Origin of the sequence: Burkholderia sp. E168m22 (genome assembly GCF_001319805.1) — a bacterium.
Classification (GTDB): domain Bacteria; phylum Pseudomonadota; class Gammaproteobacteria; order Burkholderiales; family Burkholderiaceae; genus Burkholderia; species Burkholderia orbicola.
On record NZ_BBSK01000046.1, the window covers coordinates 1 to 47,003 of the forward strand.

Genomic DNA, 47,003 nt, shown 5'->3' on the forward strand with positions numbered 1-47,003 from the left:
CACCGGCGCCCGGTGTGCCGACCTGCGCGGTCGCGCCGCCGCCGGCGGGCGCCGACACGGTGCCGGTCAGCAGGCTGTCGAGGCGGCTCGCCAGCAGCGCAGCCGCAACGGAGTCGATACCGGTCATGATCGGAGCCTGCTCACCTTGGGGCATTCGCATGCGCGTTGCATATGCAAACAGACCCTACACATCGTTGCGAATCCGGGGCGCGGCACGCCGGTGCCGCCCGCGGGAACAGCGCGCGCCGCGTGCGGCAGCGGGCCCGGGCGCCGCGCGCCCGTCTCCCGCAACACGGCCCTACCCGCGCGCGCGGTAGAGGTCGGTCAATACCTGGGTCGAGCGCCGCGCCTCGAACAGCGCGGACAGCCGCGCGACGTCCGGGCTCGCGAGATCGCGGATCGCGGCGTCGTCGGCCAGGATGCGGCGGATCAGGTCGAGCTTGCGGCCGAGATCCGATTCGTCGAGCGCGACGCCCGGATCGGCCTCCTTCAACCCGTCGACGAGCTGCATGAATTCGGCCTGCAACCCCGGCAACGCGCTCCAGTCGGCGCCGCGCGCGGCGCACAGCATCCGGCCCGACACGGCGGCGAGCGCCTCGTAACGCGCGAAGTATTCGGCCTTGAGATTCATCGTGATGCTTCCGCTACCTGTTGCGCGGCCATCCGCGCGACTTCCGGGGCGATGCCCGTCCATGCTTCCTCGAGCGTCGCGAGCAGGCCGTCGACCTCAACCAGCATCGCATCGCTCGCCTGCGCGTTCGCTTCCAGCAGGCGCCGGCCGATATACGCATACAACGCATTGAGGCGCTCGGCGATCTCGCCGCCCGCGTCGCGGTTCAGCGACGCCTGCAGGCCGCTCTCGACGATCCGGATCGCCTTGCCGATCGCTTCGCCGCGCCCGGACACGTTGTCCTGCTGCAAATGCATGCGCGCCAGCGCGATCGCCTGCCGGGCGCCCTGGTACAGCATCGCGATCAGCCGGTGCGGGGAGGCGCCCATCACCCCGGTCTCGACGCCGACACGCGCGTACGCACTGGCTCCAGCGTGTCCTGGGGAAAACATGCGCTTCTCCTTGTTATGTGCCTTGGCTATGCGGGAGCCGCCGCCGTGCGTCGCACGGCGCGGCCTTCACCGGAGTTATCGGAAGGGATTTGGAAAGCTTTAGGTGAGCAGGGGCTGCCGCCGGGCGTCCGATGCCGGCGCGCCGGTCTCGTTCTGCAAGCCCCGGGGCCTTGCCCGGATACCCGTCGTCGGATGCCCGCCCCCGGATGCCCGTCGCCTCAAACCGACATCTGCATGATGTCGTTGTAAGCGCTCACTAACTTGTTGCGGACCTGGAGCCCGAACTGGAAGCCGATATTGGCTTTCTGCATGTCGACCATCACGTCGTTCAGCGAGATGTTCGGCGCGCCGACCTCGAACGCCTTCGCCTCGCCGAGCGCGTGCTGCTGGTCGCCGCTGATCTTGTCGAGCGATGCCTTCATCGCGCTCGCGAACGTGCCGGCCGTCGCCGCACCCGAGCCGGCCAGCGCCGCCGTCGGGCTCGCGACGCCGCCGGACGCCTGCGCGGCCATCGACTGCATCTGTTGCAACACCGAACCGATTCCGCTGACGTTCGCAGTCATGCTGTCCCCAGACATAGAGAAAAGACCCGGACGCACCGGGCGATCCGCCGGCGCCGCACCACGCGCACCATGCCGGATCGCGAAAAAGGATAGCAGCGCGGCGCGCGTCAAAGCCGCGAAAGTACGGGGGAAACCCCGCTCTTTTCGGTCGATCGGAGTACGCCGCCGGTCACGATAATCGCATCGTGTCATTGTCCGCCCGCTCGTCCGAGCGAGCTCAGTCGTCCCGCTCCGGAGAAACTCGACGCATGGATTCGCAGGCCAACTCGCTGATCAACCCAGACGCCCGCGCGGGCCTCAGCCCGGCGCCCGGCGCCGCCGCGGCCGCCGCGTTGCCGGGCGCGGGCGGCGCAGGCGCGGACTTCGGGCTGGGCGGCTTCGCCGAACGCATTCCCGGCATCTCGCGGATGAAGGGCAACCCGAAGCTGCCGTTCGTGATCGCCGTCGCGTTCGCGATCGCCGCGATCACCGCGCTCGTGCTGTGGAGCCGGGCGCCCGACTACCGCGTGCTGTACAGCAACCTGTCGGACCGCGACGGCGGCGCGATCATCGCCGCGCTCCAGCAGGCAAACGTTCCCTACAAGTTCGCCGATGCCGGCGGCGCGATCCTGGTGCCGTCGGGCCAGGTGCACGAAACCCGCCTGAAGCTCGCCGCGATGGGGCTGCCGAAGGGCGGCTCGGTCGGCTTCGAGCTGATGGACAACCAGAAATTCGGCATCAGCCAGTTCGCCGAGCAGATCAACTACCAGCGCGCGCTCGAAGGCGAACTGCAGCGCACCATCGAATCGATCAACGCCGTGCGCGGCGCGCGCGTGCATCTCGCGATCCCGAAGCCGTCGGTGTTCGTGCGCGACAAGGAAGCGCCGAGCGCATCGGTGTTCGTCGACCTCTACCCGGGCCGCGTGCTCGACGAGGGCCAGGTGCAGGCGATCACGCGGATGGTGTCGTCCGGCGTGCCCGACATGCCGGCCAAGAACGTGACGATCGTCGACCAGGACGGCAACCTGCTGACCCAGACCGCGTCCGCGTCCGGCCTCGACGCGAGCCAGCTCAAGTACGTGCAGCAGGTCGAGCACAACACCCAGAAGCGCATCGACGCGATCCTCGCGCCGATCTTCGGCACCGGCAACGCCCGTTCGCAGGTCAGCGCGGATCTCGATTTCTCGAAGATCGAGCAGACGTCGGAAAGCTACGGCCCGAACGGCACGCCGCAGCAAGCCGCGATCCGCAGCCAGCAGACCAGCAGCGCGACCGAACTCGCGCAGGGCGGCGCGTCAGGCGTGCCGGGCGCGCTGTCGAACACGCCGCCGCAGCCGGCCTCCGCGCCGATCGTCGCCGGCAACGGCCAGAACGGGCCGCAGACCACGCCGGTCAGCGACCGCAAGGACCAGACGACCAATTACGAGCTCGACAAGACGATCCGTCATACCGAACAGCCGATGGGCAGCGTGAAGCGGCTGTCGGTCGCGGTCGTCGTCAATTACCAGCCGGTCGCCGATGCGAAGGGCCACGTGACGATGCAGCCGCTGCCGCCCGCGAAGCTCGCGCAGGTCGAACAGCTCGTGAAGGACGCGATGGGCTACGACGAGAAGCGCGGCGACTCGGTAAACGTCGTGAACAGCGCGTTCTCGACCGTGAGCGACCCGTACGCCGACCTGCCGTGGTGGCGCCAGCCCGACATGATCGCGATGGCGAAGGAAGCCGCGAAGTGGCTCGGCATCGCGGCGGCCGCAGCGGCGCTCTACTTCATGTTCGTGCGCCCGGCGATGCGCCGCGCGTTCCCGCCGCCCGAGCCGGCCGCGCCGGCGCTCGCGGCGCCGGAAGACACGGTCGCGCTCGACGGCCTGCCCGCGCCGGAAAAGGCCGCGGAAGAAGCCGATCCGCTGCTGCTCGGCTTCGAGAACGAGAAGAACCGCTACGAACGCAACCTCGACTACGCGCGCACGATCGCCCGCCAGGATCCGAAGATCGTCGCCACCGTCGTGAAGAACTGGGTGTCCGATGAACGCTGAAGGCTTGACCAAGAGCGCGCTGCTGCTGATGTCGATCGGCGAGGAAGAGGCCGCGCAGGTATTCAAGTTCCTCGCGCCGCGCGAGGTCCAGAAGATCGGCGTGGCGATGGCCGCGCTGAAGAACGTCACGCGCGAGCAGGTCGAGGAGGTGCTGCAGGACTTCGTGAAGGAAGCCGAGCAGCACACCGCGCTGTCGCTCGATTCGAACGAGTACATCCGCTCGGTGCTGACGAAGGCGCTCGGCGAGGACAAGGCCGGCGTGCTGATCGACCGCATCCTGCAAGGCAGCGACACGAGCGGCATCGAGGGCCTGAAATGGATGGATTCGGGCGCGGTGGCCGAACTGATCAAGAACGAGCATCCGCAGATCATCGCGACGATCCTCGTGCACCTCGACCGCGACCAGGCTTCCGAAATCGCGTCGTGCTTCACCGAGCGGCTGCGTAACGACGTGTTGCTGCGGATTGCGACGCTCGACGGCATCCAGCCGGCCGCGCTGCGCGAGCTCGACGACGTGCTCACGGGCCTGCTGTCCGGCAGCGACAACCTGAAGCGCAGCCCGATGGGCGGCATCCGCACCGCCGCCGAGATCCTGAACTTCATGACGAGCGTGCACGAGGAAGGCGTGCTCGAAAGCGTGCGCCAGTACGACGCCGATCTCGCGCAGAAGATCATCGACCAGATGTTCGTGTTCGAGAACCTGCTCGACCTCGAGGATCGCGCGATCCAGATGGTGCTCAAGGAAGTCGAGTCGGAAACGCTGATCGTCGCGCTCAAGGGCGCGCCGCCCGCGCTGCGCCAGAAGTTCCTCGCGAACATGTCGCAGCGCGCGGCCGAACTGCTCGCCGAGGATCTCGACGCGCGCGGCCCGGTGCGCGTGTCCGAAGTCGAGACGCAGCAGCGCCGCATCCTGCAGATCGTGCGCAACCTCGCCGAGAGCGGCCAGATCGCGATCGGCGGCAAGGCGGAAGACGCGTATGTCTGATTCGGCGAGCGATCGCGTGGGCACCCTCACCGCGTACCAGCGGTGGGAGATGGCGTCGTTCGACCCGCCGCCGCCCCCGCCGCCGCCCGACGACGCGGCGGCCGCTGCCGCCGCGCTCGCCGAGGAATTGCAGCGCGTGCGCGACGCCGCGCACGCCGAAGGCCATGCGGCCGGCCACGTCGAAGGCCAGGCGCTCGGCTACCAGGCCGGTTTCGAGCAGGGCCGCGAACAGGGTTTCGAGGCCGGCCAGGCCGAAGCACGCGAACAGGCCGCGCAGCTCGCGGCGCTCGCCGCGTCGTTCCGCGAAGCCGTCTCGAGCGTCGAACACGATCTCGCGTCCGACCTCGCGCAGCTCGCGCTCGACATCGCGCAGCAGGTCGTGCGCCAGCACGTGAAGCACGACCCGGCCGCGCTGGTCGCCGCCGTGCGCGACGTGCTCGCGGCCGAGCCCGCGCTGTCCGGCGCGCCGCATCTCGCGGTGAATCCGGCCGACCTGCCCGTCGTCGAGGCCTATCTGCAAGACGACCTCGACACGCTCGGCTGGAACGTGCGCACCGACGCGTCGATCGAGCGCGGCGGCTGCCGCGCGCACGCTGCGACCGGCGAGGTCGACGCGACGCTGCCCACCCGCTGGCAGCGCGTCGCCGCCGCGATCGGCAAGGTGAGCACGTGGTGACGCGCTCGCCCGAGGCGCTCGCGCACGACGGCATGACGCCGCTCGAACGCGAGCTCGCGCTCGCGTCGTTCGGGCCGTCGGCCGCGCACGATGCCGCGGACGACGCCACGCCGCACGCCGCATCCGACGCCGCCGACGCCGCCCCGCGCGCGCCGCACAATCCGCATCTCGCGCACTGGCGCACGCACCTGAACGGGCTCGCCGCGCGCAGCCACCGCGCGCTGCCGCTGCGGCCGTGCGGACGCCTCACGCGCGCGGCCGGCCTCGTGCTCGAAGCGATCGGGCTGCGCCTGTCGGTCGGCGCCGAATGCACGATCGAGTTGCCGCCCGGCAGCACGCTGCCGCACGCGGAAGCCGAAGTCGTCGGCTTCGCCGGCGACCGCCTGTTCCTGATGCCGACCACCGACGTTGCGGGCGTGTTGCCCGGCGCACGCGTGTGGCCGCGCGAGAGCGCGCCCGTCACCGATCCGCTCGCCGGCGCGAAGCGGCTGCCGGTCGGCTGGGAGATGCTCGGGCGCGTCGTCGACGCGTCGGGCCGCCCGCTCGACGGCCTCGGCCCGCTCGCGTCGAAAGTCGATGCGCCGCTGTCGGCGCCGTCGATCAACCCGCTCGATCGCGAGCCGATCCACCACGTGCTCGACGTCGGCGTGCGCGCGATCAACGCGCTGCTCACCGTCGGCCGCGGCCAGCGGATGGGCCTGTTCGCGGGCTCCGGCGTCGGCAAGTCGGTGCTGCTCGGCACGATGGCGCGCTATACGAGCGCGGAAGTGATCGTGATCGGCCTGATCGGCGAACGCGGCCGCGAAGTGAAGGAATTCATCGAACAGATCCTCGGCGAGGACGGGCTCGCGCGCTCGGTCGTCGTCGCGGCGCCGGCCGACGTGTCGCCGCTGTTGCGGATGCAGGGCGCCGCGTACGCGACGTCGCTCGCCGAGTATTTCCGCGACCAGGGCAAGCACGTGCTGCTGCTGATGGATTCGCTGACGCGCTATGCGATGGCGCAGCGCGAGATCGCGCTGGCGATCGGCGAGCCGCCCGCGACGAAAGGCTATCCGCCGTCGGTGTTCGCGAAGCTCCCCGCGCTCGTCGAGCGCACCGGCAACGGGCCCGAAGGCGGCGGCTCGATCACCGCGTTCTACACGGTGCTGACCGAAGGCGACGACCAGCAGGACCCGATCGCCGATTCGGCGCGCGCGATCCTCGACGGCCACATCGTGCTGTCGCGCGCGCTCGCCGAGGCCGGCCACTATCCCGCGATCGACATCGAGGCGTCGATCAGCCGTGCGATGACCGCGCTGATCGACGAAACGCATCTCGACCACGTACGGCAGTTCAAGCAGATGCTGTCGCGCTACCAGCGCAACCGCGACCTGATCGCGGTCGGCGCCTACGCACCGGGCCGCGACGCGCAGCTCGACCGCGCGATCGCGCTCTACCCGCGCATCGAGGCGTTCCTGCAGCAGGGCTTTCGCGAATGCGCGCCGTTCGCATCGAGCCTCACCGCGCTCGATGCGCTGTTCGACGCTTACGGAGGCTGATCCCGATGGCTCACGGCTTTCCCCTTCAGTTGCTGCTCGACCGCGCGCAGGAAGACCTCGATTCGGCCGCGAAGCAGCTCGGCACCGCGCAGCGCGACCGCACCGCGGCGGCCGAACAGCTCGACGCACTGCTGCGCTATCGCGACGAATATCACGCGCGCTTCGCGCAATCCGCGCAGAGCGGCATGCCGGCCGGCAACTGGCGCAATTTCCAGGCGTTCATCGACACGCTCGATGCCGCGATCGCGCAGCAGCGCAGCGTGCTCGCCGCGGCCGAAGTCCGCATCGACGAGGCGCGCCCGAACTGGCAGCAGAAGAAACGTACCGTCGGCTCGTATGAAATCCTGCAGGCGCGCGGCGTCGCGCAGGAAGCGCAGCGCGACGCCCGGCGCGAACAGCGCGACGCCGACGAACATGCCGCGAAAATCCTGCGCATGCGGGCCGACGCGGCCCGTTCGTCGTAACCGACCACCGCCTTCGAACGAGAGAACCGTCATGCCTCCCCTGCCCCTGCTCGGCGCGTTGCTCGATACCGCCGGCGCCGCACTCAAGGCCGCCCGCGGCTCGGGTGCGTCCGCCGCCAACGACGCGTCGGCCGCCACGAGCGCCGTGCCGTTCGCGCAGACGCTCAAGCAAAGCGTCGCCACGCGCGGCGATACGGCCAACGCTGGCACGTCGGACGTGTCGACCAAACCGGCTGCGTCGAAGCCGGCCGCCGGCGCGAAACCGTCCGGCACGGACGATGACAAGGCGACCGACGACACGACCGCGAACGCCGCCACCAACCCCGATGCCGCCGCCCTCGCGGCCGCCGCGGCCGTGCAGGCGCAACTGCAGGCGCGCCTGGACCCCGCGACGCCGGCCGACGCGGCGACCGCTGCCGCGGCTGCCGCCGCCGTCACTACGCAGAAGACGGCCGTGTCCGGTCAGCCGGACGCCACGGCGACGCTCGCCGATCATGCGGCCAAGGATTCGACCGCGCAGCCGATCGACCCGGCATCGAGCCGCGACGCGCTGCAAGCGGCGCTCGCGAAGCTGACGGGCGGCGCGGGCGCGATCACGATGCCGGCGACCGGCACGAGCGCCGCCGCCACGCCGACAGCGCCGGCAGCAACCGCGTCGAACGCCGCCGCGCCGCTAACGCCGAAAGTGCCCACGTTCGACCGCACGCTCGCCGACGCGAAAGGCGCGCTCGCCACCCAGCAGACGCCGACCCAGGTCACGCCGCAGACGCTGCAGGCCGACGCGAACGCGCAGTCCGGCGCCCAGCACGCGCTCGCGGCGGCCAGCAATGCGACGGACCCGGCCGCCAGCGCGACGCTCGCGGCCGGCGCCACGGCCGCCGCCGCGGCGCAGGCGAACCTGCAACTGTCGCCGGCCGCCGGCGCGATTGCCGCCGCCAACGCGCACGTACTCGCGCCGCACGTCGGCACAGCCGACTGGACGGATGCACTGAGCCAGAAAGTGGTGTTCCTGTCGAATGCGCACCAGCAGAGCGCGGAGCTGACGCTCAACCCGCCCGATCTCGGGCCGCTGCAGGTCGTGCTGCGCGTCGCGGACAACCATGCGCACGCGCTGTTCGTGTCGCAGCACGCGCAGGTGCGCGACGCGGTCGAAGCCGCGCTGCCGAAGCTGCGCGAGGCGATGGAAGCGGGCGGGCTCGGGCTCGGCAGCGCGACCGTCAGCGACGGCGGCCTCGCTTCGCAGCAACAGCAGCAAAACCCGCAGCAGACCAACGCCCACGGCCAGCCGTCGCGGCGCGGGAACGGCGGACCGTCAGCCGTCGATGCACCCGTCGACGCCGCGCAATCCGCACCGGTCGCCGCGCGCGCGAGCCGCGCCGGCCTCGTCGATACGTTTGCCTGAGCATGGCCGCCGCCGTGCCGTGTGCGCGCCGCGCCTAGCGGCCGTGCACGGCGGCCGCCGCCTCACCGCGCGGCACGCCACCCTTGCGCGTGGCGACGATGAAGTCCGCCGCGCGTTCGCCGATCATCACCGACGGCGCATTCGTGTTCCCGCCGACCAGCGTCGGCATCACCGACGCATCCACCACGCGCAGCCCGTCGACACCGCGCACGCGCAGTTGCGGATCGACGACCGCGCGCGCATCCGAGCCCATCCGGCAGGTGCCGACCGGGTGATAGATCGTGTCCGCATGCGCGACGATCGTCGCGCGCAGCTCCGCTTCGCTCTGGTCCGGCCGCGTGTAGAGCTCGCGCCCGCCCTGCGATGCGAGCGGCGCCTGCGACAGGATGCGGCGCATCGCCTGCGTGCCGCGCACCAGCAGGTCGAGGTCGCGTGAATCGCTGAAGAAGCGCGGATCGATCAGCGGCGCGTCGCGCGCATCGCCGCTCGCGAGCGCGACCGTGCCGCGGCTGAACGGCCGCAGCGCGCACACGTGCAGCGAATAACCGAAGCCCCAGTGCATCTTGCGGTTGTGGTCGTCGACGAGCGCCGTGCAGAAATGCAGCTGCAAGTCGGGACGCTCGAGCGACGGATCGCTCTTGATGAAGCCGCCGGCCTCCGCGACGTTGCTCGTCATCATCCCCGTGCGGCTCGAGAAATAGCGCGCGAGCGCCGGCGTCATCTTCGCGATGCCGCGCAGGCACACGCCGACCAGCTCCGACGAATTCACGCGCGTGTTGATGATGAAGTCGATGTGGTCGATCAGGTTCGTGCCGACGTCCGGCGCATCCTGCACGACCGCGATCCCGTGGCGGCGCAGTTGCTCGGCCGGGCCGATCCCCGAACACATCAGCAGTTGCGGCGAATTGAACGCGCCGGCCGACAGGACCACTTCCGCGCGCGCGCCGAACGTCTCGACCCGCCCGTTGCGCGACACCACGACGCCGACCGCGCGCTTGCCGTCGAAGCCCACACGCAGCACCGTCGCGTCGGTGATCACGTGCAGGTTCGGCCGGTTGCGACCGTAGATATACGCGCGCGCCACGCTGCAGCGCGACCCGTCGCGATGCGTGACCTGATAGAAACCGACGCCTTCCTGCGTCGCGCCGTTGAAGTCGTCGTTCAGCGGATAGCCGGCGGCGTGCGCGGCCTGGATGAATCGTTCGGAGAACGGATTGCGAAAGCGCAGATCGGAAACGGTCAACGGGCCGTCCGCGCCGTGCCATGCGTCCGCGCCGCGTTCGTTGCCTTCCGCGCGGCGGAAATACGGCAGCACCTCCTGCCAGCCCCAGCCCGTCGCGCCGAGCTGCGCCCACTCGTCGTAATCGCCCGGGTGGCCGCGCGTATAGATCATCGCGTTGATCGCGCTCGATCCGCCCATCCCGCGCCCGCGCGGCTGGTAACCGCGCCGGCCGCCCAAGCCCGGCTGCGGCACCGTCTCGTAGCCGTAGTTGGTGCCGAGCTTGTACGGCACCAGCGCCGCGATGCCGACCGGCATGTTGACGAGCAGGTTGCGCTCCGTATGCGAGCCGGCCTCGATCAGCGCGATCGTCGCATCGGGGCAGGCATCGGCGAGACGGCCGGCCAGGCTCGAGCCGCCCGAACCGCCGCCGACGATGATGTAGTCGTATTGCATGTCACGTCTCCGTCGTGTCATGGAAGGCGCCCGGCACCGCCGCGCGACCGCGTCTCCTCTTGTGTTCGGGCATTGTAGGAACGGCTGTCCCGTGCGCGGCGCGCCGATTCGAGAGCGATTCCTCTAAACGCCCGCGTGAACTAAATTTAAGATGTATCGATGCGCTTCGCGCGATGCACCGGCCACGAGAAGCCGATTCGTCGCGAAACGGAAGGAATGACGATGCAGCGCAAGATCCTGCAGGCCGCGTGTCGACCAAGTGATCCGGAAGTCACGCGCGCGGCCCGCATTTCATTTCAAACGGCGGCCCGCGCGACGATCCACGGCGCGATGCGCGCAGTCGGTCGAAATCGAACGGCACGTGTCATACCCGACCGTTTGGATGGTGTGTCGGCGCCGTGGCACGACGCGCGGCGACCCGCCGTCGCGGCTATGTCGCGCTGCGCTGCCGCGGTGCGCCGGCAGACGTGCGCAAGACGGCATCGCGTGCCTGCTCGTCACCGTATCGGATCGTGCGCGCCTGCCGTGCGGCATGACTTTCGGACCCGGACACCGTCGCGCGGATACGACGCCTGCCGCGCGCGGCAACCGGTTTTCGAGCACCCGTCGCATCCGGCCCCGTGCCGGGCGACATGCATCACCCGATCCGCGTCGCCGCGCTCGCCGAGCGTGCGCGTGCGGCGTGACGGCCGGCCGATCAGCCAGGCCCAACTGGAGGAGACGACATGAAGAACGACCTGCCCGAACTGGCCCCGCAAGCATTGCCGTCGGTCGATGCGCTGACGTCGCTGCTGCACGACCAGCGCGCGGCGTACCTGCGCGCACCGTACCCGGCATGGGACACGCGTGCGCAGCACCTGCGCGCGCTGCGCACGATGCTGATCGATCACGCGGATGCGCTCGCCGACGCGATCAGCGCCGATTTCGGCCATCGCGCGAAGCAGGAAGTGCTGCTGTCGGAAATCTGGATGGCGAAGGAAGAGATCGACGACGCGCTGAAGCACGGCAAGCGCTGGATGAAGCCGATCCGCAAGCCGATGAACAAGTGGCTGCGCCCGGCGCGCGCGAAGGTGATTCCGCAACCGCTCGGCGTGGTCGGCATCGTCGTGCCGTGGAACTACCCGGTGCTGCTCGCGGCCGGCCCGCTGATCTGCGCGCTCGCCGCCGGCAACCGCGCGATCATCAAGATGTCCGAACTGACGCCGCGCACGTCGGCGCTGTTCGAGCAGCTCATCGGCAAGACCTTCACGCGTGACCACGTCGCGGTCGTGAACGGCGATGCGGAAGTCGGCGCCGCGTTCAGCGCGCTGCCGTTCGACCATCTGCTGTTCACCGGCTCGACGCAGGTCGGCCGCCACGTGATGCGCGCGGCCGCCGACAACCTCACGCCCGTCACGCTCGAGCTCGGCGGCAAGTCGCCGGCGATCGTCGGCCCGAATGCGCGCTTCGACGCGGCCGTCGACGCGATCGTCGCCGGCAAGACGCTGAACGCCGGCCAGACCTGCATCGCGCCCGACTACGTGCTGCTGCCGCGCGGGATGGAAGGCGCGTTCATCGAGCGCGCGCGAACCCGCTTCGCGAAGCTGTATCCGGACCTGTCGGCCAACGGCGACTACACGACGATCGTGTCGCCGCGCCACTACGCACGCCTGCAACAACTCGCGAGCGACGCGCAGGCGGCCGGCGCGCAGCTGCATCCGCTGTCCGACGCGCAGTCCGATCCCGCATCGCGCCGCTTCGTGCCGTGCGCGGTGACGCAGGTGCCGGCCGCGTCGCAACTGATGCAGGAGGAAATCTTCGGGCCGCTGCTGCCGCTCGTGCCGTACGAACGGCTCGACGAAGCGATCGCGTACGTCAATGCGCGCCCGCGTCCGCTCGCGCTGTACCTGTTCGACGAGGATGGCGGCACGATCGACCGCGTGATGCGCGAAACGATCTCGGGTGGCGTCTCGATCAACGAAACGCTGATGCACATCGCATGCGGCAGCTTGCCGTTCGGCGGAGTCGGTGCGAGCGGCATGGGCGCGTATCACGGCTACGACGGCTTCGTGACGTTCTCGAAGATGAAGCCGGTGCTCACGCAGGCGCGGCTGAACGCGCGCAACCTGCTCGCGCCGCCGTACGGCAAGCGCTTCGCCGCGCTGATCAAGCTGATGCTGAAGTTCTGAGCGAGGCGGGCCGCACGCATCGCGGCCCTGTCCAACCTGCCGCGCGGCATGGATGCCGCGCGCGCAGTCGTCACACGGGCCAGAGCGGCCCTTCCTGCATCGCGCCGATCTGCTCGCGCAATTCGAGCACGCGCGCTTCCCAGTAACGATGCGTGTTGAACCACGGAAAAGCGGCCGGAAACGCCGGATCGTCCCAGCGCCGCGCGAGCCACGCCGCGTAGTGGATCAGCCGCAACGTGCGCAGCGCTTCGACCAGATGCAGCTCGCGCGGCTCGAATTCGCAGAAATCCTCGTAGCCCGCGAGCAGGTCGGCCAGCGCGCGCGACGCGCCTTCGCGATCGCCCGGCAGCAGCAGCCACAGATCCTGCACGGCCGGCGCCATCCGGCTGTCGTCGAAGTCGACGAAATGCGGGCCGGCATCGGTCCACAGCACGTTGCTCGGATGACAGTCGCCGTGCGTGCGCAGCAGGCGAATCTCGCCCGCGCGCTCGAACGCGGCCTCGACGCCTTCGAGCGCGAGCGCGACCGCGGTCGCGTACGCCGGTCTTACGTCATCCGGAATGAAATCGTGCGCGAGCAGGTAGTCGCGCGGCTCGTAGCCGAACGTCTTGATGTCGAGCACGGGACGCGCGACATACGGCTGCGTCGCGCCGACCGCATGAATGCGGCCGATGAAGCGACCCAGCCATTCGAGCGTGTCGCTGCGGTCGAGATCGGGGGCGCGGCCGCCGCGCCGCTCGAAGATCGAGAAGCGGAAACCGTCGAACGCGTGCAGCGTGCGGCCGTCGAAGGCGCGCGCGGGCACCGCCGGAATCTCGCGCGCGGCGAGTTCGGCGACGAACGCATGCTCTTCGAGAATCGCGTCGTCCGACCAGCGCGCCGGACGATAGAACTTCGCGACGACCGGCGGGCCGTCTTCGATACCGACCTGGTAGACGCGGTTTTCGTAGCTGTTGAGGGCGAGCAGGCGCCCGTCGGTGCGCAGGCCGGCCGGCATCAGCACGCTGTCGAGCGCGTCGAGCACGCACTCGGGCGTGAGGCCGGCGAACGGCGGGCTGGCGGGAGAAGCGGGAGCGGAAGTGGCGTCTGTCATGCCCCGCATTGTGCCGCCTGCCGGACCGAAAGACGAGCGTCGGTGCTTAGTGAAGCGCCGCGCCGGCCGGCAGAACGGATTCGCCGGTGTCGATCAGGTCCTCGAGAAAGAACGGTTCGGTGTTGAGTTCTTTCGACTCACCCGGCACGCCCGCGTACCAGGTCACCATGGCCATGTCGCCCAGGATGCGCTGGACGATGCCGCGCGCGCCTTTCGGCACCGCGATATGGGTAGTGCAGACGATCGACCCGATATGCATGATGGTTCCCCACTCTTGAATCTTGAAACCCGGCCCGCTGGCGAGCCGGCAAATGCGCGATCCGCGCCGCTCTCGGCGGAGCGTTGCGCGTGATCCCATTGTTCACGGTTTATCGAAGCGCGAAAAGAAGAAGAAGCAGGCGAAGTGCCGCGAATTCGTCGAATGTCTCCAATCAACCACTGCGCCGGGCATGTACTTGCCCACCCGGTTACCCCCATCATACCCTGTCGAATGTGACTGCCCGCCGAAACCGCCCGGCGTCGCCGCACGCACATGATTGACGTAACGCGCGTGCTGCTTCGCTTCGCCGCTGCGGAATCATCTGAACACTTCGCGCGACCGACCGGAATCACCTCGCACACGTCGCATGCCCATCGCTTTGCCCCCTTCGTCGAACGCTTGCGTGCGCAGCGACATCGGCCCCCTCCCGACGCACCCTATCGCCCGCGATGCGCGGCCGCGGACAGTGGTTGCGTTCGATGGCTGCCTTGCGGTACCTTAGGCTTTCATTCGCGTTCAACCGCATTCCGACACGATGTATCCGCTCACGTCCGCCCTCGCAAAATCCCGGCCGCAGTTCGACGCGCGGCCGCAGGCGTGCGTGCATCCGTCGGTCCTTCCTCCTCCTGTCGCACCGCCGCTCGTCTGCGCCGCGCCGCCCCCTCCGGCGGCACGCGCCGGCTGACTCGCCGGCTTTTCGTTTTCGTCTTCCATTCGCCCCGCTGGCTGTAGGTACGTGCGTCGTGACGCACGGCACGTTGCCGCGCGCGAATGGAACGTTTCGATCCGTTCGACAGGTGGATTCACATGGTTTCGTTCAAACGCGCGCTCGCCGCGCATGGCGCGACGTCGCTCTTCGTGCTGCTGTGGAGCAGCGGCGCGATCTTCGCTGAACTCGGTCTGCGTCACGCGTCCGCGTTCGCCTTTCTCACCGCCCGTTTCGCGCTCGCATCGCTCGTGCTGCTCGTGCTGGCGTTCATGCGCAGACGGTGGCTGCCGCCGCGCGGCGAGCGGCGCATGGCCGCGCTGACCGGCTTGCTGATGATGGGCGGCTATTCGATCTTCTACCTGCTCGCGCTCGAGCGCGGCATCGCGCCCGGCGTGCTCGCGACGATACTCGGCGTGCAGCCGATCCTCACGCTCGCGATCGTCGAGCGTCGCTGGCAACCCGTGCGTATCGCCGGGCTCGCGCTGTCGCTCACCGGCCTCGCGCTCGTCGTGGGCCGTGGCGTGAGCGGCGGAACCGGCGGCCTGTCGGCGGCCGGCATCGCGTGCGCACTCACGGCGCTCGTCGCGCTGACCGCCGGCTCGCTGCTGCAAAAGCGCGTACGCGCGGCGCCCGCCGACGTGCTGCCGCTGCAGAACGCGATCGGCCTCGCGCTGTGCGTCGCGATCGTGCCGTTCCGGCCGGTGTCGTTCGACATGAGCTGGGCGTTCGTCGTGCCGCTGCTGTGGCTCGGCATCGTGATTTCGGTGATCGCGCAACTGCTGTTCTACCGGTTGATGCAGCGCGGCGATCTCGTCAACGTGACGAGCCTGTTCTATCTCGTGCCCGTCGTCACCACGTTGATGGATGCCGTGTGGCTCGGCAACCGGCCCGAGCCGCTCGCACTCGCCGGCATGGGCGCGATCATCGCGGGGCTCGCGCTGGTGTTCCGCGCGCCGGCCGCCCGCCCGCAACCCGACCGCGCGTGAGTAGACGGGCCGCCGCGCCCGCGGGTGCGGCGGCCCGTATCGGACACATACGACGATTCCGCGCAAATCGAAAGGAACGGGAAAGATGCGTGCAAGGCGTTCGTCTTGTTTGCCCGAAAAACGCGGAATTCTCGGGTCTTTCCGCTGATTTTTAATGGTTCGGATAGCGAAAAACGCCGCCGGTTGCCTATACTCGAATTGACCGGCCTGCGCGTAACGGGCCGGACCAACTAGAAACACCCGGCATGGGGCCGGGGTGAGCGCATGCGTGCCGTTTCAGGCCGATATCCCGCAGGGATGGAGCCGCCAACGCAAGCACTGAAGCGCCCACTTCGGTCGACACTGGAGACACGCATGACGACCTACTTCACGATCGGCGACTTCATCCTGTTGATTCCGATGGCGCTGGCCGGAGCGCTGTTTCTCGGCGCGGTGCCGTGCGCCACTCAATTCCGTCACAACCTGCTGCGCGTACTCGGCGTCATTCTCGGCGTCGGCGTCGCGGTATTGCTCGTTGAAGGCCTGCCTGCGCTGATCTAGCGCTGCCGGCCATGCGCGACGCGCATCGCTGCACCGCAGCGATGCGACGTACCGCGTGCGCGTCGGACCCGGCACGCGATGTTTCGCATGCCGTATCGACTTCCGCTCAGATCGCCTGATCGGTGGACGGCTTTTCCCACAAATTAATGCCGCCTTCGGTCGCGTAACGATCGATCTCCGCGAGTTCCTCCGCCGAGAATTCGAGGTTCTGCAACGCGCCGACGTTCTCGCGCACCTGCTCCGCCCGGCTCGCGCCGATCAGCGCGGACGTCACGCGGCCGTTACGCAGCACCCACGCCAGCGCCATCTGCGCCAGGCTCTGCCCACGCCGTTCGGCGATCGCGTTGAGCTTGCGCACATGCTCGAGGTTGTCCGCGCTCAGGTGATCCTCCTTCAGCGAGCCGCCGCCCGGCTTGTTCACGCGCGCGTCGGCCGGCACGCCGTTCAGGTACTTCGACGTGAGCAGGCCCTGCGCGAGCGGCGTGAACGCGATGCTGCCCGCGCCGACGTCGTCGAGGGTGCCGAGCAGGTCCTCTTCGATCCAGCGGTTCAGCATGTTGTACGACGGCTGGTGAATCAGCAGCGGCACCTTGTATTGCGCGAGCAGCGCGGCCATCTCGCGCGTCTTCGCGGCCGAATACGACGAAATGCCGATGTAGAGCGCCTTGCCCTGCTGCACGGCCGACGCCAGCGCGCCCGCCGTTTCCTCGAGCGGCGTATGCGCGTCGAAACGGTGCGAATAGAAGATGTCGACGTAGTCGAGCCCCATCCGCTGCAGGCTCTGGTCGAGACTCGCGAGCACGTACTTGCGCGACCCGCCGCCGCTGCCGTACGGGCCCGGCCACATGTCCCAGCCGGCCTTCGTCGAGATCAGCAGCTCGTCGCGATACGGGCGGAAATCCTCCTTCAGCAGCCGGCCGAAGTTGATCTCGGCGCTACCGTACGGCGGCCCGTAGTTGTTCGCGAGGTCGAAGTGGTTGATGCCGAGATCGAACGCGGTGCGCAGGATCTCGCGCTGCGTCGAGATCGGCGTCGAATCGCCGAAGTTGTGCCACAGGCCGAGCGACAGGGCGGGCAGTTTGAGCCCGGATTTGCCGCAAGTGCGGTATTGCATGCCGGCATAACGTTCGGAAGCTGCTTCGTAGGCCATGAGTCTGTTCCGTCAGGACATCGGGGAAAGGGACGCGCGCCGGCCGCGCCAATGACGCGACGGCGGCGAAGGAGTCATACGACGACTATGGTAGCGAAAGCGGCCGGATCACGCACGGCGGCGCGACGATGGACGCGACCGCGGCGCTCGCCTACACTGCGGCGTCTCGAATCACCGTTTCAGCGAGGTTGGTATGTCCCGGGTCATCTCGGTTGCACTGCTCGTCGGCGGCGTCGTGCTGCTGTATTTCGGCGGCCAGTCGTTCCATTCGATCAACGACAACGTGTCGCGCTTCTTCACCGGCTCGCCCGCGACGAAGACGATCCTGCTGATCGTCGGCGGCGCCGTCGCATCGTTCGTCGGCCTGATCGGCCTCGCGATGCCGGGCGGCAAGCGCTGATCGCATCGCAGCGCGACGCGCGCACGGCTCGCGATCGCATCGAGAGCGGCTCGGTCGACTATCCGGCCTATCGCAACCGGCTCGTCGTGCCGACATCACGCGCGCGAGCCGCGCCAAACGAAACGGGCGGCCAGGCCGCCCGTCGTTTCATTTGCCCGCGACGCACCGCATCGCGTGATCGCCGCGGCTTCGCCGGCCGCCGGTCGGCCTAGAACTGCACTTCCGGCTTCGACGCCGAGCGCGTGCCGGGCACCGGCCGGTTGCTTGCGCCGTGGTACGTGTACACGAGCGAGAACTTCACCTGGTCGGAACGGTTCTGCCCGGCCGAATGCAGCGTGTTGCTGTGGAAGAACACGACGTCGCCCGTCTGCAGCGACGGGCACGTCGCCGCGTCGATCATCCTGCGGTTCTCCGGCAGATCACTGCGGAAGAATTTCGCGTCATCGAACGCTTCCGGTCCGAATTCGGCCGTATGTGAACCCGGGACGAGCCACAGCGCGCCGTTCTCGTTGGTTTCCGGCCCGAGCGCGAGCCACACCGACACCATGTCCGGCCGCTCGAACGCCCAGTAGCGGAAATCGCGATGCCAGCCGGTCAGGCTGCCGTACGCCGGGTGCTTCGTCATCATGCAGTTGTGATGCGCACGCGACAGCACGGGCTCCTCGCCGAAATACGCACGCATCCACGCGCCGATTTCGGGCGCGATCGCGCGCTCGGCAAACGCCGGATCGCGCGAATACGCATCGAGCAGCCGTCGCACCGTATGCCCGCCCGGCGCATGCTTCGATTCGGGCGCGCCCGGGTAGCGCAGGTCGGCCTCGAACTCGATCGGCTCGGCGGCCTCCCGCAACTGGCGCTCCGCGATCTGCCGGAGCGCCGCGCACTGCGCTTCGCCGACGAGGCCGCGCGCGACGACGAAGCCGCGCTCGCGCAATTCCGCGACTTGCGCGCGGATCGATTCCGACTGCAATGGAGACGACATGGGATGCCAGACGTTTATTGTGTGAATGTGACGATTGTAAATCGGCGCCGGATACCGCGAACAGCACCATTGTCGTGCGCAGGGGCATGCCAATCGCGGATTTGATCCAGCGCAAGGGAACTGTGCGACGCGGCACCTGCCTGAGCGACAGGCGGTATACGGCACACGCCTTGCTGCACGAGGGTTTATCGCGACTTTTGCCGGTCACGAAACCCCTGTAGCCTGACGCGGCCTGTCAATTCTGGCGGGCGCGGCGCGCGACGGGTTTAGGTAAGATCCGTTGTGCCATCCGAGGCCGTTGATACCAGTGCGCTCTTCAGGGCGCCACCCATACAAGCGAAGCATCGTTCACATGCCATTCCGTCTGACTTCCCGTTTCAACCGCGCTGCGAAGCGCGTCGTGCCGTCCGCTCCTGCCCGCTCGCTGCGCCATCACCGCGCCCGCACGCAGGCGCTGGCAGAACGTACGCACACGCACAGCCGGCTGGACGGCATCCGTGCGTGGTTCCACGCGTTTTTCTCGATGATGAGCGCACAGGCGTTCGCCCGCCGCGCCGGCCTGCGTTCGCTGCTGCAGAAACCGTCGTCGCTGCGCGCGCTCGCGCTGCGCCGCAAGCTCGGCCCGCAGCGCCGCGTCAACCGCCCGCGCCGCCTCGCGGCGAGCAACGGCTGGTTCGGGTTCGGGGCGCGCTGAACGCGTCCCCGGCGGGCTTGGCCCGCACCCATCGCCGCCGTTGCCGCGGCGATCGACACCCATAAAAAACCCCGGCTAGGCCGGGGTTTTTCATTTCAGGCGAACGACGCTTACGCGACGCGTGCCGTCGGCTCCACGCCGGCCGCTTCGGCCAGCGCGAGCGCCTTGTCGGTCGCTTCCCACGAGAATTCCGGCTCTTCGCGGCCGAAGTGGCCGTAAGCCGCGGTCTTCTCGTAGATCGGACGCAGCAGGTCGAGCATCTTGATGATGCCCTTCGGACGCAGGTCGAAATGCTCGCGCACGAGCTTCGTGATCACCGCATCCGACACGCGGCCCGTGCCGAACGTGTTGACCATCACCGAAGTCGGCTCGGCCACGCCGATCGCGTACGACACCTGGATCAGCGCGCGCGACGCTAGGCCGGCGGCGACGATGTTCTTCGCGACGTAACGGCCGGCATACGCAGCCGAACGGTCGACCTTCGACGGATCCTTGCCCGAGAACGCGCCGCCGCCGTGCGGTGCGGCACCGCCGTAGGTATCGACGATGATCTTGCGGCCGGTCAGGCCACAATCGCCCTGCGGGCCGCCGATCACGAACCGGCCGGTCGGGTTCACGAGGAACTTGATGTCGCCCTTGATCAGCTCGGCCGGCAGCGTCGGCTTGATGATTTCCTCGATCACCGCTTCGCGCAGCGCGGGCAGCTCGATGTCCGGTGCGTGCTGCGTCGACAGCACGACGGTGTCGATCGAATCGGGCTTGCCGTCGACGTAGCGGACGGTGACCTGCGACTTCGCGTCCGGACGCAGCCATTGCAGGCGACCGTCGCGGCGCAGGCTGGCCTGGCGCTCGACGAGGCGGTGCGACAGGTAGATCGGCAGCGGCATCAGTTCCGGCGTTTCGTCGCACGCATAACCGAACATCAGGCCCTGGTCGCCCGCGCCTTGGTCGAGGTTGTCGTCGTGTGCACGATCGACGCCCTGCGCGATGTCCGGCGACTGCTTGTCGTACGCGACGAGCACCGCGCAACCCTTGTAGTCGATGCCGTAGTCGGTGTTGTCGTATCCGATGCGCTTGATCGTATCGCGCGCGATCTGGATGTAATCGATGTTGGCCGTCGTGGTGATTTCACCGGCCAGCACGACGAGACCCGTGTTGCACAGCGTTTCCGCTGCAACGCGGGAGTATTTGTCCTGCTCGAGGATGGCGTCGAGAATCGCGTCCGAGATTTGGTCCGCGACTTTGTCCGGATGGCCTTCGGAGACGGATTCGGACGTGAAGAGATAATCGTTTGCCACTTTTTCAGGCTCCTGTGTGGTTACGGTTGGTTTCACGTAGCCAGCTTCGTTGGGCCTGAAGCGGCGACGCTTTAGCGGATTACCAGGACCGGGCAGCGTGTGTCGCGCCAGCCGGCTTCGCCCCGCAAGTTGTCAGTTAACTCGGCGAAGCCCGTATTATAGCGGCTTTCCTGAATTGTCACAGAGCGCCGCCCGTGCTGCATCGTCCGCTGTCTTACCACCCTGTTCGCAACGTACCGGCCAGCCGGCCCTACGGAGATTCCGCATGCTAGGCCGCCTCGGCACGCACCTCGCCATCGGCTTGCTGAAGCTGCTCGCCCTGCTGCCGTACGGTCTGACCGCACGGTTCGGCGATGGCCTCGGCTGGCTGCTGTATCAGATCCCCAGCCGGCGAAAGCGCATCGTACATACGAATCTGAAACTCTGCTTCCCGGACTGGAGCGACGAACGGCGCGAGGAAGTGGCGGGCCGGCATTTCCGTCATGCGATCCGCAGCTACGTCGAGCGCAGCGTGCAATGGTTCGGCTCGGAGAAGAAGCTCGCGAAGCTGATCCAGGTCGACAGCGCGGTCGATCTCACCGATCCCGACCTGCCGCCGACGCTGTTCCTCGGCCTGCACTTCGTCGGCATCGAAGCCGGTTCGATCTGGCTGAACCGTTCGCTGCAGCGTCGCTGCGGATCGCTGTACCAGCCGTTCTCGAACGCGGTGCTCGAGGAAGAGGCGAAGAAGGCGCGCGGGCGCTTCGACGCCGAGATGGTCGGCCGCGCGGACAGCGCGCGCGTCGTGCTGCGCTGGCTGCGCGACCGCAAGCCGGTGATGCTCGGCGCGGACATGGACTACGGGCTGCGCAACTCGACGTTCGTCCCGTTCTTCGGCGTGCCGGCCTGCACGCTGACGGCCGTCGGCCGGCTCGCGAAGACGGGCCGCGCGCAGGTCGTGCCGTTCATCGGCGAGGTGCTGCCGAACTACAAGGGCTACCGTCTGAAGGTATTCAAGCCGTGGGATCACTACCCGACCGGCGACGACGATCTCGATGCGCGGCGGATGAACGCATTCCTCGAGGAACAGATTCCGCTGATGCCCGAGCAGTATTACTGGGTGCACAAGCGCTTCAAGACGCGCCCGCCGGGCGAGCCGAGCCTGTACTGACCTGCCGCGAGACATGCGGGCGCGCCGTCATGTGCGCACCTGTGCTCTTGCCACCTTCGGCGCGCCCTTTGCGCGCGCCTGCCACAGATCGTAGGCCGACTGCTGCGCGAGCCACAGATCGGCCCTTCCCCCGTTTTCCTCGCCGAGCCACGCTTCGAGCCGCAACGCCATTTCCGGCGAGATGCCGGCATGGCCGTGCAGGACCCGCGACAGTGCGGCACGGGTCACGCCAAGTTGCGACGCGGCCTCGGTGACGGTCAGACCGAGCGCCGGCAGCACGTCGTCGCGCAGCGTTTCGCCCGGATGGGGTGGATTGAAGATGCGGGTCATGGCTTGAATCACCTTAGTGGTAGTCCTGGTAATCGACCAGAACGACGTCGCGGCCCTCGAATCGGAATGTCAGCCGCCAGTTGCCGTTGACGCCGACGGCGTAATATCCGTCCAGCCCGCCAGCGAGGCCGTGAAAACGCCAGCCAGGCACATTCATGTCCTGCGGCGCGCCAGCGACATCGAGACGCGCCAGCATGCGCCGCAGCCGGGGCGCATGATCGGGCCGAATGCCCGCCTTGCTCCCGGTGACGAAAAACGCTTCCAGTCCCTTGTGTACCCATGACTTGATCATGGACCTCCCACACTCGAGCGCGACGTCGACAGCATGGCCCGAATGTGTATAGCCAGACTATACGAATCACTTGATTTCCTCGTCAATTTGACCCGTACGAAAACGCTCGTCCGGGTCGCCCATGCCTTCGTCGTGTATTCGGGCACGCACCGCCAGTGCCGCCTCCGCTACGCCCGCCACACCCTGCCAATTTGTCCGCTCGTCACGTACCCGACCAGTCGACCAATCGACAGATGCCGCCTGCCCGGCCCGCAGGAGCAACCTGAAGCACCGTCCCCGCGCAGGACGCCCCTGTCGGCTGCATGTATCATTTGCGGTTGAGATCAGCACGACGAACGACGCTGCCCCGGCATGGCCGCCGGCCGCCCGTGTCGTGCCGACCGCCTTGTTCGCCATGGAATTCCGGACCCAGTGAAACTCTCGTTCACCAAGATGCACGGCGCGGGCAACGACTTCGTCGTGCTCGACGGCTACTCGCGCGCGCTGCCGCCGCTCACCGAAGCGCAGGTGCGCGCACTCGCCAACCGCCACTTCGGCATCGGCGCCGACCAGTTGCTGCTGGTCGAGAAACCGACCGTCGACGGCGCGGATTTCAAGTACCGGATCTTCAATTGCGACGGCGGCGAGGTCGAGCACTGCGGCAACGGTGCGCGTTGCTTCGTGAAGTTCGTCAGCGACCGCGGCCTGACCGACAAGCGCAGCGTGCGCGTGCAGGTCATGAAGGGCCTGATCACGCTGACGTTGCAGGACAACGGCGAAGTCGTCGTCGACATGGGCGCGCCCGTGTTCGCGCCGGCGCAGGTGCCGTTCGATGCCGCGGGCCTCGACGGCCGCAAGGAAGGCAACGACACGCTGTGGCCGCTCGACGTGGGTGGCGCGACGCGCTGGATTTCGACGGTGTCGATGGGCAATCCGCACGCGGTGCAGGTCGTCGACGACGTCGAAGCGTATCCGGTGCTGGAAGAAGGCCCGCTGATCGAGCGCCATGCGCGCTTCCCGCAGCGCGTGAACGCCGGCTTCATGCAGATCGTGTCGCGCAACGAGGTGAAGCTGCGCGTGTACGAACGCGGCGCGGGCGAGACGCTCGCGTGCGGCACCGGCGCGTGCGCGGCGGTCGCGGCCGGCATCCGGCGCCGCCTGCTCGATTCGCCCGTGACCGTGCACACGCACGGCGGCACGCTGACGATCGGCTGGGACGGCGCGCGCGACGAAGCCGCCGCGCTGATGATGGCCGGCCCCGCCACGACCGTGTTCGAAGGCGAGATCGACCTGAACGCCTGACCCTGCAACGTCCCTGATAACTGAACGCTCCCGCCACATGAACGATCGCGAAGTCGCCGACTACCTGCTCGCCAACCCCGAATTCTTCGCGCAGCACGCCGAGCTGCTCGCGACGATCCGTCTCGCGAACCCGCACGGCAAGGCCGCGATCTCGCTGCAGGAACGGCAGATGGAGATGCTGCGCGACAAGAACAAGCATCTCGAGCGCCGGCTCGCCGAGCTCGTGCGCTACGGCCACGAGAACGACAGCCTGTCCGCGAAGTTCAGCCGCTGGACCGCGCGCGTGATCGCGGAACGCGATCCGTACGCGCTGCCGCGCACGATCGCCGACGGCATCGCCGACGTGTTCGACGTGCCGCAGACGGCGCTGCGCGTGTGGGACGTCGCCGACACCTACGCGCAAGCCGACTTCGCGCGCCAGGTCGGCGAGGAAGTGCGCCTGTTCACGAACGGCCTGTCGACGCCGTACTGCGGCGCGAACACCGGCTTCGAAGCCGCCCAGTGGCTCGCACCCGCGCTCGCCGCCCCGGCCGCGAACGCAGCGGAGGGCGCCGAAGCCGCGCCGGCCGGCGACGGCTCGGCCGCGTCGGTCGCGCTGCTCGCGCTGCGCGCGCCGCTCGCCGGCAGCGATGCACCCGCGTTCGGCCTGCTGGTCCTCGGTTCGCCCGATCCGCGCCGCTTCCACGACGGGATGGCCACCGACTTCCTCGCGCAGATCGCGACGCTCGCGAGCGCCGCGCTCACGCGCCTGCTGCCGCACTGATCCGCCGCACGCGATGACCGACGATCCGATCGCCGCCTACCTGTCGAACCTGAAGCACGTCAGGCAGCTGTCGGAACATACGCTGCGCGCGTACACGCACGAACTCGACGAACTGAAGAAGCTCGCGGCCGGCCGGCCGCTCGAAGCATTGACCGCCGCCGACATGCGCGGCGCGGTCGTGCGCGGGCACGCGGCCGGGCTGTCCGCGCGCTCGATCTCGCACCGCCTTTCCGCATGGCGTGCGTTCTATCGCTGGTTCGCGCAACGCGTCGAGATGCCCGCGAATCCCGTCGCCGGGGTACGCGCGCCCAAACGCGAGAAATCGCTGCCCAAGGCGCTGTCGGTCGACGATGCGGTCGCACTCATGGACGCGCCGCTCGCCGGCACGACCGAAAGCATCCGCGACCACGCGATCCTCGAGCTGTTCTATTCGTCGGGGCTGCGCCTCGCCGAACTGGTCGGGCTCGACGTCCGGTACACGCAGGCCGACGGCTACCGCTCGGCCGGCTGGCTCGATCTCGCCGAAGCCGAAGTCACCGTGCGCGGCAAGGGCAACAAGGAGCGCAAGGTGCCGGTCGGCAGCAAGGCGATCGACGCGCTGAACGCGTGGCTCGCGGTGCGCGGCGAATTCGTGAAGCACGATCCGCATCCGCTGTTCGTGTCGGTGCGCGGCAACCGGATGTCGCCGGGCGTCGTGCGCGAGCGCGTGAAGCGCGCGGCGCTCGCCGCCGGCATCCCCGCCAACGTCCACCCGCACGTGTTGCGCCACTCGTTCGCGACGCACGTGCTGCAGTCGAGCGGCGACCTGCGCGCGGTGCAGGAACTGCTCGGCCACGCGAGCGTCGCCGCGACGCAGATCTATACGTCGCTCGACTTCCAGCATCTCGCGAAGATTTACGACAGCGCGCATCCGCGCGCGAAGAAGCGCGACTGACGCGCGTCCCGTGTTACCCGCCACGCGCGGCGGCCGGCACCGGCCGGCGTCGCGCGCGGCCCATTTCGATCTCATCATGCAAACCGTCACCCTCAAGCCGTCCAAGGAAAAATCGCTGCTGCGCCGCCATCCGTGGATCTACGCCAATGCGATCGACCGCGTCGACGGCAAGCCCGCGCCCGGCGCGACCGTGCTCGTGCGCGCGCACGACGGCCGCTTCCTCGCCCGCGGCGCGTACAGCCCGCAGTCGCAGATCCGCGTGCGGGTATGGAGCTTCGACGAGCACGAGCCGATCGATCACGCGTTCTTCAAGCGCCGCGTGCAGCGCGCGGTCGCGCACCGCACGACGATGGTGTCGGGCACCGGCGCGGTGCGGCTCGTGTTCGGCGAAGCCGACGGGCTGCCGGGGCTGATCGTCGACTACTACGTTGCAGATACCGCCGAAGCCGGCGCGGCGCCGCGCGGCCAGTTGGTCTGCCAGTTCATGGCCGCGGGCGTCGAAGCGTGGAAGGACGCGATCGTCGCGGCGCTCACCGGCGCGACCGGCTGCCCGAACGTGTACGAGCGCTCGGACGTGTCGATCCGCGACAAGGAAGGGCTCGAACAGACGACCGGCGTGCTGGCCGGCGACGCGCCGCCCGCGACGCTGATCGCGAACGAAAACGGCGTGCGCTATCACGTCGACGTGCCGAACGGCCACAAGACGGGCTTCTACGTCGACCAGCGCGACAACCGCGCGCTCGTCGCGCAGTACGCGGCCGACCGCGACGTGCTGAACTGCTTCTGCTACACGGGCGGCTTCTCGCTCGCGGCGCTCAAGGGCGGCGCGAAACGCGTCGTGTCGATCGATTCGTCGGGCGACGCGCTCGCGCTCGCGCAGCAGAACGTCGTGGCCAACGGCTTCGACGCGGCACGCGCGACCTGGCTCGACGCCGATGCGTTCAAGACGCTGCGCCGCCTCGTCGACGAAGGCGAGCGTTTCGACCTGATCGTGCTCGATCCGCCGAAGTTCGCGCCGACCCGCGACAGCGTCGATCGCGCGGCGCGCGCGTACAAGGACATCAACCTGAGCGGTTTCAGGCTGCTGCGTCCGGGCGGCCTGCTGTTCACGTACTCGTGCTCGGGCGCGATCGACATGGACCTGTTCCAGAAGATCGTCGCGGGCGCCGCGGCCGACGCGAAGGTCGACGCACGCATCCTGAAGCGGCTCGGCGCGGGCGTCGATCATCCGCTGCTCGCCGCGTTCCCGGAAGGCGAATATCTGAAGGGCCTGCTGTTGCAAATCGTCTGATCGCCCCGATCTAGCGCGGACAACCGCGCCCGCCCTCCGTTGGCGGCGCAGCGCCCCCGCCTGTCGTTCGGACGACGGGCGGGGGCTTGACAGGTATGTTTCAATGGATGGTTGTGCGCCCCGGCTCGCAGCGCGAGGGCGCGACGCACATCCTGGTTTTGACCCCGATTCACGAACCACAGGCGACCGACATGGCCACTCCCGTCACCATCCTTACCGGCTTCCTCGGCAGCGGCAAGACGACGCTGCTCAAGCGCATCCTGAACGAACAGCACGGCATGAAGATCGCCGTGATCGAGAACGAGTTCGGCGAAGAGAACATCGACAACGAAATCCTCGTGCAGGATTCGAACGAGCAGATCATCCAGATGAGCAACGGCTGCATCTGCTGCACGATCCGCGGCGACCTCGCCCGCGCGCTCGGCGATCTGGCCGCGAAGAAGCGCGAGGGCAAGCTCGACTTCGACCGCATCGTGATCGAGACGACCGGCCTCGCGAACCCGGGCCCCGTCGCACAAACGTTCTTCATCGACAGCGAAATCGCCGACGACTTCCTGCTGGACGCGGTCATCACGCTGGTCGACGCGAAGCACGCGAACGCGCAGCTCGACGAACACGAGGTGGTGCAGCGCCAGGTCGGTTTCGCCGATCGCCTGTTCATCACGAAGTCGGATCTCGTCGACGACCAGACCGTCGCGGGCCTCAAGCACCGCCTGATGCACATGAACCCGAAGGCCGCGATCAAGGTCGTGAATTTCGGCGAAGCGGACATCAAGGAAATCTTCGACCTGCGCGGCTTCAACCTGAACGCGAAGCTCGAGATCGATCCCGATTTCCTCGCCGAGGACGATCACGCGCACGATCATCACGATCACGACCATGATCACGATCACGCGAATTGCGACCACGATCACGGCCAATGCGCGCACGATCACGACCACGGCCACCACCACCACAATCATCACCACGCGCACCACGACGACAAGATCAAGTCGTTCGTGTATCGCAACGACCGCCCGTTCGACCCGAACAAGCTGGAAGACTTCCTCGGCGGCATCCTGCAGATCTACGGCGAGCGGATGCTGCGCTACAAGGGCGTGCTGTACATGAAGGGCGTCGACCGCAAGGTCGTGTTCCAGGGCGTGCACCAGATGATGGGCAGCGACCTCGCGGCGAAGTGGCTGCCGGTCGAGAAGAAGACCAACAAGATGGTGTTCATCGGCGTCGACCTGCCGCAGGACCTGATCACCGACGGCCTCGACGCCTGCCTCGCCTGACCCGTGCGGGCGCCCGCCGTGCGCCCGCTGCCCGGCCGCCCGCACCGGCGGCCGCGGCGGTCGGGCGGCGCCTTTTCCGGGCAGGGTTTCGCCGTCATCGCTTTTTCGCGATTTGCGCGTTATATTTTCTAGATATTGGCGCAGCCGACGGGGATCGACCCGATACGGCGCCCGCTTGCGATTCAGTTACAATACGTGCCCGCTGGAGTACGGCAACAAACAGGCCCGGTTCTTGCTGAACCAGTTTTCCGGGCATCGCAACCGCGCCGGATCGCCAATCCGCCTCCCGGCCGCGGCCGATGCGATGTGCCGCGCAGCACACCGGTTCGCAGCGCGCGCAAATCCGCGCCAGGCCTATCCTGGTATTTGAGAACCGGTTTTCCAGAGGCTTTCGGCCCCGCGGCGGCAAATCGCAAGTGATTGCAAGCGCGGTTGCGGGTAATCCCAAAGTGCAGGCAATATCTCTCGATTTGCCGCACATTGAAGAAGCAAGCAGATGACGAAGAAACTCTTGACCGAAGCCGAAATCCTGAAGATGAGCGACAAGGATTACATGAATGAGGATCAGCTCGCCTTCTTCAAAAATCGGCTCGAACAGTTGCAGGCGGACATCCTCAAGAATGCAGGCCAGACGACCGAGAACCTGCGCGAGACGGTGATCGTCCCCGATCCCGCCGACCGCGCGACGATCGAGGAAGAGCACGCGCTCGAGCTGCGTACGCGTGATCGCGAACGCAAGCTCCTCAAGAAGGTTCAGCAGTCGCTCGCCCGCATCGACTCCGGCGATTACGGCTGGTGTGAGGAAACCGGCGAGCCGATCGGCATTCCGCGCCTGCTCGCGCGTCCGACCGCCACGCTGTCGCTCGAGGCGCAGGAACGCCGCGAGTTGCGCCAGAAGCTGTTCGGCGACTGATCGAGCGGCATTCCGCTCAAACACGCTGCTTCCCGAAAGCGCGCGGCCTGCCGCGCGCTTTTTGTTTTTCCGGCACCGGTTCCCGGCCGCCGGCCGATTTGCCTTCCCCTCTTGATATCCCGGCGCCCGCCCTAAAATGAAACGGACGCGCGCCGGGCCGCTCCCCGGCGCACTGCGGATTCACGCGGCGGCGCGTCGCGTCGCCCGACTCTTCCCCGTTTTTCTCAAGGAACGCAGATGGAGCAATTTCACGGCACGACCATCGTTTCGGTCCGGCGCGGCGACAAGGTCGCGCTCGGCGGCGACGGCCAGGTAACCCTCGGCAACATCGTCATGAAGGGTGGCGCGCGGAAAGTGCGGCGGATCTACAACAACCAGGTGCTGGTCGGATTCGCGGGCGGCACCGCCGATGCGTTCTCGCTCCTCGACCGCTTCGAGGCGAAGCTCGAGAAGCACCAGGGCAACCTGACCCGCGCGGCCGTCGAGCTCGCGAAGGACTGGCGCACCGACCGGATGCTGCGCCGCCTCGAGGCGATGCTGATCACGGCCGATGCCACCACCACGCTCGTCATCACCGGCAACGGCGACGTGCTCGATCCCGAAGGCGGCATCTGCGCGATCGGCTCGGGCGGCGCGTACGCGCAGGCCGCGGCCCGCGCGCTCGTCGAGAACACCGACCTGTCGCCGCGCGACATCGTCGAGAAGTCGCTCGGGATCGCGGGCGACATGTGCATCTACACGAACCACAACCGCATCATCGAAACGATCGAGTAAGGACAGCCCCATGAGCACCATGACCCCTGCCGAGATCGTCTCGGAACTCGACAAGCACATCATCGGCCAGGCGAAGGCGAAGAAGGCCGTCGCCGTCGCGCTGCGTAACCGCTGGCGCCGCCAGCAGGTCGCCGAGCCGCTGCGCCAGGAAATCACGCCGAAGAACATCCTGATGATCGGGCCGACGGGCGTCGGCAAGACCGAAATCGCGCGCCGCCTCGCGAAGCTCGCCGACGCGCCGTTCATCAAGATCGAAGCGACCAAGTTCACCGAAGTCGGCTACGTCGGCCGCGACGTCGACAGCATCGTGCGCGACCTGATCGAGATCTCGGTCAAGCAGACGCGCGAAGCCGAAATGCGCAAGGTGCGCAGCAAGGCCACCGACCAGGCGGAAGACCGCATCCTCGACATCCTGCTGCCGCAGCCGCGCGCGGTGGGCTTCGGCGGCAATGCCGACCACGCGAACGACGACAACAACGCGACGCGCCAGACCTTCCGCAAGCGCCTGCGCGAAGGCCAGCTCGACGACAAGGAAGTCGAGCTCGACCTCGAGCAGCCGTCGGTCGGCATGGACATCATGGCGCCGCCGGGGATGGAAGAGATGACCGAGCAGATCCGCTCGATGTTCTCGAACCTCGGCAGCGGCAAGAAGCAGCGCCGCAAGGTGAAGATCAAGGAAGCGCTGAAGCTGCTGACCGACGAGGAAGCGGCGAAGATGCTCAACGAAGAGGAAGTGAAGACGAAGGCCGTGCAGAACGTCGAGCAGAACGGCATCGTGTTCCTCGACGAGATCGACAAGATCACGTCGCGCAACAACGAAGGCAGCGGCGGCGAAGTGTCGCGCCAGGGCGTGCAGCGCGACCTGCTGCCGCTCGTCGAAGGCACGACGGTCAACACGAAGTACGGGATGGTGAAGACCGATCACATCCTGTTCATCGCGAGCGGCGCGTTCCACCTCGCGAAGCCGAGCGACCTGATTCCCGAACTGCAAGGCCGCTTCCCGATCCGCGTCGAGCTCGATTCGCTGTCGGTCGAAGATTTCGAGGCGATCCTCGATGCGACCGACGCGAGCCTCGTCAAGCAGTACCAGGCGCTGCTCGCGACCGAAGACGTGCAGCTCGAATTCGCCGCGGACGGCATCCGGCGCCTCGCCGAGATCGCGTTCGCGGTCAACGAGAAAACCGAGAACATCGGCGCGCGCCGGCTGTACACGGTGATCGAGAAGCTGCTCGAGGAAGTGTCGTTCTCGGCCGGCAACCACGCCGGCGAGCGCGTGACGATCGACGCGAAGTACGTCGACCGTGCGCTCGGCGAAGTGGCGCAGGACGAGGACCTGTCGCGCTACGTGCTGTAACGCGCGCAGTGCTTGATGAGAGACGGGCGGCCCCTTCCGGGGCCGCCCGTTTTCGTTGGTGCGCCGCTTACTGCCGGACCGGCTTCTTCGCGAGCTTGCGCTGCAGCGTGCGGCGGTGCATGTTCAGCGCCCGCGCGGTGGCCGAGATGTTGTTGTTGTTCTCCGCCAGCACGCGCTGGATGTGCTCCCATTCGAGCCGGTCCACCGACAGCACGACCGGATTCTCGAGCGCCTCGTCGGCCTGCACTTCGGTCGCGTTGGTCTGCAGCGCGGCCAGGATCGACTCGACGTTCGCCGGCTTCGCGAGGTAGTTGTCGGCGCCCTCCTTCACGGCCTGCACGGCGGTCGCAATGCTCGCGTAGCCGGTCAGCACGAGAATGCGCGCATCGGGCTGCAGGTCGCACAGCGGCGCGATCAGGCTCAGCCCCGAATCCTCGCCGAGATGCAGGTCGACGGTGATGAACTGGAACTTGCCGCCCGCCGCAAGCCGCAGCGCCGTCTCCTTGTCGTGCGCCTGCTGGACCGCGTAACCGCGGCGCTCGAGGCCGCGCGCGAGCGTGCCCGCGAACACCTCGTTGTCGTCGATCACCAGGAAATTGTTCTCGCTCATGTGGTTTCTCCGTCTACGTGTTGGTTGAGGCCGCCGGCATCGCGACGCGCACGACCGGCAGGCGCAGCACGGCCCGCGTGCCGCGCCCGGCCGCGGCGACGGCCGGGCGGCTGTCCGGCGCGCCGGCCGGCCGTTCGGCTGCACGTGCACCCGTGCGCGATCCCGCGCGTTGTCCCGATACGGCCGCCGTGTGGCCATTTGCCGCACCGCCGGCCCGCCCGTTGCCGCCCGCCGCGCGCGGCGTGACGTCGGACAGTTCGATCTCGCCGCCGAGCCGCGCGGCCGCACTGAACGCGAGATACAGGCCGACGCCGTGCCCGCCCTGCGTGCTGTCGACCGGCATCGCGCCGAGCGATTCGCGCAGCGCGGCCGGAATGCCGGGCCCGTCGTCGCATACCTCGAATTCGATTTCGTCGGCCGTGCCGCCATGCGCGACCTTCGCGGCGAGCGTCACGCGCTGCGGGCTCGCGCGCGCGGCGTTGTCGAGCAGGATCGTCAGGATCTGGCCGGCCGCGACCGTATCGTCGAGCGCGACGCCGGCCGGGCGCGCGCCGAGCAGCTCGAACTGCACGTGCGGATGCCGCAGGCGCCAGTGCTCGACGAACGTGTCGAGCCAGTCGTCCACCGGCTGGCGGCTCGCCGACGTGCTCGCGCGGCTGCGCAGGCGCGCGAGCGCCGACGTGCAGAGCGTCATCTGTTCCTCGAGCACCTTCAGGTCGGCGTCGTAGCGCGCGAGCCCCGGATCGGAGCGCGCCGCGTCGCGCAATTCCTCGGCGAGCATCGCGATCGTCGACAGCGGCGTGCCCATTTCATGCGCGACGGTGGCGGCCTGCACGCCGAGCGCGACGGCCCGCTCGTCGCGCAGCAGATGCGCCTGCGCCTCGCCGAGCGCCGCGTCGCGCTGGCGCAGCGCGTTCGACATGCGCGCGACGAACCACGCGATCAGCCCGACGCTGACCATGAAGTTCACCCACATGCCGGTACGGTAGTAATCGAACAGGTTCGCCGGGTTGTCCATGTTGAGCGGCACCGAATCGAAGCCGAGCGCCGCGTAGCAGGCGACCGCGAACGCCGCGAGCCAGATCATCAGGTGCCACGGCAGCACGGCCGCCGCGATCGCGAGCGACGGCAGGTACAGCGACACGAACGGGTTGGTCGTCCCGCCCGACAGGAACAGCAGCGCGGACAGCGCACCGAGGTCGACCCACAGCTGGCCGAGCAGCTCGAAATTGGTCTCGGGCCGCGCGCGCAGCACGCGCACCCAGGTCAGCGCGTTGAAAACGATTTCGAGCGCGATGACCATCAGCATCGCGGGCAACGGCAGATGCACGCCGAAATAGGTCTGCACGACGCCGATCGTCACGAGCTGGCCGATGATCGCGAGATTGCGGAGCCAGAACAGGTGACCGAGGTTGACGCGCCCGGTGGTGGTGATTCGTTGCATCCGGGCAGTTTACCCGTTTAGCGCCCGGCGCCTCTAGCGGGGCCGGATCGATGCACACGAACGGGCGCGGCGAGGCGCCATCAACCGGCCGCGCCGGCCATGCGCTGCGCGATCTCGTCGGCCAGGCACTCGGGGCATCGGCACCGCGCGCCGGCCGCGGGCGGCGTGCCGCCGGGCGGCACCGGCATCGCCGCGCACCAGCAGTCGAACGGCTGCGTATGCGCGCCGCAGTCGAAGCCGCGCCCGCAGTGCGGGCAGCGCGCACGGCGCGGGGCGGAACGGGCGTCGGCGGCGGAATCGGTCATGGCGCAATCGCGGAAGCGGGCGGGACATCGCCCCACGCGACAAGCATAGCGCGACGGCTGGATTTTGCACGCCGGCCGCCCGGCCGAACGCCATCGGAAACGCACGTTGGCCAGCCCTCCGCCGCCGCCCGCGCGACGCCGCCCGAATCGCGCCGCGCCATAGCCGGCGGGCCGCCGCGTGCGATGCCGCGCCGCGCCGCCGGGGCGCCGGCCGGCCCAAAAACCCGATGCTGCGCTGCGCCACTCCTGTACAATTCGCCCTGTTTCAACCGTTCCCAGCCAGAGCCGCCGCCATGTCCGAGCCCATCGACCTCTCGCAGATCGCCCCCACGCTGAAAGCAGAAATCCTCGCGGAGGCGCTGCCGTACATCCGTCGTTACCACGGCAAGACCGTGGTCATCAAATACGGCGGCAACGCGATGACGGAAGAGCGGCTCAAGCAGGGCTTCGCGCGCGACGTGATCCTGCTGAAACTGGTCGGCATCAACCCGGTGATCGTCCACGGCGGCGGTCCGCAGATCGATCACGCGCTGAAGAAGATCGGCAAGGCCGGCACCTTCATCCAGGGCATGCGCGTCACCGACGAAGAGACGATGGAAGTCGTCGAATGGGTGCTGGGCGGCGAAGTGCAGCAGGACATCGTGATGCTGATCAATCACTTCGGCGGCCACGCGGTGGGCCTGACGGGCAAGGACGGCGGCCTGATCCACGCACGCAAGCTGCTGATGCCGGACCGCGACAACCCGGGCCAGTACATCGACATCGGCCAGGTCGGCGAAGTCGAGGCGATCAACCCGGCGGTCGTGAAGGCGCTGCAGGACGACGCGTTCATCCCGGTGATCTCGCCGATCGGCTTCGGCGAGGACGGCCTGTCGTACAACATCAACGCCGACCTCGTCGCGGGCAAGCTGGCCACGGTGCTGAACGCCGAGAAGCTGCTGATGATGACCAACATCCCCGGCGTGATGGACAAGGACGGCAACCTGCTGACCGACCTGTCCGCCCGCGAGATCGACGCGCTGTTCGAGGACGGCACGATCTCCGGCGGCATGCTGCCGAAGATCTCGTCGGCACTCGACGCCGCGAAGAGCGGCGTGAAGTCGGTGCACATCGTCGACGGCCGGATCGAGCATTCGGTGCTGCTGGAAATCCTGACCGAGCAGCCGTTCGGCACGATGATCCGCTCGCATTGAGCGCGCGCCGCCCGCCTGCCAGCCCCGACCTGCCGGCCCCGCTGCGGCGCCGGCGCATCTCGCGCAGCCGGCCGCGCGCCGGCGCGCCCGTCTGGCTGTTCGATCTCGACAACACGCTGCACCACGCGTCGCACGCGATCTTTCCGGAGATCAACCGTGCGATGACGCAATACATCATCGACGCGCTGCAGGTCGGGCGCGCCGAAGCCGACCGCCTGCGCAACGGCTACACCGAGCGCTACGGCGCCGCGCTGCTCGGCCTCACGCGCCATCATCCGATCGACCCGCACGATTTCCTGCGCGTGGTCCACACGTTTTCCGACCTGCCCGCGATGGTGCGCGCCGAGCGTGGCCTCGCGCGCATCGTCGCCGCGCTGCCGGGCCGCAAGCTGATCCTGACCAACGCGCCGGAAAACTATGCGCGCGCGGTGCTGCGCGAGTTGGGCATCGAGCGGCTGTTCGAGCGCGTGATCGCGATCGAGCACATGCGCGACCGCCGCATGTGGCGCGCGAAGCCCGACCACGCGATGCTGCGCCGGACGCTGCGCGCCGCGCATGCGCGGTTCGCCGACGCGATCCTCGTCGAGGATACGCGCAGCCACCTGAAGCGCTACAAGCGTCTGGGCATCCGCACGGTATGGATCACCGGCCACCTGCCCGGCCATCTGCCGGCGACCGGACGCCCGCATTATGTCGACCAGCGCATTCGTTCGTTAAAATCGCTGCGACTGGGCACACGATCGGGGCGACAAAAATGCAGCCGACTTACCCGCAGGACCAAGCCGTAACGGAAAGCCAGGCCACACCCTCCCGCCCGCGCCCGAAGCCGGGCGAGCGCCGCGTCATGATCCTGCAGACGCTCGCGGCGATGCTCGAGGCCCCGAAACCCGAGAAAATCACGACCGCCGCGCTCGCGGCCCGGCTCGACGTGTCGGAAGCCGCGCTGTACCGGCACTTCGCCAGCAAGGCGAAGATGTACGAAGGGTTGATCGAGTTCATCGAGCAGGCGCTGTTCGGGCTCGTCAACCAGATCGTCGCGAAGGAGCCGAACGGCGTGCTGCAGGCCCGCACGATCGCGCTGACGATGCTCAATTTCGCCGCAAAGAACCCGGGCATGACGCGCGTGCTGACCGGCGAGGCGCTGGTCGGCGAGGACGAGCGGCTCACCGAGCGCGTGAACCAGCTGCTCGACCGCATCGAGGCGACCGTCAAGCAATGCCTGCGCGTCGCGCGCACCGAGGCGCAGGCGCCCGATGGCGCGACGCCGTTCGTGCTGCCGGCCGACTACGATCCCGGCGCCCGCGCGAGCCTGCTCGTCAGCTACGTGATCGGCCGGTGGCATCGGTTCGCCAAAGGCGGGTTCCAGAAGCCGCCGGGCGAGCAGGCCGATGCGCATCTGCGGTTGATCCTGCAGTGACCGGCGCGTGACGGTACGCCCGCCATGCGCCCGAATCCGGGCCTCGCAATTTCCGCTATACTTTGCCGACTGTCGCCTCACGGGCGGCAGGTCGGAAGCGCGCCGATTTGCTGACTCGATTGCGGGCGCGCGAACCGGCCAGGGCGTGGCTGTGCGCTTGCCTTGGCGGTTCACTACAAATGCGGCTAAAGAGGTCGTCAGCCGCGCACCTTCGCCTCCGCGCATCGCCGACACCATTTAGCCGCCCAGTCATAAGGCGGAACGAATGGAATCGATCGGCATCGTCGCTCCACAGACCATGCACTTCGCCGAACCGCTGCGCTTGCAAAGCGGCAGCGTGCTCGGCAACTATCAGCTCGTCGTCGAGACGTACGGCGAGCTCAACGCCGCGCGCTCGAACGCGGTGCTCGTCTGCCACGCGCTCAACGCGTCGCACCACGTCGCCGGCGTCTACGCGGACGATCCGCGCAGCACCGGCTGGTGGGACAACATGGTCGGCCCGGGCAAGCCGCTCGACACCAACCGCTTCTTCGTGATCGGCGTGAACAACCTCGGCTCGTGCTTCGGCTCGACCGGCCCGATGAGCATCGATCCGTCGACCGGCAAGCCGTACGGCGCCAAGTTTCCGGTGGTGACCGTCGAGGACTGGGTGCATGCGCAGGCGCGCGTCGCCGACGCATTCGGCATCGAGCGCTTCGCCGCAGTGATGGGCGGCAGCCTCGGCGGCATGCAGGCGCTCGCATGGAGCCTGATGTATCCGGAACGCGTCGCGCACTGCATCGACATCGCGTCGACGCCGAAGCTGTCCGCGCAGAACATCGCGTTCAACGAGGTCGCGCGCTCGGCGATCCTGTCCGATCCCGATTTCCACGGCGGCGACTACTACGCGCACGGCGTGAAGCCGAAGCGCGGCCTGCGCGTCGCGCGGATGATCGGTCACATCACGTACCTGTCCGACGACGACATGGCCGAGAAATTCGGCCGTGCGCTGCGGCGCGCCGACGGCGCGCTCGACGCGTACAACTTCAGCTTCGACGTCGAGTTCGAGGTCGAATCGTACCTGCGCTACCAGGGCGACAAGTTCGCCGACTACTTCGACGCGAACACGTACCTGCTGATCACGCGCGCGCTCGACTACTTCGATCCGGCGAAGGCGTTCGACGGCAACCTGACGGCCGCGCTCGCGCACACGCAGGCGAAGTACCTGATCGCGAGCTTCTCGACCGACTGGCGCTTCGCGCCGGCGCGTTCGCGCGAGATCGTGAAGGCGCTGCTCGACAACAAGCGCACGGTCAGCTACGCGGAAATCGATGCGCCGCACGGTCACGACGCATTCCTGCTCGACGACGCGCGCTATCACAACCTGCTTCGCGCGTATTACGAACGAATCGCCAACGAGGTGGGAGCATGAACCAGCAAGCACTGAACTCCCTGTCCGCGCGCGCGGACTTCCGCACGATCGCGCGCTGGGTCGAGCCGCGCTCGACCGTGCTCGACCTTGGCTGCGGTGACGGCTCGCTGCTCGCGCTGCTGATGGAGGAGCTGGACGTCACCGGCTACGGGATCGAACTGAACGACGCGGGCGTGCTCGCGAGCGCGAAGAACGGCATCAACGTGATCCAGCAGAACCTCGAGGATGGCCTGCGCCTGTTCGAGGACCACAGCTTCGACATCGCGATCCTGTCGCAAACGCTGCAAACGATCCACCAGACGGCCGCGATCCTGCGCGAAACGGCGCGCGTGGGCCGCGAGTGCATCGTGTCGTTCCCGAACTTCGGCTACTGGCCGCACCGGCTGTCGGTGCTGAACGGCCGGATGCCGGTGTCGAAGTCGCTGCCTTACCAGTGGCACAACACGCCGAACGTGCGGGTGCTGACGATCGAGGATTTCGAGGCGCTGGCGCCCGAAGTGGGCGTGACGATTCTCGACCGCGTCGTGCTGCACGAAGGCCAGCCGATTCGATGGGGAGCGAACTGGCGTGGTAGTCTTGCTGTCTATCGCGTCAAGCGCAGCTGAGCCGGGGAGCCGTTGACGGAAGATCCGGCCCGCCCACGCGCGCGGCCGCCCCTCCTGCGCCGTGCGCGCCGCCTGCGCTGCCGCCGCCGTCAGTCAACGCTACCCAGTTCCTGTCCATGTCGAAAACGCCACACGAGGCGCCCGCACTCACCGCTCACGAGGATCACCCCGGCTGGCGCGCCTATCTGAACACGCACATGCTGATCTGCGTGTTCCTGGGCTTCACGTCGGGGCTGCCCCTCTTCACGCTCGTCTACCTCGTGCAGGCATGGCTGCGCTCCGAGGGTGTAAACCTGAAGGAAATCGGCCTGTTCGCGCTGATCCAGTTCCCGTATACGTGGAAGTTCCTGTGGGCGCCGCTGATGGACCGCTACATCCCGCGCCTGCCCGGCTGGCGGCCGGGCCGCCGGCGCGGCTGGCTGCTGCTCACGCAGCTGCTGGTCGCCGGCGCGATCGCCGCGCTCGGCTTCGTGTCGCCGCGCGACTCGATCTGGACGGTCGCCGCGCTCACCACGCTCGTCGCATTCTTCGGCGCGAGCGCCGACATCGTGATCGACGCGTATCGCCGCGAGCTGCTGCGCGACACCGAGCAGGGCCTCGGCAACGCGGTGCACGTGAACGCGTACAAGCTCGCCGCGCTGATTCCCGGTTCGCTCGCGCTGATCCTGTCCGACCACCTGCCGTGGGACGCGGTATTCGCGATCACCGGCGCGTTCATGCTGCCGGGCATCCTGATGACGCTCGTCGTGCGCGAGCCGGAAGTGGTCGGCACGCCGCCGCGCAACCTGCGCGACGCGATCGTGCTGCCGTTCCGCGAATTCATCCAGCGCGACGGCTGGGCCGGCGCGCTGCTCGTCATCGCGTTCATCTTCCTGTTCAAGATCGGCGACACGATGGCCACCACGCTGTCGACGTCGTTCTTCCTCGACATCGGCTTCTCGCGCACCGAGATCGGCATCGTCGCGAAGACCACCGCGCTCGTCGCGAGCGTCGCCGGCGGCATCATCGGCGGCATCTGGCTCGTGAAGATCGGCATCGGCCGCGGGCTGTGGATCTTCGGCGCGCTGCAGATGGTGTCGACGCTCGGCTTCGCGTGGCTCGCGCAGCTCGGCCCCGGCTCGCCGGTGCTCGCGATGCTGTACGACTTCACGGTCGCGGCCAGCCACGCGCTCGCGTCGTTCATGTCGGTGTTCGGTATCGAGATCACGCCGAAGCTGAGCCCGATGACGGTCGCGCTCGCGCTCGTCTACGGCTTCGAAACCTTCACGACCGGCCTCACGATGGCCGCGTTCGTCGCATATATCGCGAGCACGACCGACCCGCGCTACACGGCCACGCAGTTCGCGCTGTTCACGAGCCTCGCGTCGGTGCCGCGTACGCTCGCATCGGCCGCGAGCGGCTTCGTCGTCGCGAAGATCGGCTGGTACGACTATTTCATCGTGTGCACCGCGCTCGCGGTTCCCGGCATGCTGCTGCTGTTCAGGATCGCGCCATGGAACGGTGCCGCGCGCGACGGCGAGGCGAGCCGTGCGCGGTAACCGCCTGCATCGTCTCGCACGCGTGACGGCTGCGTTGAGCGTCGGCGCCGCGGCATTCACCGCGACGAGTGCGCACGCGACCGACATCGGCGCGACGGCTGCGGGCTCCGCACCGGCCGCCGCGCAGGCGACGCCGCCCGCCCCCGCCACGTCTGCCGCGCCCGTCCCGCCGTCCGCCGCCGAAGGCGCGCAGCCGACCGGCGCCGCGGTGCCGGCGAAGGCCTATACGCCGACGCCGCAGCAGGTCCGCTACGGCAACGCGATCGCGTTCCGCACGCTGATCCCGTCGCCGCTGCTCGAACAGCTCACCGCGAACGAATACGCGCAGATCGTGCAGACGGCCGCCGACAGCAACCGCCTGCTGCCCGCGAACCAGCCGCGCGTGAAACGCCTGCGCGCGATCGTCGCGAAGCTCGCGCCGTATTCGGTGAAGTGGAACGACCGCGTGAAAAGCTGGGCGTGGGACGTCAACGCGATCCGCTCGCGCGACATCCGCCTGACTTGCCTGCCGGGCGGCAAGGTGCTGGTGTACGGCGGCATGCTCGACCGCGTACGCCTGAACGACGACGAACTCGGCGTGCTGCTCGCGCACGGCATCGCGCATGCGCTGCGCGAACACGCGCGCAGCAACTTCAGCGTGACCTCGCAGACGTCGCTGCGCGCGGCCGCGCTGCCGCCGCTGTTCGGCGTCGGCGATCCGCTGCCGCAGGCGCTGAATCTCGGCGAGCGTCTGCAGTCGCTCCACTACGATCCGACCGACGAAACCGAAGCCGACGTGATCGGCGGCGACATCGCCGCACGCGCGGGCTTCGATCCGCGCGCGGCGATCACGCTGTGGGACAAGCTCGCGGTCGCGACGCGCGCGAACAAGGCGTCGGGCTTCATCTACACGCACCCGTACAGCGCCGCGCGCCGCCAGGATCTGCTGAACCGGCTGCCGGACCTGATGCCGCTGTACGCGAAGGCGACGGGCAAACGCGTCGAATCGCTGCCCGACTATGCGGGCATCAGCGCGCAGCGGCGCAAGATCGTGCGGCGCTGAGCCGCCGCGCGAGACCCGGGACGCTATGCGTCCGCGTCGGCCATCGCCGGGCGCACCCCGCTGTCACGCATCCAGCGCACATCATCCGCGGGGCTGCGGCCGAACAGCCGCTTGAACTCGCGACTGAACTGCGACGCGCTCGCATAGCCGACCCGCGCGGCTGCCGCGCCGGCGCCCAGTCCGTCGCGCACCATCATCAGCCGCGCCTGGTGCAGCCGCGCGGTCTTCACGTACTGCATCGGCGACGTCGCCGTCACGTGCTTGAACTGCGCGTGAAACACCGCGAGGCTCATCCCGGCTTCGCGGGCAAGCGTCTCGACGTCGAGATCGGCCCTCAGCTCCGCATGGATGCGCCGCAGCGCCTTCGCGATGCGGCCGAAATGATGCTGCTGCACGAGCGCCGCGCGCATCGCGTCGCCCTGCTCGCCGGTCAGCACGCGATACGCGATCTCGCGCATGATCGCCGGCCCCAGCACGCGCGTGTCGTGCGGCGACGCGAGTGCTTCGAGCAACCGCACGACCGCATCGGCCAGCGGCGCGTCGAGCGGCGTCGAATAGACGCCGAGCGGCTCGCTGATCGCCGCGCCGAGCGTCTCGTCGAGCAGGATCGCGAGCTCGGCGATCACGGCGAGATCGACGCGGATCGAGATCGCGAGAAACGGCTCGTCCATGCTCGCGAAGGTTTCGCATTCGAACGGCAGCGGCACCGACAGCACCAGGTATTGCTGCGCGTCGTACACGAACGAGCGGTCGCCGAGATAGCCGAGCTTGCGACCCTGGCACACGACGATGATGCTCGGCTCGTACAGCACGGGCATGCGCGGCGCGGGACGGCTCACGCGGAGCAAGCGCACGCCGTCGAGCGCCGCGAGCGTGTCGCCCTCGTTCGGCGCGAGGCGCGTGTGCAGCTCGATCATGCGGCGCTGCACGCGGTCGCCCGAGTCGGCAAAAAGGGGCTGGAAGCTCATCTGCGTGGTCCTGTCCGGCAAGAGAATCTGGCTCGCAATTTAGCACCTTGAACGCGTTTTGACGGGCGTTCGCGCGCAATTCAAGAGGAATAGGCAAATCTTCCAGACCTTCATGTATTTCGCCGCGGCGGTGCGCTCCTTACGATAGGCACCTGTCTCGCCGCATCGCCACATGATGCGACGGCAGTCTGTTTCGCCGGATCTTTTCCGGACAAGGAGCCTTTGCATGAGCACGACCTATGCCTACGCGGCGACCGATTCGCAATCGCCGCTCGCCCCGTTCGAATTCCAGCGTCGCGCGCTGCGCGACCTCGACGTCCAGATCGACGTCCTCTACTGCGGCGTCTGCCACTCCGATCTTCACCAGGCGCGCAACGAATGGCGCAACACGATCTACCCGGTCGTGCCGGGCCATGAAATCGTCGGCCGCGTAACCGCGACCGGCCCGCAGGTGTCGCGCTTCAAGGTCGGCGAGCTGGTCGGCGTCGGCTGTCTCGTCGATTCGTGCCGCACCTGCGCGAGCTGCGAAGAAGGCCTCGAGCAGTATTGCGAGAACGGCTTCGTCGGCACCTACAACGGCCAGGACCGCGTGACGGGCGACATCACGTACGGCGGCTATTCGACGCAGCTCGTCGTCGACGAGGCGTTCGTGCTGCGCGTGCCGGACACGCTCGACCCGGCCGGCGCCGCGCCGCTGCTGTGCGCGGGGATCACGACCTACTCGCCGCTGCGGCAGTGGAACGTCGGCCCCGGCAAGAAGGTCGGCATCGTCGGTCTCGGCGGCCTCGGCCACATGGGTGTGAAGCTGGCGCGCGCGATGGGCGCACACGTCGTGCTGTTCACGACGTCGCCGTCGAAGATCGAGGACGGCAAGCGGCTCGGCGCGCATGAAGTGGTGATCTCGAAGGACGAAGCGCAGATGAACGCGCACCTGAACAGCTTCGACTTCATCCTGAACACGGTCGCCGCGCAGCACGACCTGAACCCGTTCCTGCACCTGCTCAAGCGCGACGGCACGATGACGCTCGTCGGCGCGCCGGAGCACGACCATCCGTCGCCGCAGGTGTTCAACCTGATCTTCAAGCGCCGCCGCCTCGCGGGCTCGCTGATCGGCGGGATCGCGGAAACGCAGGAAATGCTCGACTTCTGCGCGGAGCACGGGATCACGTCCGATATCGAGACGATTCCGATGCAGCAGATCAACGCCGCCTACGAGCGGATGCTGAAGAGCGACGTGAAGTACCGGTTCGTGGTGGATATGGCGTCGCTCAAGCAGTAAGCCGCGCCAAACGAAACGGGCCGCATGTTCGACATGCGGCCCGTTTTGCGTCATCGCGTCATCCGGCTACGCGCCAGGCGCCACCCAGCGCATCACTTCTGGTAGTCGTAGTCGATCGTCAGCGGCGCGTGATCGCTGAACTTGATGTCCTTGAAGATCGATGTGCTTTTCGCGGTCCCGGCCACGCCCGGGGTCGCGATCTGGTAATCGATCCGCCACCCGACGTTCTTCGCGTACGCCTGGCCGCGGTTGCTCCACCACGTGTACTGCTCGGGGCGCTGATCGAGCGTGCGGAACACGTCGACGTAGCCGACGTCGTCGAACAGCTTCGTGAGCCACTCGCGTTCTTCCGGCAGGCAGCCCGAGTTCTTCTGGTTGCTCTTCCAGTTCTTGATGTCGATTTCCTTGTGGACGATGTTCACGTCGCCGCACAGGATCACCTCGCGCTTCTTCTTCAGCGCCGCGAGGTGCGGCATGAATTCGGCCATGAAGCGGTACTTCGCCTGCTGGCGCTCCTCGCCGCTCGAACCGGACGGCACGTACACCGACACGACCGACAGCTTGCCGTAGCGCGCCTCGACGTAGCGCCCTTCGGGATCGAACTCGCTGCTGCCGAAACCGATGATCACGTCATCGGGCTCGCGGCGGCTGTACACGCCCGCGCCGCTGTAGCCCTTCTTCTCGGCGTGGTGGAAATAGCTCTTGAAGCCGTGCGGCTCGACGAATTCGGCCGGCAGGTCGTCGGCCGACACCTTGATTTCCTGCACGCATACGCAATCGGCGTTCTGTTCGCCGAGCCAGTCGAAGAAGCCCTTCTTCGCGGCGGAGCGGATGCCATTCAGGTTGGCGGTAATCACTCGCATCATGTCGGGTTCCGTTCAGTTCGATGTTTTTACAGGGGGGCAGCTTAACGGATCTTCACGCCTTCGAGCTCGGGCTTCGGCGGCGGGAATTCCAGCTTCATGTCGGTCATCGTGCGCAGCAGCAGCTCGGCGATCATCACGTTGCGGTGCGTCTTCGAATTCGCCGGGATCACGTACCACGGCGCATGCTCGGCCGACGTCGCGGCGAGCGCGTCGCGGTATGCGGACTGGTACGCGTCCCAGTGCTTGCGCGCGTCGAGATCGGAGATGTCGAATTTCCAGTGCTTGGTCTGGTCGTCGATGCGCGCCTGCAGCCGCGCGCGCTGCTCGTCCTTCGAGATGTGCAGGAAGCACTTGATGATGGTCGTGCCGTTCTCGAACAGCATCGTCTCGAAATCGCGGATCTGCCGGTAGCGGCGCTCGCACTCCTTGTCGCCGATCGCGCCGAGCACGCGCGGCACCAGCACGTCCTCGTAGTGGCTGCGGTTGAAGATCGCGAGCTCGCCCGCCGCCGGCACCTGCGCATGCACGCGCCACAGGAAGTCGTGCGCGGCCTCGATCGGCGTCGGCGCCTTGAACGGCACGATGCGCAGGCCGAGCGGGTCGACTTCGCGAAACACCGCGCGCACGGTGCCGTCCTTGCCGCTCGTGTCCATTCCCTGCAGCACGAGCAGCACGCGCTTCTTCTGCTGCGTGTGCAAGCGCTCCTGCTGCACGTCGAGCTCGGTCGACACGACCGACAGCCGTTCGCGGTCGGCCTCCTTCGAGCCGGACGAAAACGGCTTCGCACCAGGGTCGAACGCGTCGAGCTTGAATGCGGCGGCTTCCTTCTCGCGCGTGCTGTAGGGCACGCGGAAATCGTCGAGCGACGGTTGTTTCGCCATTCGTTCCTCCGTTGGACGGTGTGGTGCATACGATAACGCATCCACCAAACGCGACGGGCCGCCCCGAACTGGTTCGGAGCGGCCCGTCGTCAAGCGCGGTTCAGACGCGCGCGCATGCTCAGCCGAGCTTCTTCTTCAGCAGTTCGTTGACCTGCTGCGGATTGGCCTTGCCCTTGGTCGCCTTCATCGCCTGGCCGATCAGCGCGTTGAACGCCTTTTCCTTGCCGGCGCGGAATTCCTCGACCGATTTCGCGTTCGCCGCGAGCACTTCGTCGATGATCGCTTCCAGCGCGCCGGTGTCGGAGATCTGCTTGAGGCCCTTCGCGTCGATGATGCGGTCGGCCGCGCCTTCGTCGGTCGCCTTCTCGTCCCAGATCGTCGCGAAGATTTCCTTCGCGATCTTGTTCGAGATCGTGCCGTCGGCGATGCGCTGCAGCAACAGCGCGAGCTGCGCGGCCGACACCGGAATCGCGTCGATCTCGATGCCGTCGCGGTTCAGTTGCGACGACACGTCGCCCATCAGCCAGTTCGCGACGATCTTCGCATTCGCTGCGCCGGCCTTCGCGACCACCGACTCGAAGTACGCGGCCATCGCCTTGCTCGACGTCAGCACGCCCGCGTCGTACGCGGACACGCCGTACTCGTCGACGAAGCGCTGCTGCATCGCGGCCGGCAGCTCCGGCATGCCGGACTGCACGCGCTCGACCCAGTCCCGGCCGATCACGAGCGGCATCAGGTCGGGATCGGGGAAGTAGCGGTAATCGTGCGCGTCTTCCTTGCTGCGCATCGAACGCGTCTCGCGCTTGTCCGGGTCGTACAGGCGGGTTTCCTGCACGACTTCGCCACCGTCCTCGATCAGCTCGATCTGGCGACGCACTTCGTAGTTGATCGCTTCCTCGAGGAACCGGAACGAGTTCAGGTTCTTGATTTCCGCGCGCGTGCCGAATTTCTCCTGGCCGACCGGTCGCACCGACACGTTCGCGTCGCAGCGGAACGAGCCTTCCTGCATGTTGCCGTCGCAGATGCCGAGCCACACGACGAGCGCGTGCAGCGCCTTCGCATAGGCCACGGCCTCGGCCGCGCTGCGCATTTCCGGCTCGGTGACGATCTCGAGCAGCGGCGTGCCCGCGCGGTTCAGGTCGATGCCGGTCATGCCGGCGAAGTCTTCATGCAGCGACTTGCCCGCGTCTTCCTCGAGGTGCGCGCGGGTCAGGTTGACCGTCTTCTCGTACGCCGGCTTGCCGGCCTTCTCGTTGGCCGGCACCTGGATCGTGATCTGGCCGCCCTGCACGACCGGAATCTCGTACTGGCTGATCTGATAGCCCTTCGGCAGATCGGGGTAGAAATAATTCTTGCGCGCGAAGATGCTGCGCGGCGCGATGGTCGAGCCGATCGCGAGGCCGAAGCGGATCGCCCGCTCGACCGCGCCGCGGTTCAGCACCGGCAGCACGCCCGGCAACGCCAGGTCGACCGGGCACGCCTGCGTGTTCGGCTCCGCGCCGAACTGCGTCGATGCGCCCGAGAAAATCTTCGAGACGGTCGACAGTTGCGCGTGCGTCTCGAGACCGATAACGACTTCCCACTGAGTAGCCATGTGCTTACACCCCTGCCGGAACTTGCTTGTGCCAGTCGGTCGCGCGCTGGAACGCGTCGGCGACCTGCAGCATCCGGGCTTCGTTGAAATAGTTGCCGATGATCTGCAGGCCGACCGGGCGCTTCGCGTTCGCGCCCGCGCCGAAGCCGCACGGCACGCTCATGCCGGGCAGGCCCGCGAGGCTCACCGACAGCGTGTAGATATCCGCGAGATACATCTGCACCGGATCGTCGCCCTTCGCGCCGAGATCCCATGCGACCGTCGGCGACGCCGGGCCCATGATCACGTCGCAGGACTTGAACGCTTCCTGGAAATCGTTCGCGATGATGCGGCGGATCTTCTGCGCCTGCAGGTAGTACGCGTCGTAGTAACCGTGCGACAGCACGTAGGTGCCGACCAGAATCCGGCGCTTCACTTCAGGCCCGAAGCCTTCGGCGCGCGACTTCTTGTACATGTCGAGCAGATCGCCGTACTGCGCGGCGCGGTGGCCGAAGCGCACGCCGTCGAAACGCGACAGGTTCGACGACGCTTCCGCCGGGGCGATCACGTAGTACACGGGGATCGACAGTTCCGTCTTCGGCAGCGACACCGGCACGAGCGTCGCGCCGAGCGCCTCGTATTGCTTGAGGGCCGCGTCGATCGTCGCGCGCACGTCGTCGGCGAGGCCCGCGCCGAAATACTCGTTCGGCAAACCGATGCGCAGGCCCGCGAGCGGCTTGCCCGCGTCGTTGCCGGCGGCCCACGGCTGGCCGAGGTGGCGCGTGAAGTCTTCATCGTCGCGCTCGAGGCTCGTCGAGTCGCGCTCGTCGAAGCCGGCCATCGCGTTCAGCAGCAG

At 67.9% G+C, this 47,003-nt stretch carries 47 protein-coding genes; 28 read left to right on the forward strand and 19 right to left on the reverse strand.

The genetic code is table 11. From position 1 onward, the window contains the following. Window positions 1–298 precede the first annotated feature (298 nt). The 3 genes from AP428_RS12915 to fliE form a co-directional block, all read right to left on the reverse strand. Window positions 299–631, reverse strand: a complete 333-nt coding sequence (locus AP428_RS12915; protein ID WP_011546441.1) for a flagellar protein FliT — start codon at window positions 629–631, stop codon at window positions 299–301. Next, window positions 628–1,062, reverse strand: a complete 435-nt coding sequence (fliS, locus tag AP428_RS12920) for a flagellar export chaperone FliS (RefSeq protein ID WP_006477524.1) — start codon at window positions 1,060–1,062, stop codon at window positions 628–630. Before fliS ends, AP428_RS12915 begins: the two co-directional genes overlap by 4 nt. Before the next feature lie 218 nt (window positions 1,063–1,280). Further along, window positions 1,281–1,625 (reverse strand): flagellar hook-basal body complex protein FliE, encoded by a 345-nt coding sequence (fliE, locus tag AP428_RS12925; protein WP_006486991.1) that lies wholly within the window; start codon window positions 1,623–1,625, stop codon window positions 1,281–1,283. Between the two features lie 248 nt (window positions 1,626–1,873). On the opposite strand from fliE, the gene fliF reads away from it, so the two are divergent. From fliF to AP428_RS12955, 6 genes are read left to right on the forward strand one after another with little or no spacing between them, the layout of a single operon-like run. Further along, complete coding sequence (gene fliF / locus AP428_RS12930; protein WP_054928157.1) at window positions 1,874–3,637, forward strand: flagellar basal-body MS-ring/collar protein FliF; 1,764 nt, start codon at window positions 1,874–1,876, stop codon at window positions 3,635–3,637. Next, entirely contained in the window at window positions 3,627–4,622 is a 996-nt protein-coding gene (fliG, locus tag AP428_RS12935) for a flagellar motor switch protein FliG (protein ID WP_011546444.1), read from the forward strand. The genes fliF and fliG overlap by 11 nt, the downstream gene beginning before the upstream one ends. After that, window positions 4,615–5,298 (forward strand): flagellar assembly protein FliH, encoded by a 684-nt coding sequence (fliH, locus tag AP428_RS12940; RefSeq protein ID WP_027806595.1) that lies wholly within the window; start codon window positions 4,615–4,617, stop codon window positions 5,296–5,298. Before fliG ends, fliH begins: the two co-directional genes overlap by 8 nt. A gap of 32 nt (window positions 5,299–5,330) precedes the next feature. Beyond that, window positions 5,331–6,836 carry a flagellar protein export ATPase FliI gene (gene fliI, locus AP428_RS12945; RefSeq protein WP_374755417.1) on the forward strand — a complete coding sequence of 502 codons (1,506 nt, stop codon included), beginning with the start codon at window positions 5,331–5,333 and terminating at the stop codon, window positions 6,834–6,836. 5 nt (window positions 6,837–6,841) lie between these two features. Then, window positions 6,842–7,300 carry a flagellar export protein FliJ gene (gene fliJ, locus AP428_RS12950; RefSeq protein ID WP_027806593.1) on the forward strand — a complete coding sequence of 153 codons (459 nt, stop codon included), beginning with the start codon at window positions 6,842–6,844 and terminating at the stop codon, window positions 7,298–7,300. A 31-nt stretch (window positions 7,301–7,331) separates the two neighbouring features. Then, window positions 7,332–8,702 (forward strand): flagellar hook-length control protein FliK, encoded by a 1,371-nt coding sequence (locus AP428_RS12955; RefSeq protein WP_054928159.1) that lies wholly within the window; start codon window positions 7,332–7,334, stop codon window positions 8,700–8,702. Between the two features lie 34 nt (window positions 8,703–8,736). On the opposite strand, the gene AP428_RS12960 is transcribed toward AP428_RS12955, so the two are convergent. After that, window positions 8,737–10,377 carry a GMC family oxidoreductase gene (locus AP428_RS12960; protein ID WP_034174346.1) on the reverse strand — a complete coding sequence of 547 codons (1,641 nt, stop codon included), beginning with the start codon at window positions 10,375–10,377 and terminating at the stop codon, window positions 8,737–8,739. Window positions 10,378–11,102: 725 nt separating this feature from the next. On the opposite strand from AP428_RS12960, the gene AP428_RS12965 reads away from it, so the two are divergent. Further along, window positions 11,103–12,545, forward strand: coding sequence for a coniferyl aldehyde dehydrogenase (locus tag AP428_RS12965; RefSeq protein ID WP_006477516.1), 1,443 nt, complete (start codon window positions 11,103–11,105; stop codon window positions 12,543–12,545). A gap of 70 nt (window positions 12,546–12,615) precedes the next feature. Here AP428_RS12965 and AP428_RS12970 read toward each other — a convergent pair whose 3' ends face one another. After that, complete coding sequence (locus AP428_RS12970; RefSeq protein WP_082409349.1) at window positions 12,616–13,638, reverse strand: serine/threonine protein kinase; 1,023 nt, start codon at window positions 13,636–13,638, stop codon at window positions 12,616–12,618. A 46-nt stretch (window positions 13,639–13,684) separates the two neighbouring features. Beyond that, on the reverse strand, window positions 13,685–13,897 hold the full coding sequence (locus AP428_RS12975) for a hypothetical protein (RefSeq protein WP_006477514.1): 213 nt from the start codon (window positions 13,895–13,897) through the stop codon (window positions 13,685–13,687). A gap of 807 nt (window positions 13,898–14,704) precedes the next feature. Between AP428_RS12975 and AP428_RS12980 the strand changes: the two genes are divergently transcribed. Together AP428_RS12980 and AP428_RS12985 are read left to right on the forward strand one after the other, a co-directional pair. Further along, a complete protein-coding gene (locus AP428_RS12980) occupies window positions 14,705–15,592 on the forward strand; it encodes a DMT family transporter (RefSeq protein ID WP_054928164.1) in 888 nt (295 codons plus the stop codon). 354 nt (window positions 15,593–15,946) lie between these two features. Continuing rightward, window positions 15,947–16,132, forward strand: coding sequence for a hypothetical protein (locus tag AP428_RS12985; protein ID WP_006482800.1), 186 nt, complete (start codon window positions 15,947–15,949; stop codon window positions 16,130–16,132). Window positions 16,133–16,238: 106 nt separating this feature from the next. On the opposite strand, the gene mgrA is transcribed toward AP428_RS12985, so the two are convergent. After that, window positions 16,239–17,282 carry an L-glyceraldehyde 3-phosphate reductase gene (gene mgrA, locus AP428_RS12990; RefSeq protein ID WP_011546453.1) on the reverse strand — a complete coding sequence of 348 codons (1,044 nt, stop codon included), beginning with the start codon at window positions 17,280–17,282 and terminating at the stop codon, window positions 16,239–16,241. A 193-nt stretch (window positions 17,283–17,475) separates the two neighbouring features. Here mgrA and AP428_RS12995 point away from each other — a divergent pair, with 193 nt between their 5' ends. Then, window positions 17,476–17,682 (forward strand): DUF3185 family protein, encoded by a 207-nt coding sequence (locus AP428_RS12995; protein WP_006477510.1) that lies wholly within the window; start codon window positions 17,476–17,478, stop codon window positions 17,680–17,682. A gap of 208 nt (window positions 17,683–17,890) precedes the next feature. Here the strand turns inward: AP428_RS12995 and AP428_RS13000 are convergent, their stop codons facing one another. Continuing rightward, window positions 17,891–18,664, reverse strand: coding sequence for a phytanoyl-CoA dioxygenase family protein (locus AP428_RS13000; protein ID WP_012329416.1), 774 nt, complete (start codon window positions 18,662–18,664; stop codon window positions 17,891–17,893). Between the two features lie 352 nt (window positions 18,665–19,016). Between AP428_RS13000 and AP428_RS13005 the strand changes: the two genes are divergently transcribed. Continuing rightward, window positions 19,017–19,358, forward strand: coding sequence for a hypothetical protein (locus tag AP428_RS13005; protein WP_006477508.1), 342 nt, complete (start codon window positions 19,017–19,019; stop codon window positions 19,356–19,358). Between the two features lie 110 nt (window positions 19,359–19,468). Here the strand turns inward: AP428_RS13005 and metK are convergent, their stop codons facing one another. After that, entirely contained in the window at window positions 19,469–20,656 is a 1,188-nt protein-coding gene (gene metK / locus AP428_RS13010; RefSeq protein WP_011546455.1) for a methionine adenosyltransferase, read from the reverse strand. 265 nt (window positions 20,657–20,921) lie between these two features. On the opposite strand from metK, the gene lpxL reads away from it, so the two are divergent. Further along, on the forward strand, window positions 20,922–21,806 hold the full coding sequence (gene lpxL / locus AP428_RS13015) for a lauroyl acyltransferase LpxL (protein WP_006477506.1): 885 nt from the start codon (window positions 20,922–20,924) through the stop codon (window positions 21,804–21,806). A 27-nt stretch (window positions 21,807–21,833) separates the two neighbouring features. On the opposite strand, the gene AP428_RS13020 is transcribed toward lpxL, so the two are convergent. After that, window positions 21,834–22,136 (reverse strand): HigA family addiction module antitoxin, encoded by a 303-nt coding sequence (locus tag AP428_RS13020; RefSeq protein WP_027806586.1) that lies wholly within the window; start codon window positions 22,134–22,136, stop codon window positions 21,834–21,836. A 13-nt stretch (window positions 22,137–22,149) separates the two neighbouring features. Next, window positions 22,150–22,428 carry a type II toxin-antitoxin system RelE/ParE family toxin gene (locus tag AP428_RS13025; protein WP_006477504.1) on the reverse strand — a complete coding sequence of 93 codons (279 nt, stop codon included), beginning with the start codon at window positions 22,426–22,428 and terminating at the stop codon, window positions 22,150–22,152. Window positions 22,429–22,839: 411 nt separating this feature from the next. Between AP428_RS13025 and dapF the strand changes: the two genes are divergently transcribed. The 8 genes from dapF to hslU all read left to right on the forward strand — a co-directional run bounded on the left by dapF (window position 22,840) and on the right by hslU (window position 31,015). Continuing rightward, window positions 22,840–23,709: a diaminopimelate epimerase gene (gene dapF / locus AP428_RS13030; protein WP_054928161.1), complete on the forward strand. Its 870-nt coding sequence runs from the start codon at window positions 22,840–22,842 to the stop codon at window positions 23,707–23,709. 37 nt (window positions 23,710–23,746) lie between these two features. Then, the gene (locus tag AP428_RS13035) at window positions 23,747–24,472 is read left to right on the forward strand and encodes a DUF484 family protein (RefSeq protein ID WP_011546459.1); all 726 of its coding nucleotides are present in this window, start codon (window positions 23,747–23,749) and stop codon (window positions 24,470–24,472) included. Window positions 24,473–24,485: 13 nt separating this feature from the next. After that, window positions 24,486–25,406, forward strand: a complete 921-nt coding sequence (gene xerC, locus AP428_RS13040) for a tyrosine recombinase XerC (RefSeq protein WP_023477636.1) — start codon at window positions 24,486–24,488, stop codon at window positions 25,404–25,406. Between the two features lie 76 nt (window positions 25,407–25,482). Then, entirely contained in the window at window positions 25,483–26,697 is a 1,215-nt protein-coding gene (locus AP428_RS13045; protein WP_011546461.1) for a class I SAM-dependent rRNA methyltransferase, read from the forward strand. A 191-nt stretch (window positions 26,698–26,888) separates the two neighbouring features. Further along, window positions 26,889–27,974, forward strand: a complete 1,086-nt coding sequence (locus AP428_RS13050) for a GTP-binding protein (protein ID WP_027811174.1) — start codon at window positions 26,889–26,891, stop codon at window positions 27,972–27,974. Between the two features lie 496 nt (window positions 27,975–28,470). Further along, a complete protein-coding gene (gene dksA, locus AP428_RS13055; protein ID WP_006477498.1) occupies window positions 28,471–28,887 on the forward strand; it encodes an RNA polymerase-binding protein DksA in 417 nt (138 codons plus the stop codon). A 237-nt stretch (window positions 28,888–29,124) separates the two neighbouring features. Further along, window positions 29,125–29,661, forward strand: a complete 537-nt coding sequence (gene hslV, locus AP428_RS13060; protein ID WP_011546463.1) for an ATP-dependent protease subunit HslV — start codon at window positions 29,125–29,127, stop codon at window positions 29,659–29,661. Between the two features lie 10 nt (window positions 29,662–29,671). Further along, complete coding sequence (gene hslU, locus AP428_RS13065; RefSeq protein ID WP_054928162.1) at window positions 29,672–31,015, forward strand: ATP-dependent protease ATPase subunit HslU; 1,344 nt, start codon at window positions 29,672–29,674, stop codon at window positions 31,013–31,015. Window positions 31,016–31,082: 67 nt separating this feature from the next. Here hslU and AP428_RS13070 read toward each other — a convergent pair whose 3' ends face one another. The 3 genes from AP428_RS13070 to AP428_RS13080 form a co-directional block, all read right to left on the reverse strand. Beyond that, entirely contained in the window at window positions 31,083–31,625 is a 543-nt protein-coding gene (locus AP428_RS13070; RefSeq protein ID WP_011546464.1) for a response regulator transcription factor, read from the reverse strand. A 13-nt stretch (window positions 31,626–31,638) separates the two neighbouring features. Continuing rightward, window positions 31,639–33,069, reverse strand: coding sequence for an ATP-binding protein (locus tag AP428_RS13075; RefSeq protein WP_054928163.1), 1,431 nt, complete (start codon window positions 33,067–33,069; stop codon window positions 31,639–31,641). A gap of 80 nt (window positions 33,070–33,149) precedes the next feature. Next, window positions 33,150–33,374 (reverse strand): cysteine-rich CWC family protein, encoded by a 225-nt coding sequence (locus tag AP428_RS13080; protein WP_011546466.1) that lies wholly within the window; start codon window positions 33,372–33,374, stop codon window positions 33,150–33,152. 293 nt (window positions 33,375–33,667) lie between these two features. Between AP428_RS13080 and argB the strand changes: the two genes are divergently transcribed. From argB to AP428_RS13115, 7 genes are all read left to right on the forward strand, one after another. Beyond that, complete coding sequence (gene argB / locus AP428_RS13085; protein WP_006490510.1) at window positions 33,668–34,567, forward strand: acetylglutamate kinase; 900 nt, start codon at window positions 33,668–33,670, stop codon at window positions 34,565–34,567. Further along, on the forward strand, window positions 34,564–35,355 hold the full coding sequence (locus AP428_RS13090) for a pyrimidine 5'-nucleotidase (protein WP_011546467.1): 792 nt from the start codon (window positions 34,564–34,566) through the stop codon (window positions 35,353–35,355). The genes argB and AP428_RS13090 overlap by 4 nt, the downstream gene beginning before the upstream one ends. Continuing rightward, the gene (gene slmA, locus AP428_RS13095) at window positions 35,322–35,984 is read left to right on the forward strand and encodes a nucleoid occlusion factor SlmA (RefSeq protein WP_011546468.1); all 663 of its coding nucleotides are present in this window, start codon (window positions 35,322–35,324) and stop codon (window positions 35,982–35,984) included. The genes AP428_RS13090 and slmA overlap by 34 nt, the downstream gene beginning before the upstream one ends. A 265-nt stretch (window positions 35,985–36,249) precedes the next feature. Beyond that, the gene (locus tag AP428_RS13100; RefSeq protein WP_006477489.1) at window positions 36,250–37,395 is read left to right on the forward strand and encodes a homoserine O-acetyltransferase; all 1,146 of its coding nucleotides are present in this window, start codon (window positions 36,250–36,252) and stop codon (window positions 37,393–37,395) included. Continuing rightward, window positions 37,392–38,000 carry a methionine biosynthesis protein MetW gene (metW, locus tag AP428_RS13105; protein ID WP_006755281.1) on the forward strand — a complete coding sequence of 203 codons (609 nt, stop codon included), beginning with the start codon at window positions 37,392–37,394 and terminating at the stop codon, window positions 37,998–38,000. Before AP428_RS13100 ends, metW begins: the two co-directional genes overlap by 4 nt. Before the next feature lie 116 nt (window positions 38,001–38,116). Further along, window positions 38,117–39,538, forward strand: coding sequence for an AmpG family muropeptide MFS transporter (locus AP428_RS13110; RefSeq protein WP_011546469.1), 1,422 nt, complete (start codon window positions 38,117–38,119; stop codon window positions 39,536–39,538). After that, window positions 39,528–40,580: a M48 family metallopeptidase gene (locus AP428_RS13115; RefSeq protein ID WP_011546470.1), complete on the forward strand. Its 1,053-nt coding sequence runs from the start codon at window positions 39,528–39,530 to the stop codon at window positions 40,578–40,580. Before AP428_RS13110 ends, AP428_RS13115 begins: the two co-directional genes overlap by 11 nt. Before the next feature lie 23 nt (window positions 40,581–40,603). Here AP428_RS13115 and AP428_RS13120 read toward each other — a convergent pair whose 3' ends face one another. After that, window positions 40,604–41,548 (reverse strand): AraC family transcriptional regulator, encoded by a 945-nt coding sequence (locus AP428_RS13120; RefSeq protein ID WP_011694440.1) that lies wholly within the window; start codon window positions 41,546–41,548, stop codon window positions 40,604–40,606. Between the two features lie 226 nt (window positions 41,549–41,774). Between AP428_RS13120 and AP428_RS13125 the strand changes: the two genes are divergently transcribed. Continuing rightward, entirely contained in the window at window positions 41,775–42,827 is a 1,053-nt protein-coding gene (locus tag AP428_RS13125) for an NAD(P)-dependent alcohol dehydrogenase (protein ID WP_011546472.1), read from the forward strand. Between the two features lie 92 nt (window positions 42,828–42,919). Here AP428_RS13125 and AP428_RS13130 read toward each other — a convergent pair whose 3' ends face one another. From AP428_RS13130 to AP428_RS13145, 4 genes are all read right to left on the reverse strand, one after another. Further along, the gene (locus AP428_RS13130) at window positions 42,920–43,693 is read right to left on the reverse strand and encodes an exodeoxyribonuclease III (protein ID WP_006477482.1); all 774 of its coding nucleotides are present in this window, start codon (window positions 43,691–43,693) and stop codon (window positions 42,920–42,922) included. Window positions 43,694–43,734: 41 nt separating this feature from the next. After that, window positions 43,735–44,574 (reverse strand): PPK2 family polyphosphate kinase, encoded by an 840-nt coding sequence (locus AP428_RS13135; protein ID WP_011546473.1) that lies wholly within the window; start codon window positions 44,572–44,574, stop codon window positions 43,735–43,737. Between the two features lie 118 nt (window positions 44,575–44,692). Further along, on the reverse strand, window positions 44,693–46,168 hold the full coding sequence (gatB, locus tag AP428_RS13140) for an Asp-tRNA(Asn)/Glu-tRNA(Gln) amidotransferase subunit GatB (protein WP_006477480.1): 1,476 nt from the start codon (window positions 46,166–46,168) through the stop codon (window positions 44,693–44,695). A gap of 4 nt (window positions 46,169–46,172) precedes the next feature. Beyond that, on the reverse strand, window positions 46,173–47,003 hold an 831-nt coding region (locus AP428_RS13145), incomplete at its 5' end, for an amidase (RefSeq protein ID WP_269434012.1).

Bases quoted from the DNA above. Each gene is read 5' to 3' on its own strand.
- AP428_RS12915 (WP_011546441.1), bottom strand. From the start codon at position 631: ATGAATCTCAAGGCCGAATACTTCGCGCGTTACGAGGCGCTCGCCGCC.
- fliS (WP_006477524.1), bottom strand. From the start codon at position 1,062: ATGTTTTCCCCAGGACACGCTGGAGCCAGTGCGTACGCGCGTGTCGGC.
- fliE (WP_006486991.1), bottom strand. From the start codon at position 1,625: ATGACTGCGAACGTCAGCGGAATCGGTTCGGTGTTGCAACAGATGCAG.
- fliF (WP_054928157.1), top strand. From the start codon at position 1,874: ATGGATTCGCAGGCCAACTCGCTGATCAACCCAGACGCCCGCGCGGGC.
- fliG (WP_011546444.1), top strand. From the start codon at position 3,627: ATGAACGCTGAAGGCTTGACCAAGAGCGCGCTGCTGCTGATGTCGATC.
- fliH (WP_027806595.1), top strand. From the start codon at position 4,615: ATGTCTGATTCGGCGAGCGATCGCGTGGGCACCCTCACCGCGTACCAG.
- fliI (WP_374755417.1), top strand. From the start codon at position 5,331: ATGACGCCGCTCGAACGCGAGCTCGCGCTCGCGTCGTTCGGGCCGTCG.
- fliJ (WP_027806593.1), top strand. From the start codon at position 6,842: ATGGCTCACGGCTTTCCCCTTCAGTTGCTGCTCGACCGCGCGCAGGAA.
- AP428_RS12955 (WP_054928159.1), top strand. From the start codon at position 7,332: ATGCCTCCCCTGCCCCTGCTCGGCGCGTTGCTCGATACCGCCGGCGCC.
- AP428_RS12960 (WP_034174346.1), bottom strand. From the start codon at position 10,377: ATGCAATACGACTACATCATCGTCGGCGGCGGTTCGGGCGGCTCGAGC.
- AP428_RS12965 (WP_006477516.1), top strand. From the start codon at position 11,103: ATGAAGAACGACCTGCCCGAACTGGCCCCGCAAGCATTGCCGTCGGTC.
- AP428_RS12970 (WP_082409349.1), bottom strand. From the start codon at position 13,638: ATGACAGACGCCACTTCCGCTCCCGCTTCTCCCGCCAGCCCGCCGTTC.
- AP428_RS12975 (WP_006477514.1), bottom strand. From the start codon at position 13,897: ATGCATATCGGGTCGATCGTCTGCACTACCCATATCGCGGTGCCGAAA.
- AP428_RS12980 (WP_054928164.1), top strand. From the start codon at position 14,705: ATGGTTTCGTTCAAACGCGCGCTCGCCGCGCATGGCGCGACGTCGCTC.
- AP428_RS12985 (WP_006482800.1), top strand. From the start codon at position 15,947: ATGACGACCTACTTCACGATCGGCGACTTCATCCTGTTGATTCCGATG.
- mgrA (WP_011546453.1), bottom strand. From the start codon at position 17,282: ATGGCCTACGAAGCAGCTTCCGAACGTTATGCCGGCATGCAATACCGC.
- AP428_RS12995 (WP_006477510.1), top strand. From the start codon at position 17,476: ATGTCCCGGGTCATCTCGGTTGCACTGCTCGTCGGCGGCGTCGTGCTG.
- AP428_RS13000 (WP_012329416.1), bottom strand. From the start codon at position 18,664: ATGTCGTCTCCATTGCAGTCGGAATCGATCCGCGCGCAAGTCGCGGAA.
- AP428_RS13005 (WP_006477508.1), top strand. From the start codon at position 19,017: ATGCCATTCCGTCTGACTTCCCGTTTCAACCGCGCTGCGAAGCGCGTC.
- lpxL (WP_006477506.1), top strand. From the start codon at position 20,922: ATGCTAGGCCGCCTCGGCACGCACCTCGCCATCGGCTTGCTGAAGCTG.
- AP428_RS13020 (WP_027806586.1), bottom strand. From the start codon at position 22,136: ATGACCCGCATCTTCAATCCACCCCATCCGGGCGAAACGCTGCGCGAC.
- AP428_RS13025 (WP_006477504.1), bottom strand. From the start codon at position 22,428: ATGATCAAGTCATGGGTACACAAGGGACTGGAAGCGTTTTTCGTCACC.
- AP428_RS13035 (WP_011546459.1), top strand. From the start codon at position 23,747: ATGAACGATCGCGAAGTCGCCGACTACCTGCTCGCCAACCCCGAATTC.
- xerC (WP_023477636.1), top strand. From the start codon at position 24,486: ATGACCGACGATCCGATCGCCGCCTACCTGTCGAACCTGAAGCACGTC.
- AP428_RS13045 (WP_011546461.1), top strand. From the start codon at position 25,483: ATGCAAACCGTCACCCTCAAGCCGTCCAAGGAAAAATCGCTGCTGCGC.
- AP428_RS13050 (WP_027811174.1), top strand. From the start codon at position 26,889: ATGGCCACTCCCGTCACCATCCTTACCGGCTTCCTCGGCAGCGGCAAG.
- dksA (WP_006477498.1), top strand. From the start codon at position 28,471: ATGACGAAGAAACTCTTGACCGAAGCCGAAATCCTGAAGATGAGCGAC.
- hslV (WP_011546463.1), top strand. From the start codon at position 29,125: ATGGAGCAATTTCACGGCACGACCATCGTTTCGGTCCGGCGCGGCGAC.
- hslU (WP_054928162.1), top strand. From the start codon at position 29,672: ATGAGCACCATGACCCCTGCCGAGATCGTCTCGGAACTCGACAAGCAC.
- AP428_RS13070 (WP_011546464.1), bottom strand. From the start codon at position 31,625: ATGAGCGAGAACAATTTCCTGGTGATCGACGACAACGAGGTGTTCGCG.
- AP428_RS13075 (WP_054928163.1), bottom strand. From the start codon at position 33,069: ATGCAACGAATCACCACCACCGGGCGCGTCAACCTCGGTCACCTGTTC.
- AP428_RS13080 (WP_011546466.1), bottom strand. From the start codon at position 33,374: ATGACCGATTCCGCCGCCGACGCCCGTTCCGCCCCGCGCCGTGCGCGC.
- argB (WP_006490510.1), top strand. From the start codon at position 33,668: ATGTCCGAGCCCATCGACCTCTCGCAGATCGCCCCCACGCTGAAAGCA.
- slmA (WP_011546468.1), top strand. From the start codon at position 35,322: ATGCAGCCGACTTACCCGCAGGACCAAGCCGTAACGGAAAGCCAGGCC.
- AP428_RS13100 (WP_006477489.1), top strand. From the start codon at position 36,250: ATGGAATCGATCGGCATCGTCGCTCCACAGACCATGCACTTCGCCGAA.
- metW (WP_006755281.1), top strand. From the start codon at position 37,392: ATGAACCAGCAAGCACTGAACTCCCTGTCCGCGCGCGCGGACTTCCGC.
- AP428_RS13110 (WP_011546469.1), top strand. From the start codon at position 38,117: ATGTCGAAAACGCCACACGAGGCGCCCGCACTCACCGCTCACGAGGAT.
- AP428_RS13120 (WP_011694440.1), bottom strand. From the start codon at position 41,548: ATGAGCTTCCAGCCCCTTTTTGCCGACTCGGGCGACCGCGTGCAGCGC.
- AP428_RS13125 (WP_011546472.1), top strand. From the start codon at position 41,775: ATGAGCACGACCTATGCCTACGCGGCGACCGATTCGCAATCGCCGCTC.
- AP428_RS13130 (WP_006477482.1), bottom strand. From the start codon at position 43,693: ATGATGCGAGTGATTACCGCCAACCTGAATGGCATCCGCTCCGCCGCG.
- AP428_RS13135 (WP_011546473.1), bottom strand. From the start codon at position 44,574: ATGGCGAAACAACCGTCGCTCGACGATTTCCGCGTGCCCTACAGCACG.
- gatB (WP_006477480.1), bottom strand. From the start codon at position 46,168: ATGGCTACTCAGTGGGAAGTCGTTATCGGTCTCGAGACGCACGCGCAA.